The organism is Nocardioides alcanivorans (assembly GCF_021555175.1).
Lineage (GTDB): Bacteria > Actinomycetota > Actinomycetes > Propionibacteriales > Nocardioidaceae > Nocardioides > Nocardioides alcanivorans.
This window is the reverse complement of the sequence record NZ_JAKGRW010000046.1, coordinates 1-55145: the sequence shown is the minus strand read 5'-3', so window position 1 is coordinate 55145 and position 55145 is coordinate 1. Positions and strand designations below refer to the sequence as shown.

Below are 55145 nucleotides of genomic sequence, written 5' to 3'. Positions count from 1 at the left end.
GCCGGTCTGCCCCTTCTTCACCTTCAGCCCCGTGCCCTTGCCCTGGACGACGATCCTGCTGGTCTGGTGGGAACCGACGTTGCGGACGTCCACGTCGAGGGTCGTCCATTCGCCACGCAGCAGCTTCAGCTTCTTCGAGCCGAGCAGCTTCGCGGCCTGCACCTTCAGCTTCGGCTTGGCATGCGTGGGCGTCAAACCGCCGATGAGGGCGTCGTAGCTGGTGTTGGCGCCCACAGGTGTCACCGTCGCGTAGGCACAGTCGTAGTCATCGCGGAGCGTCGCACTGGTGTCATCGAGGAGATACCTCGCTCCCGCACCGGACCAGCCCGCCGCCCGGGCTCCGCGGGTCGGGGTGGAGAAGTTGACCTGCCCCTGGCACACACCACCGTCGTCGACGACACCGAAGCCAACCAGCAGTCGCCCTTCCTCCGCCGGGCCGTTGGGAGCGGCCTTCAGCACCACCGTCGCCCGTGCTCGATCGTCTCGAGGCTCAACGCTGACCGTTGCACTCACGAGCTGTCGAGCAGCGACACTGGTGCTCGGCAGGCCGGAGGGCCGCTGCTTCAAGGCGCCCGACAGCTTCACCACCGGCGGAGCCGCCGCTTGGGCAACGGCCGGCGCGGCCGCCCCCGGTGGCAGCGCCAGCAGGGTGCCGGTGAGTCCGAGAGCACCGGCGAGGATGCCAGCGGTGACAGGGCGAATGCGCATGTGGTCTCCCCAGATCTCGGCGGCACACCACGAGCCGCACTCGAGCAGCGCCGTACCCATGCCCCGGAACTGGGTACCGGAAACCCACACGACGGAAGGAGACCCATGTCAGAGATCGGAATCGTCGTCATCGGCGGCGGCCTGGCTGGTGCCCGGACCATTGCTTCCTCCGCGAGCAGGGGTACGAGGGTCCACTCACGTTGGTCGGCGCCGAGCCGCACCTGCCCTACGAGCGGCCGGCGCTCTCCAAGGACCATCTGCTCAAGGGCACCCCGCTGGCGGAGTTCACCACCTTCGACGCACCGTGGTACGACGCCCACGACGTCACACTGCGCCTCGGCGTCTCCGCCGTGGTGCTGGACCTGGCTGGGCACAGGGTTGCGTTGTCCGACGGCGAGGAGCTCGGCTACACCCGCCTTGCCCTCGCCACCGGCTCCCGACCGAGGCAGCCCGACCTCGACGGCGCCGGAGCCGAGGGCGTGCACCTGCTACGCACGATCGAGGACTCCGACGCGCTCGACGCTGCCTTCCGCGAGGGGGCTCGGACAGCGATCGTCGGGGGCGGCTGGATCGGGCTCGAGGCCGCGGCTGCTGCACGCTCACGCGGTGCCGAGGTCACCGTGCTCGAGGCAGGTGAACAGCCGCTGGGCCGGGTCCTCGGCAACACCATCGGCGCGGCCTTCGCTGACCTCCACCGGCGCAACGGAGTCGATCTCCGCACCGGTGTCGAGGTCGCGCAGGTCACCGCCACCGGCGGGCGGGCCACCGGGGTGCAGCTGGCTGACGGCGAGCACGTGCCAGCAGGGACCGTGGTGTTCGGCATCGGCGCCCAACCCAACATCGAGTTGGCGGCCGAGGCCGGGCTCGCCGTGGACGCGGGGGTGATCGTCGATGCCGGCCTCCGCACCAGCGATCCCGACGTGGTCGCCGTGGGCGACATCGCCGAGCACGACCACCCCATCCTCGGGCGCCGAGTGCGCGTCGAGCACTGGGACACCGCCCGCAACCAACCGGAGGTTGCTGCGCGCACCCTGCTGGGTGGGGACGCCCACTACGACCGGCAGCCCTTCTTCTTCACCGACCAGTTCGACCTCGGCATGGAGTACCGCGGGCTGGCGCCCCGCCCCGACGACGTCGTCGTGCGCGGCCCCCTCGACGGTGCCTGTCTGGCCTTCTGGCTCGACGAGGACGATCGCGTAGCGGCCGCGATGAACGTGAACATCTGGGACGTCGGCGACGACCTCGACAGCCTCGTCGGGGACAGCGACCGGGTCGACCGCGCCCGGCTCGCCGACCCACAGGTGCCGCTGGCCGACGTACGCCGCTGAGCGGCGCCTCCCGCGAGGTGGGCGGCCGGTGTTTGGGGGCACCCGGAACGGGCAGCGTGCAAGGCGAAGTGACACACGAGTTCTCGAGGTGAGTGATGTCCGACCAGCCGATGGATCCGCAGCAGCCCCCGCAGCAGTTCCCGCCTCCCCAGGGCCCGCCTCCCCAAGGCCCGCCGTACGGCCCGCCACCGGCTGGCGGTGGCGGCAACAAGCGGGTGGCCATCGCGATCGTGGTGGTCCTGGTGCTCCTGGTCGCGGGAGGCATCGCAGCGGCGATCGCCCTGGGCGGCGACGACGATGACGACTCCGCAGGTGGTGCCGGTTCGCCCGTGGCGGCCGTGGCGGCCGCGATCGACGCGATCGAGCGCGGCGACTGTGCGGCGGCGGCCGAGCACGCGCCGGCCCTCGACGAGGCGCAGTGCCATGCGCTGGCCCCTCGCGGCTTCAGCTACGGCGACGTCACCGAGGTGGAGGCCGACGATGCCTCGGCCACCGTCGAGGTCACCGTGCAGATCGAACAGACCGAGCAGGACGTGCCCGTCCAGGTGGGCCTGGAGCGTGAGGACGGACGCTGGCTGATCGTCGACTGGAGCGACGCGGCGTCGCTGATGGGCCACGCCGCAACCGACTCCGGCGGCAGCACCGACAGCGGACACAGCGACGACGAGGGCGAGGGTTCCGGCGCAGGCGCCACTCGCGACATCGACCCGACCCAGCAGGAGATCCTCGAGGTGGCGGACCGTTTCGTCACGGCGATCGAGCAGAACGACTGCGATGCGGCTCGCGCGATATATCTCGAGCCCGATGAGGAGGACTGCGCCGACCTCGAGCTCGACGACCGGTCCAACACCACCTTCGGGGAGTCCCACGGCCCGATCGGCGACGGGCAGAACGCCACGGTGATGGTCGACATCACCGTGGCCGGTGAGGAGATCCTCCAGGGCTTCGAGATCACCCTGGTCAACGACGCGGCCCGCGGCTGGGTCGTCGAGAGCTGGCACGCCCGGGACTGACGAGCCCGACAAGACACGACGAGGCGCCACCCGCCCGGGTGGCGCCTCGTCGCCTTCAGCGGGCCTGGCCCGCGCGCTTGGTCAGAAGGTCCGGGCGAACTTCCACGCCGAGTGGATCGCACCCTCGATGTAGTTCACCTCGCCGGCGTCACCGACGACCTCGACCGAGACCCCGGCTGCCGCCAGCTCCTCGGCGAGCGGAGCACCGGCATGGGTGTCGGCGGCGAACACGACCATCGACGCCGGAGCGGAGAGCTTCTCCTCCCCGACGGTGAACTCGACCTCGTCTGCCGTGATCCGGGTGACGGTGGCCTTGCGATGGATCGTCACACCGAGGTCGCCCGCCTTGCGGACTGCGGTCCAGCGACGGGGCATCGCCATCGGAATGCCCAACTGCTGGCCCGCCTCGACGAGGGTGACGTTGCGGCCACGCTCGGCCAACCACTCCGCCAGTTCGAGACCCACCAAGGAGCCACCGATCACGACGACGTCCTTGCCCATCGGCAGGAAGGTCTTGGTGACCCTGCGGATCGCCTCGGGGCTCTTGGTGACGCCGGAGAGCTTGCCGAGCTTGCCGATGGTGCGCAGCAGCCGACCGCCGTCGGACGCCTCCGCGCTACCCAGCAGGAGGTTGCGGAGGGTGTCACCGGTGTGCACGTGCGGCAACTCGCCCCCGGTACGTCGGGACGCGGCCGCCGTGCGCCGGTCGCCACGACGACGTGGTCGGGACCGATCTCCTTCACGAGGGCTGGCGTGACCTCGGTGTTGAGCCGCACCTGGATGCCGAGACGCTTGACCTCATTGGTGAGCCAGTCCAGCAGCCGCTCGTTGTCGGGGGTGGTCAGGGTCGAGAACCACAAGGTGCCGCCGAGGCGGTCGGCCTTGTCGATCACGGTGACCTTGTGGCCACGAAGCGTGAGCAGCCGCGCCGTCTCGAGGCCGGCAGGGCCCGCGCCGACCACCAGCACGCCTTGGGCGGTGCGAGTGGGCTCCAGCGGGAGGATTCCCTCGTTGCCCAGCGGCGGGTTGACCGCGCAGATCGGGGTGTCGTCCCAGAAGTTCTCCTGCACGCAGACGTAGCAGTTGATGCACGGACGCACCTGCTCCGGCGTACCTGCCTTGATCTTGTTGGCGAGGTCGGGGTCGGCCAGCAGCTGCCGTCCCATGGCAGCGAAGTCGAAGGAGCCGTCGCTGATCCCCTTCTCGGCCACCTCAGGAAGCATCCGGCCGACGGAGATGACCGGCACGGAGACGTGCTTCTTCACCTCGGCCGCCTGGCTGGCGTAGGCGCCCACCTTGTTGGGCAGCGGGCCGTCGGTGAAGTTCGAGAACGGGTTGCGGCCCCAGCCGGTGACGTGGATGGCGTCGGCGCCGGCCTGCTCGAAGAGGGCGGCGGCGCGGCAGGACTCCTCGAGCGTGAGGGCGCCCTCCTGGCCGAACTCCTCGCCGGCGACGCGCACGATCACGGCCATCTTGTCGCCGACCGCCGCCTTCACAGAGGCGATGACCTCGCAGGCGAGACGGGCCCGGTTCTCGAGGGTGCCGCCGTACTGGTCGGTGCGCTTGTTGTCGGCCCGGTTGAGGAAGCCGCTCAACACGTAGCCGTGGGCGCAGTGGATCTCGATGGCATCGACACCGGCCTTCATGCAGCGCACGGCCGCGTCGGTCCAGGTCTCGATCAGCCAGGCGATGTCGTCGAGGGTCGCCGCGTGGTAGGACGGCTTCTTGCCCTGGGTGACGGCCCCCATCCGCTTGAGCTCGTCCATGGTGTTGTCCGCCATGGCGCTCATGTCGAGGTCGTAGTCGGGGACGCTGGGCACCAACAGCGGCCGGTCCTGGAGCGTGTCGATCCGGGAGATCTTGCCGTGGTGAGTGCTCTGGACACAGAGCTTGCTGCCGGCCGCGTGGACGGCGTCGGCGAGGGCCGTCAGTCCCGGGATGAACCGGTCGTCGGACAGGCCCGGCTCCTTGGTGCTCGCGGCGCCGACGGGAAAGGCGATCGCTGAGGCTCCGGTGATGATCAGACCTGTTCCGCCGGCCGCCCGGGCCGCGAAGTGGTCGATGTCCTCCTGGTGGATCTCGCCGTCGACGCAGACGTTGAGGTCCATTGCCGGCATCACGATCCGGTTGGACAACGTCATGGGACCGATACGGCCCTCGGAGAGCAGATGCGAAAAGTTCTTAGTCCTGGCCACCTTCGCAGGCTAGACGCCGCTCAGGACACCGGCGCGACCACGCCCCGCTCAACGGGAACGCCCGCAATCACCCGGCCTCACCGCTTCAGCCCGGGCAGTTGGAGTCCGCCTTCTCGCCGGCCAGCCTGTCGATGGTCCACTTGATGAGGTCAGGCACCATCACCTGGGCGACGGTCAGGTGGTCCGCACCGGCGTACTCACGGTAGTCCAGGGGCTGGCCCGCCTCGCACCGTCGTGCCACCCAGTCGCGCTGTCGCGCGACCGGAACCACCTGGTCGGCGTCACCTTGCGCGAGCAGGACCGGCACGTCGATCCCACCGTCGGGCAGGTTCTGGTCGAGGAGCCTGCGGAAGGTCGTCCCTTCGTCGAAACTGGGCAGGACCGGCTCGCGGAGATCGCCGGGCAGACCGTCGAGCACCTCATTGCCGCACCGTTGGCCGATCTTCTCGATCGTCTCCCGGTTGGCCGGGTCGACCTCGTCCCACAAGCCGCTGTCGGGATAGACCCGACGCCACGAGTCCAGCAGGTAGGACTGCAGTCGCCGCATGACCGCGTTGTCCTCGGTCTGTCCCAGCATGCCTGCGAGGTCGGTCGGCGGTGCGGTCGCGGCCACGCCCAGCAGCTTCACGTCGGGTGCGTAGTCGGAGGCAACCATCCCGGTCCACAGTGCGGCGTGGGCGCCCTGCGACTGCCCCCAGACCACCGCCTTGCGTGAGACCTTCAGGTCGGGCATCCCACGGACTGCGCGAATCGCGTTGAGCACGTCGTGGGCAGCCTCCTCGCCCACCAGGAAGCCGTGGGGTCCGGGCGTGCCGAGGCCGGCGTAGTCGGGTGCCACCAGCACCGTGTCCTGCTGGGCGATCGCGTTGAGGGCGCCGCCGTCGGTGGCGATCGGTGTGGTCCGCGCGGACGGAGCACACGCCTCGGCGACTCCGGTCGTGCCGTGGGCGAAGGCGACCACCGGCATCGCGGTGGCGGGCCGGTCGACGAACGCCGAGACCAACGCCGACGCCTCACGGACCGCCCCTTGACGGTCTTCGGTGAGATAGACGATCCGCCAGATGTCGACCGCGGTGGCGTGGGTGCCCTGCCAACGTTCGACGCTGACCAGGTCACCTGCTTCCGAGGCGCCGGGGAACTCCTGGCGGTCGGCGGGCTGACGGCCCGGCTCGTCCACGTCGCGTTGGGCCCAGACGACGATCAGGCCGATCACGAGCAGCATGACCACACCTCCGGTCAGGAGGTAGGGCAACGGGCGACGGGCGAAACTCACGTGGGACATCATGGCCGATCGACGGTCATGTCGACCGGTGAACCAGCCGTCCGTGGCCACTTCGGTGCTCCGTAGAGTAGGAACCGTGACTGAGACGAAGACCGCCCACGGGTGGGGCCTTGCCACACTGACTGCCGACGACACCGTCCTCGACTGCTGGTTCCCCCAGCCTGCCCTGGGCCTGCCGGAGTCGAGCGATGCTCCCGCCGAACTGACCGCACTCGCCGGGCAGGACCCGCTGCGCGACGTACGCCGTGAGGTCCGGTGGGTTGCCATCGATGACCTCGAGGCCGCCCCCACCTCCACCGAGGAGGTCTGGCTGCGGCTGCACCTGCTCTCCGCCCGCCTCGTCCTCCCCCACGGTCTCAACCTCGACGGCATGTTCGGCCTGCTCGCCAACGTGGTGTGGACCAGCGCCGGCCCGTGCGCCGTCGAAGGCTTCGAGCTCACCCGTGGCCGGCTGCGCGCGGCCGGCCAGCACGTCTCGGTCTACGGGGTCGACAAGTTCCCCCGGATGGTCGACTACGTCGTGCCCACCGGCGTCCGCATCGCCGACGCCGACCGGGTGCGACTGGGTGCGCACCTCGCCTCCGGCACCACCGTGATGCACGAGGGATTCGTGAACTTCAATGCCGGCACGCTCGGCAGCTCGATGGTCGAGGGGCGCATCTCCGGCGGCGTCGTGGTCGGCAACGGCTCCGACATCGGAGGCGGTGCCTCGATCATGGGCACCCTGTCCGGTGGCGGCAAGGAGGTCATCTCCATCGGTGAGCGCTGCCTGCTCGGCGCCAACTCCGGGCTGGGCATCTCGCTGGGCGACGACTGCGTCATCGAGGCAGGTTGCTACATCACCGCCGGCACCAAGGTGACGCTCGAGGACCGGACCACGGTGAAGGCCCTCGAGCTCTCGGGTGCCAGCAACGTGCTGTTCCGCCGCAACTCGGTCAGCGGCACGGTCGAGGCAGTCGCCCGCAAGGGCGAGGGCATTGCGCTCAACGAAGCGCTCCACGCGAACGACTGATCCACATGCGGATGCGCGGTGCCGTCCTGGGCGGACTGGCGGCGCTGACAGTGGTCGGCGGGATCTTCGTGGCGGTCGAGCTCGGGCTCGGCCCCTTTCCCGACCCCGAGGGATGCACGGCTGAGGTGGGCGGCCACACGGTCTCGCTCAGCACGGAGCAGTCCGAGAACGCCGCCCTGATCACGGCCATCGCGGTCCGCCGTGGCCTGCCCCCGAGGGCCGCGAGCATCGCGCTCGCCACGGCGTACCAGGAGTCGAAGATCGAGAACATCGAGCACGGCGACCGCGACTCACTCGGCCTCTTCCAGCAGCGCCCGAGCCAGGGATGGGGAACGGAGGAGGAGATCCTCGACCCCTACTACTCCACCAACGCCTTCTACGACGCCCTGGAGAAGGTCGACGGCTATCAGGACATGCGGATCACCGAGGCTGCCCAGACCGTGCAGCGCTCGGGCTTCCCCGAGGCCTACGAGGACCATGCCGAGGATGCCCGCGCCCTTGCCTCGGCACTCACTGGTCAGTCCCAGGGGGCCAGTTCTCCTGCGTGGTGAAGGACGACGTGCCCGAGGAGTCGGACGAGCTCGACGCCAGTGGGCTGACCGGGCGGGCCGCGACCGTGCGCGCCGACCTGCAGGCTGCCTTCGGCGAACTCTCACTCGGGGGTTCGCTCCCGGGGGTGTCAGCGACGGTCACATGGAGGGCTCGGCCCACTACGACGGCCGAGCCATCGACGTCTTCGTGCGGCCGATCAACAAGGCCAACAAGGCGAAGGGATGGGCCATGGCTTACTACCTCGTCGCCCAGGCAGATCGGCTCGACATCCAGACCGTCATCTTCGACGGTCGCATCTGGACCGCGGGCAAGCGTTCCGAGGACGGGTGGCGCGACTACTCCCCCAACACGTCAGGACGCACTGACGAGCAGATCGCCGTGCTGGAGCACCGCGACCACGTGCACGTCGACGTCGCCGACTGAACCTTCACTCAGAAGGCGCGAACCTTCACTCAGGCTCGTGGAAGATGCGGACCGGCGCCGCAGGGCACGCCGTACGCCGGCGCAACTGAAGGTTCGGTCCTTCTGAGTGAAGGTTCGCGGCTTCGGGTCAGGTGAGGCGGGCGACGGCGGCGTCCACGCGCTCGTCAGTGGCGGTGAAGGCGATCCTCACGTGGCGCTGACCCGCGGGACCATAGAACGAGCCCGGCGCAACGAGGATGCCGCGGTCGGCGAACCAGGACACGAGGTCCCAGCAGTCACCGTCGGCGTCGTCACGAGTGGTCCACAGGTAGAGCGATGCCTCGGAGTCGTCGACCCGGAAGCCCGCGGAGAGGAGGGCCTCCTTGAGCTTGGCGCGCCGCGCGGCGTAGCGAGCATGCTGCTCCAGCACGTGGGCGTCGTCGTCCAGGGCCGCGATCATCGCGAGCTGCTGGGGCCCGGGCATCTGCAGGCCGAGGTTCTTGCGCACGGCCAGCAGCTCCGCGACCACCTTCGGGTCACCGGCGACGAACGCACACCGGTAGCCGGCCAAGTTGGAGCGCTTCGACAGCGAGTGGACGGTGAGGATGCCCTCGTGCGAGCCACCGCAGACGTCAGGGTGCAGCAACGAGACCGGGCGGGGCTCCTCCCAGGAGCACTCCAGATAGCACTCGTCGGAGATCAGCAGCGTGCCTCGCTCACGACACCACTCCACGACCTTGCGCAGGTGGTCGATCGGGAGCACCTTGCCGGTGGGGTTGGACGGCGAGTTGATCCACATCAACGCCGGCGTCTCGGGCCCGATCGCGGTGAGCGAGTCCGTCGCCAGCCCGCGTGCGCCAGCGAGCGCCGTACCCACCTCGTAGGTGGGGTAGGCGAGACGCGGCCAGACGACGAGGTCACCCGCGCCGATCCCCAGGTGCACGGCCGCGCTGGCGATGAACTCCTTGGAACCGATCAGCGGCAGCACACCGTCGATGCCGAGCCCGGTGACACCATGACGGCGCCCGAGCCAGTCGACCACGGCCTGCCGCGACTCGGGCAGGCCGAGGGTCGTCGGATAACCCGGGTTGTCAGCAGCGGCTGCCAGCGCCTTCTGCGCCACCTGCGGCGTCGAGTCGACCGGCGTGCCGACCGAGAGGTCGACGATCCCGTCCGGGTGCGAACGGGCCCGGTCGGCGTACGCCGTCAGGTGGTCCCAGGGGAAGTCCGGGAGCCGCGAGGAGACGGAGATCAGTGGTCCTGGTTCTGCGGCGGCAGGGCGGCCACGAACGCGGCATCCTGGTCGATCTCGCCCATCTTGGCGGCACCGCCGGGAGAACCGAGGTCGTCGAAGAACTTCACGTTGGCGTCGTAGTAGTCCTTCCACTCCTCCGGGGTGTCGTCCTCGTAGAAGATCGCTTCCACAGGGCAGACCGGCTCACACGCACCGCAGTCGACGCACTCGTCGGGGTGGATGTAGAGCATGCGCTTGCCCTCGTAGATGCAGTCGACCGGACACTCGTCGACACAAGCCCGGTCCTTGACGTCGACACACGGCTGGGCGATGACGTAGGTCACCAGTTCCTCCTGAGGGGCAATACGAATCACTGCTTGTTTGGAGCCAGCCTAGTATCCCGTCATGGAATCTATGGAGGGACTCCACGAAGTGGGCAGGCATCTGCTCGGACCTCACGTCGTCGGACAGCGTGTGGTGGTCCGTCGGATCCTCCGCGGGCAGACCGGTCCGACCGGTGGTCCGGCCTTCACCGACACCCTCGGCGTGTGTACGTCGTGGGGCGAGGGCCGCTGTCTGGTCCAGCCCGAACGGGGCCCGGAGGTGGCGATCGCCATCGCCGACATCGTCTCCGGCAAGCCCGTCCCTCCCCGCCCGTCGATCAGGCACCGGGTGTCCGACCGCGAGGCGGAGGGACATTCGCTGCTGCTGTGGCCGGACGTGGTGCGCGAAGACCTCGGCGAGTGGGTGCTGCGCAGCGATCCGGCTCCGGTGGGTCGACTGCTGAAGCGGGCGAACTCGGCGCTGGCGGTCGGGGATCCGGGCATGGCGATGAGCGAGGCGACGGCCGCAGTCATCGAGTTCTACCGCTCCCGCGGCAGGGAGCCGATGGTGCAGGTGCTCGCCGACTCGACCGAGGAGACGCACTTCGCCCGGTTGGGTTGGGAGCAGCTGCCCGGCGGCGACGCCCTCTTCATGATCGGCTCCGTCGCGCGCGCCTCCCGAGGGCTGCGCCCGGTCGCCGGCTTCGACCTCGAGAAGATGCTGGCCGGCGACCAGCCGGTGACCACGAAGGTCGGCATCGCCAGTGACGGCCCGCGACTCAACGTGGAGCTGCGCCGTGACGGCCGGCTGGTCGGCGGTGGCCGGGCCGCGCTCTCCTCCGACTGGCTCGGCCTGCACGCCCTGTCCGTCGAACCGGAGCTACGTCGCCGCGGCCTCGGCCGTCGGGTGATGGTCGAGCTCGTGGAGTGGGGCGCCGAGCGGGGCGCCACCACGTTGTGGCTGCATGTCGAGACGGACAACCACGCCGCCATCGCGCTCTATCAGTCGCTCGGGATGACCGAGCACCACGCGCTGCGCTACCTGGTGCCACCGGTGCACTGACCTGGTGCTGCGCAACCTCGCGCCCCAACTGCAGGTTCGCGAGATCCAACTGCAGGTTCGCGGTCAGTCGTCGTCGTTCTTGTTGTTCTTGTTCTTGTTGTCGTTCTGACCCGGGGGCGGACCGCAGACGACCCGGTCGACGGCGATGTAGGCCGTGTGGAACTTCTCGGTCTTCTCGACCTGCTTCTTCCCCGGCTTGTGGAAGTAGCGGAAGACGTCGACGTCGAAGCCGCTGCTCGGCGCAGCATTGGCCACGCAGCCGGGCGTGGTGACGTAACGGGTGGTGGCGCCGCGATAGTTGTAGCGGTCACTCGTCTTGGTCGTGATGTCCCAGATCTTGGTGGAGTACATCTTCACCGTGACCACCCCGTTGGAGGAGTAGCCCGGGGTCACCTTCGCGGAGATCAACACGCCGTAGTCGGTGTTGTTGCGGAAGCGCAGGTCGACCGATCCCCACGCGACGGTCGCCTCGCGCCCGACCGGATAGCGGTCGATGTAGAACGAGTGCGGCTTGTGCTCGACGTCTTCCAGGCCGGCGAAGAACATCGCGTTGAAGGTCGTGGTCGCCATCTGCGAGACACCACCGCCGAGGTCCTCCTTGAAGACGCCGTTGCTGATGATCGTGCCGGTGGTGAACCCGTTCTCCACCGTCCGCTCACCGACGATGTCGTTCATCGAGAAGACCTCACCGGGCTTGAGCACGGTGCCGTCGATCTTCTCGGCGGCGCGACCGATGTTGACGTTGCGGTAGTTGGCCGGCGGGTAGTAGGTGGTGAAGGAGGAGATCTCCTCCTTGATGCCCAGTGCCTCGGCGTCCTCCGTGGTGAAGTCGGGCTGGCTGACCTGGGCCTCGACCTCTGCCTGGCGCTCGCCGGCTGGCTTCACGACCAGGTCGAGGAAGGTCGAGGTGATGTCTTCGGTGGCGAAGTCGACGCCGGGCTTGGCCGGCACCACCTTCGGCTTGCCCTTGACCAGCTTCACCGTCGCGTCGACCGGGGCGTCGTCGCGACCCACCATCTTGTTGCGCACGAGCTTGTCGAGGCGCTCCTCGTCGAGGACCGGCTCGAGCGAACCGTCGCGCGGCTCCAACGACAGCGCCTTGGTGTAGGCCTTGGGCGCCAACTGGACCTTGGTGCCTTCGAAGTTCAAGGTGACCGCTGCGGAGACCGCCGGGTTGGCGAACTCGTCGAGCGCCTCCTGCACGTCGGCCTCATCGATCTCCGGGGCCACGTCTGTCAGTGCGAGTTCGGCGGTACCGCCGTGGAGCACCGCGTCGACGAGGGCGTCCTCGGCTCGGTCACGGTCGATGCCGCGCCCGTCTGCCGGGGCGGACGTACGGACGTCGCCCTTGCGGAAGCTGACCTTGCCGTCGACCGGCACCTTCCCGAACTGCTCGTCGAGACCGGTCAGCACCCTCTCGAGCGCCCCCGCGTCGACGCTGGTCACGGGTTCGACGTCCTTGCCGCCCGTGTAGTAGTCCCACAAGCGCCCGGGCGACCAGCTGCGGCCGCCACCGGCCTCAGCGACCGTGGCGTCGGCGTCGAAGGTGATGCCGAGCTCGGAGACGGGGACGCTGGTCTGCTGCCCGTCGACGGTGACCTTGACCTGCTTGCGGCCACCGATCGCCTCGTCGAGCTTGGCGACGGCGGCGGCCTCCTCGAGGCCACCGATCTTGATGCCGGCCACCTCGGCACCGCGTGGCACCTTGGCACCCGCACCTGCATAGGCACCCGCGTAGCCGGCTGCAGCCAACGCCAGGACACCGACCACGGTGAACGCGACGACGCGTCCTCCCTTGGACTCCTTGGTCTCCCCCGACCCGGTGTTGTGCTCATTCACGCAGGCCAGCCTAAGTGGTGAGGGGTTGCGTCTCCGATTCGGCGCCACGTCGCGCGCGGGAGGCAGGTGAGGGCAGCGTCACGATGGCGGCCATCATCAGCAGCAGTGCGCAGCCGAGGAACAGGTAGCCGCGGAGGTCGGCTGAGATGGCGTAGGAGCCAGCGCGGGTGCCCTGGATGGCAACCAGCACCAACATGATCCAGCCGGTGCAGAAGCCCACTCGCAGCCAACCCGGAGTCCACGCAGCCGCTGCGGCCGCCGGCGCTGCGACGGCGAGCAGGAACCACAGCCAGTTCTTGTCGTGCACGGCCGTGGACGCCAACCCGGTGACGAGCCCGACGGCCAGGGCGAGCAGCGTGAGCCCCACCTTCGCCCAGGCCCGAGCACTCATGACAGGCCGGCGAAGAGGTCGGTCTCCAGCCCGTCGGGACCGACGGGGCCCGGAGTGCCCTTCGCGATCCGGTAGAACTCGACCCCCATCGCCTCGGCCCCGACATTGTTGGAGAGCGCGAAGAACGGCCCGTCGGTCGTGATCTGGGTGCGATGTGCTGCCAGGGCCGCCATCTTGGCCGCGATGTGGGCCGTGCCGTCGACTGCACAGGACAACGCCTCGTCCTCGGCGACGAAGTGCGGCAGCGGGCCGTCGGGGTCCATGCCCTCGAAGGTGGTCAGGTCACCTGCCTCGCGCAGGCTGCGCAGGCCGGCACGCATCCGGCTCGCCGACATGGCACCCCAGTAGACCTTCGCGACGTCCCATGCCTCACCCAGGTCGGGCCGGTGCGAGGGCACCGCCGCCAGGGCGACGGCATAGGTCGCGACCCGATGGGCCTGGACGTGGTCGGGGTGGCCGTAGCCGCCGAACTCGTCGTAGGTGACCAGCACCTGCGGCCGGACCTCCCGGATCACCGAGACGAGGTGGTTGGCTGCCTCCAGCAGGTCGGCGTACCAGAAGGCGTTGTCGTGGATCGTGTCGGCGGCAATCGCGTGACCGTCCGCGTGCCACTGCATGCCGGAGTCCCGATAGGTGCCGAAGCCCCCGAGGAACCGGTGGTCGGTGACGCCGAGCGCGCTCATCGCGTCCGCGAGCTCGGTACGCCGGTGCTCACCGAGCGTGTCGTCCTTGTCGGCCGCGAGGTGCTCGAGCTCGGGCACCAGGATCTCGCCCATCTCACCGGCGGTGCAGGTGACGAGCGTGACGCCCCGCCCCTCCGCGACGTACTTCGCCATGGTTGCGCCCTGACCGATCGACTCGTCGTCGGGATGGGCGTGGACCAGGAGCAGGCGCTGGTCGGGGATCTGGCCGTCAGTCATGGCGCCCAGCCTACGGATCGAGCCTCTTGATCCTCTTGGGTGCGTCCGGGAGTTGGAGCGGGGCCACCTCCGCAGGGGCGACGAGGTCCTCCTCGAGCCAGCCCTCGTGGGCGTCGACCAACAACTCGAACTGCACCGGCGGGGCGTCGGTGACCACCGCCCACTGATGGTCCTCGTCGTCGTCCTCTCCGGCCAGCCGTTCGGGCTCGACGCGTGCCGCCCACCCGGCTCGGCGGAGCTCGAGCTCCACGATGCGCGCGGTGTCCTCGTCGAAGAAGATGCCTCTCACAAGGGAACATCCTCCCTGTCGCCCCGGTGCGATCGCAACGCGCGGCACGCTGAGGCCTCCCGCGAACCTGCGGACCTCGGTAGCATCCTCAAGCCGGGCAGGCGCCCGCGGTCGACGAAGTCTCAGGGAGCGCAGAGATGAGCAACATCCGGATCCAGGCCGGTGGCCAGAGCTACACCTTCCCTGCCACCCAGCCGGTCCGCATGGGCCGCTCACCCGAGGCCGATGTGGTGCTCGAGGGAGGCAGTGTCTCGCGACAGCACGCCTCTCTCGTGCCGGGCCCGCAGGGCTGGCAGGTGGTCGATGCGGGCTCGACCCACGGCACCTGGGTCAACGGTCAGCGCGTGCAGCAGCTGCCCCTGACGGGCCAGACCACGGTGGTGCTGGGCCAGGGTGCCGACGCCGCGACCCTGTTGATCGTCGTGGAGGGCGCTGCCGCCGACCGTCCGGTGCCCGGAGCACCGACGATCAACCCCGCGGCGTTGCCGGCGACGATGGTGCCCAGCGGTCAGGGCGCGCCCGGGGCGCAGGCTCCAGGCCTCCTGGTGCGCACCCGCAGCGGCGACAAGCGCTTCGGTTTGATGGCTCCGGTGCGCATCGGCCGTGAGCCCGGCCTGGAGATCACCGCGGACGACCCCTCGGTCTCGCGACAGCACGCACTCATCGAGCCCCGCCCCGACGGCTGGTGGCTCTCCGACCGCTCCACCAGCGGGACGTACGTCGACGGCGAGCGGATCAGCCAGCACAAGGTCGACGAGCCCACCACCGTGATGCTCGGGCATCCGACCGCGGGCTATGAGCTCGAGCTGGTGCCGGTGATCGCCGCGGACAAGGCAGCCAGGGCCATCCAGGGCGCGAAGCGACGCAAGACCTTCGGCCGGGTCGGTCTCATGGCTGCGGTGCTGGTGCTGATCCTCGGCGGCGTGATCACGGCCGTCGCGCTCTCTGGCGGCGACGACAAGGAACCCAGCAACTCAGGCCTCACCGAGGCCGAGCTCGACCGCGCCAAGGCAGCCAGCGTCTTCCTGATCGCGGTGGGTGCCAACGACCAGCCCACCCACACCGGTTCCGGCAGCATCATCAGTGAGGACGGGCTGATCCTCACCAACGCCCACGTCGGCAAGCCGTCGAGCCCGGGCCAGGGTGCGAGCGAGTTCGCCGATCCCGAGTACCTGCTCGTCGCGCTCACCCAAGCCTCCGACGACAAGCCGGCCGAGCCCGCCTTCCGCGCGGTACCGATCGTGAGCGACGGCTACCTCGACCTGGCCGTCCTGCAGATCGTCGCCGACGCCGACGGCAAGGAGCTCGACAAGGACTCCCTCGAGCTGCCCGCACCGATGCCGCTGGGTGACAGCGACGACGTACGCACCGGCGACTCCATCACCGCGCTCGGCTATCCCGGCATCGGCAATCCGGGCGCGGGCATCAACCGACCGTTGACCATCACCCGTGGCGTCGTGTCGACCTTCCAGCGCGACGAGGTCGCCGACACCGAGCGGGGCTTCATCGATTCCGACGTGCGCCTCGGCTCCGGCAACTCCGGCGGCGCCTCCATCAACGACGACGGCGAGTTGATCGGCATCAACACCGCCGTCATCACCGCTGTCTCGGAGGCCGCGGGCGCCATCACCCAGGGATCGGCGCTGCTGCGTCCTCTGGCGCTGGCGGACGAGGTGCTCGAGATCGCTCGCCAAGGTGGCGACCCCGACTACGTGTCGCCGTACGCCGAGGACCTGCCGGACCCGGGCGAAGTGCCGGAGAGCGCCTCCGCCGAGGCCAGGGGCTGGACCTTCGACGGCCAGGGCGGCTGCACCGGCACCAGTCCGCAGACGCTCTCGGTGGGAGCGGAGCAGACGATCTTTGCCGAGTTCACGGTGAGCGGTCTCGAGGAGGGCACTCCGATCGGCATCGGCTTCGTCGCCCCCGACGGACAGACCCAGCTGGGCAGCGCGCAGGACACTTGGAGCTTCGGCACCGAGTCGAAGTGCGTGACGGTGCAGTTCACCGTGCCGGCCGGGGTCGACGGCGTGACAGCTGCCTTCTTCGTCGGGCAGGGAGAGGTCCTCGCGGAGAACCGGCTCACCTTCCAGTGACCGTGCACCTGCGCCGATCCCGACCGCTGCAGGCCGAGTCCGATGCGCTGGCTGCGGCGGCGGGCGGGCGACTCGGGCTGCACGGGCTGGTCGATGCACTGGTGGCGAATGCGGATCCGAGGACTCGACAGGGGCGCGGTGCGTTGGCACCGCGGCTGCTGGGGCGTGCCGTCGACTGGGCCTTCACCTGGGACCGGGCCGACCGGCGTGACCGGCGGTGGTGGCCCCAGGGCATCACCTCGTCGTCCGACGGCGCCGACCCGGAGCGAAGTCGCGGCCGCGACCTGGTCGTCACGTCCTGGTACTCCAAGAAGCCCGACGGGGTGACCCACGGCGCCCGGGTCACGGTCGTCGACCTGGCCACCTTGCGCTACCAGCACGTGCTCCTCGTCGTGCCGACGGTGGTCGACGGCGCCCTGACCCTGGAACCGCTGCGCGTGCATGCCGGCGGCCTGGTCTGGCACGGCCCGTGGCTGCACGTCGCCGCGACCGGCCGCGGCTTCATGACGTGCCACTGGGACGATCTCGTGCGGGTCACCACCGGCCAGGAGGGGCTCTCCGTCGGCCCGGGCGGGATCTCCGCCTGGGGACACACCCACCTGCTCCCGGTGCGCTTCACCCACCAGGGTCTGGGCACCGACCAGGCGCCCAAGCTCCGCTTCTCCTTCGTCTCCCTCGACCGCAGTGAGCCCCAGCCGCACCTCCTGGCCGGTGAGTACGGCCGCGCTCGAGGGCAGACCCGCCGGGTGGCCCGCTTCCCAATCGATGCGGAGAGCGGGTTGCTGGTCGAGGACGACGACGGCAGCACCGTCGCCCTGCACCTGGACGAGTCCGGGGTGACCCGGATGCAGGGCGCCGTGGTCGCCCGCGGCCGCTGGTATGCCACCGCGTCGGTCGGTGCGGTCCTCCCGGGATCGGTGCATGCCGGTACCCCGGGACGGTTGCGACCCCACCACCTCGCCACCCCGATCGGCCCGGAGGACCTCAGCTACTGGCCGGAGCAGGACCGGCTCTGGACCGTCACCGAGCATCCGTGGCGCAGATGGGTCTGCGCGATGCGACGCAGCTGGTTCGACTGAGGGGCCTGCCCGTGTTCAGGCCTTGGCCTCCAGCGGGAACCTCGCGAGCTGACGCGACTGGGCGACCAGGCGGTCACTGGAGTCCCAGACCTCACAGTCCTCCTCGAACATCCCGCCCGCAACGTTGCGGGTGGCATGCCGCACCCGCAGCCAGCCGGGTGCGGGCACGGCCCGGACGTGCGCGGTCAGCTCGACCGTCGGCGCCCACCCCATGACTCCCAGGTCGAAGGTGACCGGCGGCAGGACATCGACGGCGAGCAGCAGCGAGATCACGTCCGGCTCGCGGTCGGGGAGCCGGAACCATGCCTGGATGACTCCGTCGCCGCTCGGTGCGCCCACCGCCCAGCCGGCGGTGGCGGGATCGATGCGGAGGTCGACGCGCTCCATCAGCGGCGCCACTCGGCGCATCTCCTCCGGCGCGTCGCTGGAGGCGAAGCACTGCTCGATCGGCGCGATCGCGGGCGGCTGCGCTGTGGTCCTCACCGGCCCCGAGAGGCGAGCGTGGTCGCCGTACGTCGCCAGTGCGGTGATCTTGGCGGTGCCGGCCTGCTCGAGCTCGGCCGCGAGGGTGGCGGTGCCGCCCTTGCGCACCACACGGGTCGTGATGGTGGCGTCCCCACCGACGCCGGGACCGACGTAGTAGGCACTCACCGAGAAGGGGTGAGGGTGGTGGGGCACGGTCTGTTGGAGGGCACGCCCGATGTTGGCCAGCAGGTAGCCACCGTTGAGTCCGCCGCCCACGGACCAACCCGCATCGAGATCGGCCGAGAAGACGGCACCACCGTCGTCGTGGGACGTCGCGGTCACGGCGGTGTGGCGATCGAAGTCGGAGAGCATGCGCCGAAGCCTACGAGGCGCCCTCCCTCGTGCTCACCGGCCCTTCTTCACCTGGGCAAGCACCGCACGGAACTGCGCTCGTGCGCCAGCTGCGTTGGGGTGGGCCGGCACCACGATGCCGATGTCGTTGAAGGTCACACCGAGCGCTTCGGCATAGCGCTTGTTCGGCGCCGCGCACACGTCATGGCCGACGGTCGGGGCGAAGGTGTCGGCGACCTCGGTGCCCGTCCTGCGCGCGGCCCGGTCGAGCATCGTGTTGAGGTGGAGGAACGACTGGTGCAGGTAGCCCATGTCGGGGTCGGTGATCGGCACCAGGGGCCAACATCCCTTGGCCGGCACCGCATTGAGGTAGTTGACCAGCAGGATCCGGGCGTGCGGGGAGCGCTTCCTGACCTCCTTGATCGCCTTCACGACCTTGGGCAGCGAGGCGTCTATCGCCACCTTGAGCGTGTCGGTGCCGCCCTGGGTGAAGAAGGCCTTGCAGCCCCCGAGCGGCAGCTTCTGCCCCAGCAAGGGCACCGGCAGGTCGGGCAGGGTCGGCAGCGCCTCGATGCCTGGCACGTTGAAGGGAAGCACCGAGAGGCAGTCGAACGCAGCAGCAGCGATGCCGGCGTCGTTGCCCCCGATCCCCATCGTGACGAGGTCCGTCCGTGCGGTCAGCCGGTCGAACTGCGGCGGATTCGTGCCGCCCAGCGGCAGCTTCTGTGGAGCACTGAAGTGCACGGTCGTGGCCGAGCCGCAGGTGGCGTCGGCGAAACGTTCGACCTTCAACTCCTGCGCCAGCAACTTCGGGTAGTTCACCGGCGACTGGAAGCAGTCGAGCGGCGCATGGGTGGCATCGGGCAGGCCGTTGGCGTCGATGAACATCGTGTCAGCCGACCACGAGTCACCCAGCGCGACGTACTCGCGGATCGGCCGCGGCGCGACGCCCTTCTTCCCGTGGCCGCCCGGCTTCAGGCTGGCGCCGGTCTTCTTGGCTGCGATCTCGACAGGCGTCTGGGCTACAGGGGGCGCCGCTCCCGCACTCGACGACGGCGATGCCGGCGTGGTCAGCACCGTGCCGACGACGGCCAGGGTCGCGGTCAGGGCCAGTCCGGCCAGTCGGGTTGCGTGCATCGTCTGCTCCCTGGGTCACTGGGGTGGACCCTTCCGGGCCGCCTTCAGTGGGACCAACGACCCAGATGTGGCAGAGGTCACGCACGCCCTCAGTCGGCCGTCGACGATCAGTAGCCGGTGACCCCGTCCACGCGCTCGCGCAGGAGGTCGGCATGGCCCAGGTGCCGCGCGTACTCCTCGATCATGTGGAGGTAGACCCAACGCAGGTTGACCTGCCGTCCGTGCCTGACTCCGGGGAGCGGGGCATCGAGGTCGGTGACAGCCGCCGCGAACTCGCGGGAACGCACGAGCTCGCGCTGATAGCGCGCCAGGTCGTCCCAGACCGTGCCGGGGTCGACGGGATCGAAGTCACCACTCGGCCCGGTCTCCCTGTGGTGGAGGGGCTCGGCCAGCCCGGCGACCGTGTTGGCGAACCAGGCCTGCTCGACCGTGGTCAGGTGCCTGACCAGCACGGCCAGGCTGAGGTTCGACGGCTCCACGGCCGCCCGGCACAGCTGATCTGCCGCGAGTCCGGCGATCTTCCGCGGCAGGGTCTGGCGGTAGAGCTCCAGCCAACCCTCCAACGCCTCCCGATCCGGCGCCAGCGCCCCCGGGGAGGCACGCCGCCCCTCGGGCTGCGGGGCCCGTGTCGGGTCGGTACGGCGTGCCCGCCAGTCATCGGCAAGGAGGGCGAAGACCCAGTTGTCGGTCCACTCCCCCTTGCTCCACCAGCTGCTGCGATGGGCACCCTCGAGGGTCATTCCCAGCCGCCGGGCCAGCTTGGCGGAAGCGGTGTTGCGTGGATCCATCTGGGCCACTGCTCGATGCCAGCCGGCGTCGAAGGCGTGCTCCATGGCGGCGGCGACCGCCTCGGTGGCGTAGCCCCGGCCACCGACCTCGGGGTGGAAGACCCAGCCCAGCTCCCCCTGCCGCGCCTCGGCATCAGTGGGCCACACCGCGATGTCCCCGATCACCCGGCCATCGAGTTCCACCGCCAGCGCGAGCACGTCGTCGGGTCCGCCGAGTCCGGTGCTGCGCAGCCGCTTCACGACCTGCTGCTCGGCGTACTCCCGGGTCCACGGCTCCACGAGGAGGTAGCGCGCCACCTCCGGGATGCGTTGATAGTCGAGCAGCGCGTCGATGTCATCGGGGCGGAAGGTGCGCAGCAGCAGCCGCTCGGTCCGGATCGGAGCGGTCAACGGGGCCATGGGGAACGACCCTAACGAAGGCGCCGGTAATCTGCGTGCAGCAAGGATCCGCGACCGCGCGGGTCCCGGAACGGGCTGGGGAGGGTCGGATGGCGTTGCGTGCCCGCGACCAGGACCGCAACCAGGTCGTCGAGACCCTCCAGCAGGCGTTCGTCGACGGACAGATCGACGCGGATGAGCTCTCCCGCCGGAGCTCGAAGGCACTCGCAGCCGTGCACATGGTCGAGCTCGAGAGGCTGATCGGCGACCTGCAGGGAGCGACCGCGTTGGCCCCGGACCTGCAGGGAGTCGGCCGCGCCGGGGACGTGCTGTCCGCACCGGCACCGAAGCCTCCCATCAAGACCCTGTTGGCGGTGACCGCCGTCGCCTCGTTGCTGGCCGCGCTCGTCGGAATCCCGTTCGTGCTGGCCGACCGCGACGACCACGACGTGTCGGCCGCCGCCCCTGCTCAGGAGCTCGACGCGGAGGAGCAGCGGGAGCAGGAAGGACTCGAGCACGCAGCCACGATGGCGATCACGTGGAGCGAGGTGCGCGACGAGGTGAGCGGCCGCGCCTACCCGGACGGCGCCTACTGGCCGATCAAGGAGCTGGGCCCCTTCCGGGTGGATGCAGCGACGCTCACGACGGTCTTCGAGGAGTGGGAGAAGGCCTTCCGGGCACCCTACGTGCACAGTCTCCGGATCAACCCCGGCTACCTCCGCTTCGAGCGCCCGCTCGGGCGCACCCGGCCGCGGGTCGAGGACTGGGAGTTCACGAAGGGGAAGGAGGGGCTTCGCCTGGCCGACGAGGCAGACGACGCCGGTCGCGACCTGGATCTCATCGACCTGCACGACTTCGACGTGGAGGCGTTCGTGGCGAACATCGAGCGAGGGGTCGAGGGCCTCAACGTCGAGGACGGATCGTTGAGCTGGGCAGACGTCCTCGTCGACTCCTCCGCGGGGGTGCCGGTGGTGCAGATCTGGATCACCAACTCCTACGACGAGACCGGCTGGATGACCACCACCCTCGACGGTCGGATCGTCTCGGAGAGTCCGTTCACCCCGTCCTGAGCCCCAGCCGGGACCGGGTGCCTCACTCGTCGCGCAGGTGGTTGATCGCAAACCACTGGTCATGCGCGCCCGGCGCCAGCATCAGTGGCAGGTCGACGGCCTCCCCGTCCTTGAGAGTGAGTCGCACGTAGCGGTAGGCGCGCCAGCCCGGCGTGTTCTCGACGGACGTCTCGGCGATCTCCGCCCACGCCACGCTGCGGTCGTCGAGGTGGATGCCCGCGCTGTCGACGACGACGGAGCCGGCTGGCAGCAGCTGCCGCACGCCGAACACCAATCCGATGACCAGCACCGGCGAGAAGACGATGAGCCCGATGTAGCCGGGGCGCGGTTCGTTGCTGAGCGCGAGGTCGATGAAGAGCGCCGCGAAGCCGGCGACGAAGACGATCGCCACCACACCGACCTTCCACGAACGGCGCAGTTCGAACCGGCCGTGGGCGCGATAGCGCTGGACCAGTTCCTGTGCGAGCGGGGTCAGCATGTCGGGGCGGAGGTGGCGGTCATGATGAGCCCAACCCTACGAGGACGGTCGGCGCCGTCAGTCGGCCCACTGCGGCACTTCGTCGGCGAAGACCTTCACCCAGTAGTGGGGCAGCGCCTCACCCAGCGTGATCCAGCGGACCTCGGTCGGGTCCTGCGGCGCGGGGACGGCGACCCGCACGTCGGGGCCGTGGCCCGCGAGCCGCTCGCGGCACACCCCGCAGGGGCTGAGCACCAGGAACGATCCGTCGGTCGCCCGATGCAGGCACACCGACGCGACGATCGGCTGGTCGAGCCGGTACGCCGCGCAGTAGGGCTCGATCTCGTGGCACACCGTCGTGCTCGGGTTGAGGAACTCCGGGCTGGTTCCGGTCAGGATCCTGCCGTCGGCCAACAGCACCGCCGCGGCACCGCTCTCGCCACCTTCGGGGAAGCGTGCATCGATCAGGTCGCGACAGGCCGCCACCGTCGCCGCGAGTCCATCGACGTCCGGCTGCGCCCCACCTCGTGTCATCGTGTCAGCCTCTCACGTCACGGGGCCGGGGCGTCCGTGCCGCTCTCCACGTAGACCGACGACCCGAGCTCCACGAACTCCGCGGACTTCTCGGCCATCCCGGCCGCGACCCGGTCGCGGACGTCCTGGCTGATCCGCATCGAGCAGAACTTCGGACCGCACATCGAGCAGAAGTGCGCCGTCTTGCTGGCTTCGGCAGGCAGGGTCTCGTCGTGGAAGGCCTCGGCGGTGTGCGGGTCCAGGGAGAGCGCGAACTGGTCGTGCCAGCGGAACTCGAACCGGGCCCGGCTCAAGGTGTCGTCCCACTCCCGGGCCCCGGGATGTCCCTTGGCCACGTCGGCGGCGTGGGCCGCGAGCTTGTAGGTGATCACTCCCGTCTTCACGTCGTCGCGGTTGGGCAGGCCGAGATGCTCCTTGGGGGTGACGTAGCAGAGCATCGCGGTGCCGTGCATGGCGATCGCGGCGGCGCCGATCGCGGAGGTGATGTGGTCGTAGCCCGGCGCGATGTCGGTCGCCAACGGACCGAGGGTGTAGAACGGCGCGCCGTGGCACCACTCCTGTTGGAGCACCACGTTCTCCTCGACGAGGTTCAGCGGCACGTGTCCCGGTCCCTCGACCATCACCTGCACGTCGTGCTCCCAGGCACGTGAGGTGAGCTCGGCGAGGGTCCGCAGCTCGGACAGCTGGGCCGCATCGTTGGCGTCGGCGGTGCAACCGGGCCGGAGACCGTCGCCGAGCGAGAAGGACACGTCGTAGCGGGCAAAGATCTCGCAGAGCTCATCGAAGTGCGTGTAGAGGAAGTTCTCCTCGTGATGGGCCAGACACCACCCGGCCATGATCGACCCACCGCGGGAGACGATGCCGGTGATCCGTTGCGCCGTGAGCGGCACGTAGCGCAGCAACACCCCGGCATGGACGGTCATGTAGTCGACGCCCTGCTCGCACTGCTCGATCACGGTGTCGCGGAAGACCTCCCAGCTGAGCCTCGAGGCGTCACCGTCCACCTTCTCGAGGGCCTGGTAGATCGGCACCGTGCCGATGGGCACGGGTGAGTTCCGCACGATCCACTCGCGGGTGGTGTGGATGTCGTCTCCGGTCGACAGGTCCATGACCGTGTCGGCACCCCAGGTCACTGCCCAGGTCAGCTTGTCGACCTCCTCGGCGATGCTGGAGGTGACGGCGCTGTTGCCGATGTTGGCGTTGATCTTCACCAGGAAGCGTTTGCCGATGATCATCGGCTCTGCCTCCGGGTGGTTCACGTTGAGCGGCATGATGGCGCGACCCGACGCGATCTCGGTGCGGACCACGTCGACGTCGACGTTCTCGCGAATCGCGACGTACTCCATCTCCGGCGTCGTGACACCGCGCCGTGCGTAGTGCATCTGGGTCACGGTGCGGCCCGAGGTCGCGCGGCGTGGTCGCGCTTGGCGCCCACGCCACTGCTCGCGCGCCTCGCCCCGACGTACGGCTCCCTTGCCGTTGTCGAGCAGCTGCGTCGCCCTCCCGTCGTACTCCTCGGTGTCGGCTCGCTGGACGACCCAGGATGCTCGCAGCGGAGGCAGGCCCACCTCGGGGTCACTTCCCGGTCCGGCAGTCGTGTAGCGGTCGAAGGTCTCGCCGTTGGTCAGGGCGACGCGGGTGAACGGGACGACGACGTCCGCATTCCCTCCGGTGCGGTGGACGGTCTCGTGGCTGGGGTGCAGTTGCATCAGTTCTCCTGCTGGTTGGGGTGAGGTCGTGCCGGGCCGTTGGTCATGCGACGGCTTCGAGGAGCCGGGTCACCACCGCGGCCGGGTCACGAGCGCGCATCACGGCGCCCATGACGGCCACGCCGTGTGCCCCGGCCGCCCGGAAGTCAGCGGCGTTGGCGGCATCGATGCCGCCGAGTGCATAGAGGGGGTCCCGGCGGCCTCCGCGACGAGCCCGGCCACACCGGCGGTACCGAGGACCGGGCCGTAGCCCGGCTTGGACGGTGAGGGCGCCACCGGCGACAAGGTGACCCATTCCGCGCCCTGCGCCACCGCCTGCCGCAACTGCGACCCGTCGTGACAGGACCGTCCGTGACGCGAGCCGACCACGGGCTGGTGGGCTGCCAGGTGTACGCCGGCGGTGGCCGGCAGCGACGTACGAGCCGAGATCACCGTCACGTGGCGAGCAAGCTTCACGGCGAGGGCCGCCCGCGCTGCCTCGGAGAGGTCGAGCTCACGCAACACCATGACGGCGAGGCCGGCAGAGGCGCACTCGGCGACGGTGCGTTCCAGGCAACGACCGTCCGGCAGCTGGCTCCGATCACTGAGGAGCAGCAGGCGGGGCGGGCTCACACCATCACCCGGCCGTGCATCGGGCTCGAGGCGCGCGGCTCCTCGCGACGCGGGATCCTGCCCGCGCCCGCCGCGAGAGAACCGGCAAGGACCGCGTGGCGCATCGCCGTGGCCATCGCGACGGGATCCTCCGCCCGGGTGACGGCCGTGGCGACGAGCACCGCGTCGCACCCCAGTTCACGGGCCAGGGCTGCCTCACTGGCGGTCCCGATGCCAGCGTCCAGCACCACGGGGACCGACACCGCTGCCCGGACCGCGGCGATGGAGTGCGGGTCCGCGATGCCGCGGCCCGAGCCGATCGGTGATCCCAGCGGCATGACAGCGGCGCAGCCGACGTCGACGAGGCGACGCGCGACCACGGGGTCGGCCGTGGTGTAGGGCAACACCGTGAAGCCGCGCTCGACCAGGGTGGCAGCTGCGTCGACGAGATCGACCACGTCGGGGAGCAGGCTGTGTTCGTCGCCGATCACCTCGAGCTTCACCCAGTCGGTCTGCAACGCCTCGCGGGCGAGTTCCGCGGTGAGCACCGCTTCACGGGCGCTCAGGCAACCGGCCGTGTTGGGCAGGATCCGCACGCCGAGCTCGCGCAGCGTGGCGAGGAGGCCGCCCGCGACCAGGGAGGAGGTACGTCGCATCGACACCGTCACCAGGCCCGGCTCTGCCGCCGCGACCACCCGACGTACCGCTTCCAGGCTGGTCAGGCCGCCCGTCCCGATCCACAGCCGGCTGGCCAGCGTCTCGCCGGCGAGAAGGAACGGTTCCACGCCGCTCACCCGCCCTGGTGGGCGGTCACGACCTCGACCCGGTCGTCGTCACACAGCTGGGTGTCGGGCCAGTCGGCCGCCCGGACGACCGTGCCGTTCACGGCGACGGCAACGCCACGCGGGTCCGGCACCAGGTCAGCGAGTCGGATCCCCTCGCGATGTCGTGTGATCTCCCCGTTGACGATCAGCTGCACGGTCTTGGGCTTCCTCACAGGCATGGTGTTGTCCTCTCGAAACGGTCGGGATGGAAGGGGGCGGCGACGTCAGGTGGTGGGGACTCCTCGACCAGGGCCCTGACCACCGCAGCGGTGACGGGGGCAAGGAGTACGCCGCCGCGGTAGTGACCGCCGGCCACGATGGGTCGCTGCGCTCCGGTGCCCTCCAGGACGCCCAGCAGTGGCCCGTTGTCGGGCGTGCCGGGGCGGTCCCGAGCGACGGCGTCGATGAACTCCGCCGTGTCGAGCCCGGGCAGCAGCTGGCGGGCTGCGTCCAGCAGCCGGGCCATTCCCCCGACGGTCGGAGCGGAATGGCCCGGGTGCTCCTCCTCGGTCGCTCCGATGACGACTTCCCCGTCGCTGCGGGGGACGACGTACACCGGCTGGCCATGGACCCGCGCCCGCACCATGTGGGTGGGCGCGTCCGGGGTCCGCACCCGGATCACCTCGCCGCGCACCGCACGGACCGATGCCAACCCGGTCGCGCCGGTGGCGAGCACGACCACGTCTGCGGCGAGCACGCGACCGTCCTCGAGGAGGACCCCGCCCTCGACCGGGGTGGCCCGCTGCCGCACCACTCGGTCGCCCAGCACCGCGAGCAGTGCGACCGCCACCCGTCGGGGGTCGACGTGCCGGTCGTGGGGAAGCCAGACGCCACCGGCAACCCGCGAGCTGAGACCGGGTTCCCTGCGCCACAGCGCTTCCCGGTCCAGTGGTTCGACCCGTACACCCGACTCCTCGAGGAGCGCGCACGAGCGCCGTACGTCGATCAGGTCGTCACGGTCCATCCCGACCAGCAGGGTGCCGGTGCTGCGCAGGTCGACGTCGGTGCCGGAGCGCTGCTCCAGGTTCGCGGCGTACTCGGGCCAGCGCGCCAAGGAGTCGAGCCCCAGTCGCAGGAGGGCCTCCTCACCGAACCATGCCTCCCCCGCAGGCGCGAGCATGCCGGCAGCGGCATGGGTGGCCCCCGTTGCAGGCGCCGGGTCACAGACGACCACCTCGTGGCCGGCGCGAAGGAGCTCGTCGGCACAGCTGAGGCCGATGATGCCGCCCCCGATCACTGCCACGCTGCGGCGGTTCACGCGGTTCACGCGGTTCACGCGGTTCACGCGGTTCATCCGGCGGCGGCGCGGTCGGCGAGCTCCTGCACGGATCGGGGCGGATCGGAGGTCGACGCCCGATCGAGCGTCGTCGGATCACTGACCAAGTGGATGCGTGGCAACACGTCGAGATTCACTTCCTTCGCCGGCATTACCCGGAGCAGGTTCGACGGTCAGGGTGGCGACAACCCCATCTCAGCCCGTGCCATCGGGCTCCCGTGTGTACGGGCGAGACGTTAACACGTGCGGACGGCGGTCGATCAAGCCCCGGGCCCGCTCTGATGTGACCTGCGGGCTCACTTCTGGCCAAGAACGAGCCCCGAGCTCACATCAGAGCGCGAGACTCACCCGTGGCCACCGCGAATAGGCTCGGCGGCATGGAACTCACCCCAGAATCACTGAGGCGACGCATCCTCGAACGAGGCCTGCCCGAGGCGGCTGCAACGATCGCGACGCAGGGAGGCAGCGCGGTGCATCCCGCGCTGGAGTTCACGGCCGAATCCATCTCCTTGACGAGCGATGGACCCTCCATCAGCGTGATCCGACACTCCGGGCGCACCGACCTGGTGCCGCTGTGGACGTCGAGTGCCACCGTGACCGTCTTCTCGGCAGCAGACGGCTCGTTCCTGGAGTGGAGCGCCGAGGACGACGAGCAGCCGTGGCAGAGCTGGCCGGACTTCGCTTCGGCGGTCAGACACCTCCTCACCGATCTCTACGAGAACATGGTGTCTGACGAGCACCGACATGAGGTCGCGGCCCTGCTGCTGCCCGAAGACCAGATCGCTGCAGCGATGGTCCCCGAGGAACGGTGACCGGGGCAGGTCGGCCGAACCATATTCGTGCACCCCGCGCTCGTGGTCCTCAGTCCTTCGGCTCGTCCGCCCAGCCGTCGAAGAACGCGTCGGAGTGGTTCTCGGGGTCGAGGGTGTTGTGCCGCAGACGAATCCTTCGCCCGAACCTCCGGGTGGACGGGCGCAACTGCCACTCCCCCAGCTGGACCTGCCTGCGGAGCGTCCGCTGACCTGGCAGGTCCACGCTGACGACGAGGGTGTAGTGGCTGGGGCTTCCAGATCCTGGGATCCCGGGGTGGGTCATCACCTCGTCGACCATGCCAACAGATACGTGAGCGTCTGCGTAGAGGGCGCGTGACTGTTGGGGATTCCGGTGGGGCTCACTCCGGCGGCGGCGCACTCCGTGCCATCCGCCGAAGAGCACGTCCTCCAGGTCATCGGGGTCGAGGGTGTTGTGACGGAAGCGGACGGCCTGCCCGACATCAGCGTCGCTGAAGTCTCCCGCGCCGAACCAGATCTTGCGATGGATCGTCACCGAGTCCGGCAGCACGGCGCTCACCAGGAGGTCGTAGTTGTCGACGGACTCCCCGCTGGAGTGCGTGATCACCTCGTCGATCCTGCCGACGGACTCGTGGCCGTCGCGAAATCTTGCCTCGTCGAGACGGCCCCCTGCATGTGAGCCGAAGGCAGCGCAGACGAGGACGAGCACCACCGTCACGGCGATCACCCCCAGAAGACGGGGCGGTTGTGGCGACCCGCGGCCACACTCCAGGCAACGAACGCGATCCCACCCAGCACCAGCAGCAGAACGGTCCCGAAGAAGAAGTCACTCCGGCGAGACCAGCGACGGATGCTCGCCCGGGTCTCCGGCGTCCTCGCCAGGCGCATCCACTCCTCGGTCTGCCGTCTGCTCATCCGAAACCCCTTCTTTGCTCCTAGGGCCGCGCCCTACCAGCCGGTGCGGTACGCCGCTGTCATCGACGCGTGACCCGCTCGTGACTCCATGATGGATCCGAACCGCAGCTACCGATCACAAGAAGGCGTTGCCCGTAGGGGTCCGAAGCACACCTGCCCAGCGATGTCCCCGACGTCGTAGGGTCCGCGCATGCCACTCTTCTTGACACCCGCGTTGCCGGACCAGGTGGACGGCGCTCGCCTGGGCGGTGCTCCGCCGGTCGCGATCGAAGCGCACCCGCTCATGCGGACGCATCGTTACTTGTTGACGCTGCCGGCAGATTGCCGGCCGTGGGCGGCCGGGGTCGAGGTCTCCGTCCTGCTCCGGGCAGGTTTCAGCATCGGCGACGACGACCTCGTCTATCCGCGGATGGCCATGCGCGCCCTCGTGCACGAGCCGTCGCCGCGTGGGAGCCGCCCCGACCTCGGCTGGCCCGGACTACGATCCGTCGCGCTCACCGCGATCCCGGACGACGAAGGCATGACCCCGTTGGTGCGGATCGACGACGAGCCGGTCCTGATCCAGAACCAACCGGACTACGCAGCGGCAGTGCTGGCGGACGGTCACCGCTTCCTCTTCCAGGTCGACGAGGACGGATGGCCGGTCGACGGCGAGCTGGCGGACGTGATCGATGAATACCTGTGGGGATACGGATCCGTCTACTTCTACGCGACGCCGGGGCCGGGCGGAGTCGTCTCCGAGGTCGTCGCAGGGTTCATCGACTTCTGATGCTGCCTTGCCGGGCTGTGAGTTGAGGCCATCGTCGACCCTGTCGCGCTCATGGTCGGCGCTGATCCGGCCTCGACCCGGCTGGAGTCAGGACCTCGATGCGATTTCCGAATCCGTCGCGCGCATGAAAGCGGATGTATCCCTCGAATGTGTCCCTCTCCTCCCACGAAAGCTCGTATCCTCCGTTGCCGATGCGCTCCGCCACCGCCTCCAGTTCATCGAGTGACGAACAGACGAGACCCGGGTGTGCCTTCTTGGCAGGGACGAACGGATCGTCGACCCCGCAATGGATCTCCGCGACGACGGCATCCCCCTCGAAGGCACGGAACCAGCAGCCGCCGCGGCCGAGCAACGACGGAGGCTTCTGCACCTCCACCAACCCCAGGGCCTCGCCGTAGAAGCGACGTGCCTCGTCCTCCTGACCGCGCGGCATGGAGACTTGAACATGATGGAGTCTCACACCCACCCCTCCTTCATCTTGATGTCGACACGTTGGCGCGGAACTCCGCCGAGCTCCACCAGGTGGCCAGCATCCGCCGGCAGCGACAGTGCGATCAACCTGGCACGCCGATCCGATCACCGAGCCACTCGTCGATCCCAGCAAGTGCGGCACGCCCCATGGACGTCGCGTGGCCGGAGAACGCGTGCGGCGAAGCGGGATAGATACGCAGGTCGACGTCGACCCCGGCGGCCATGAGCCTCATCGCCATTGCAAGGTTGTCCTGCAGGAGGACGTCGTCCGCACCGACCACGATCAGCACCGGCGGAAGACCGCTCAGGTCTGCGAAGATCGGCGAGAGATCCGGATTCGTGCGATCCGTGACCTCGCCGACGTACGCACGGATGAAGTACTCGTCCGCGATGAGCCGGCCCGGCGGGGTCCGCGCGGAGAGGTCGTAGGTGCCGCACTGGAGCACCGCGCCGGAGAACGCGTGGATCCCCCGATCACGCAACCGCAGCATGGTCGCGGCGGCCAAAGTGGACCCTGCGGAGAACCCGGTCATGGCCAGCGTCGTCGTGCCGAACCGAGCCCCGGCATGCTCGACGAGCCACATGGCGGCCGTCTCGCAGTCGTCCGGCGCGGCCGGCCAAGGATGCTCCGGGGCCAACCGGTAGTCCACGCTCACCACGGCAACGCCCAGCGCCTCCACCAGTCGCCGGTTGCGGACGTCGCTGCCTGCGGCCGATCCGAGGTAGAACCCACCGGTGTGGATCTCCAGAATCACCGCCACGGGCGAGCAGTCGATGGGGTGGTGGACACGCACAGGCACGTTTCGTCCGTCCGCGCTCACGACCTCGACGGTCGGAGTCGGGCGGCATGCGTCGGGTTCCGGCACCGCCTGGCGAACCTCAAGAAGTTGATGCAGGTTCGCGGGCCCGCGACCAGGCGGTCGGCGCGAGTAGAAGTCGCGCGACTCGTCGACGAGCGCAAGGAGCCCCGGATCGATGAACGCAGAGAGGTCGCAGCGCATGACGTGGATCGTAGGCCCGAGAACGGCACGCGCCCCGGAGGCAGCCACGATCAGCTGCCCTCGGGGCGCGTGCAGGAATGCACCCAGTCGCTCAGTCGATCACCGAGCGGGCGATCTCCGCGATCCGCCTCTCGGTGTCCTGGTCCACGGTCTCGAAGTACCACGCGGCCGGCATCAGCGTCCCGTCCACGCCTCCTGCCGGGGCAAACGCCGCCTTCTCCGTGATCGCGAGGTTCATGCGGTCGTCGTTGCGCAGGGTGAGCAGCGCCGGCGTACTCGCGGACGCGGCATAGGCCGGCATCCCGTACCAGATCCGGGGCTTCAGGCTGGGGGCGGCCACCACGATGAGGTCATGCACGCTCCGCATGATCGACCGCCGCGGCTCGTCCATCTCCGAGATCTTGTCGATCACCTGGAGGAGGTTCTTCTCGTCCTTCGATGACATGTCATGTCCTTTCGTCGACCGATGTCATGCATCGGCGAGATGAAGATGGCGCATCGCTGCGCCGTACCCCATCCGGACATGTCCTGAACCGCTCAGGCCTCTCCGCAATGATTCACGTGGTGGTCACGTGGGAGCACAATCGGCGGAAGGTTCCGCCCCAAGCAGGATAGCCGAGCCTTGTCAGTGGGGCGAAGGTCCGTACCGTGCGGATCAATTGATGATCTCGGCGTCGGACTCCCGCATCGCCGTCAGCCGCGCGCGCCACATGTCGACCTCGGCCGGCTCCAGACGGGTCCAGTCGGCGATCTCCTCGATGACCCGCAGCGGACTCCCGCTCCGGTAGGACTGCGTCGGGTTGCCGGGGAACTTCTTGTCGGTGACGTTCGGGTCATCCTCGAAGGATCCGGTCGGCTCCACGAGATAGACATGGGGTTCGGCGCCCTCGGGTCCGAGCATCGCGGCAATCTCGGCGGCCAAGCCACCGCCATCGCGCCGCGCGGTGAAGTAGACGTGGTTCATGGTCACGTCAGACCGGTAGTTCGAGCGGCGTCCCGCGGTGATCAGATCGCCGGGAAGCAGCACCGCCCGGGTGCCGTGGTAGTACGCCGGGTACGGCGGCTCCTCCGGGGTGTCCATCAGCAGAGTCTCCCACGGGGTGCCAGCCTGATCGAGTCGATGCAAGTCGTCTTCGCAGCCATTCCTCTATCCCGTCCAGAGCAGCGCGGGCCGTCGATGTTGCGTGCCCGGTGAATGCGCGCGGCGATGCGGGAAGGACCCTCAGGTCGACGTCGACTGGGCCGTCCCGAAGTATCGAGCCAGTCGAGGCCCGGCGTCAGCGGTGACCCCCGCTTCCCGTGCACGATCTCGTGGAGCCGTCGCGCCCGCCCTCCCCTGGGCCCTAGGCTGCTCCAGTGGTCCAGCACTTGCCCCTCCCCGCGCAGGTTCGCTGCAACCGCGGTTTCGGGTGGTCCTTCAAGATGATGCTGGCCATCGTCTTGGCGATGACGGTGATTCTGATGATCGGCACCCGGGGGCGTGAGCCGGGCGGTGCGTTGATCGGCCTGGCGATCGGCACCTCGGTGGCGGCGCTCTTCTGCGTCGTGCGTGCTGTCCTTCTGCCGCGACTGATGATCGACCTGCCACATGGAGTCCTCCGCACCCGCACCGGCGCTGTGCCGTTCACCAGGATCGCTGTCATCGACGTTGTCAAGGAGAAGGCCGGAGTGTGGGCGGCGTTCAGCGGAGACGACGGGCGCACGCTGGCTCGTATGTCTGTTGCCGACACGATGTTTGCCCCACCGACCAGCGACCAGTGGGCAGCCCTTGGGCAGGTGATTCAGTCAGCTGCGACCTCCCGCGGTGTCTCGCTCGAGGCGCAACCACGAGCAGCAGGCAACTGGGTGTCTCCTGCCGACGCGATCGCCATCATCGATGCCCAGGCTGCCTGGTGCTCAGCGGGCCAGCGTTCCAGTGACCGCCGGGCGCCGGCGACCGCACTGGTGAAGTCCTCGATCGCCCTACGTCCCGGAGGGGGCTCGCTCATCTAGGTCTCTCTCCCAACCCTGTGCTGGTGGTGTTGAGGAGCCCTCTGGTCGTCGGCCCAAGGCCACCGTCCGTCACCGCATGCGCAGAGTGGGATCGTGCCGCCAGGACCTCGGCCACGCTCGGGCATTCAAGGACAAGGGCTGGCGCGGCGACGGCGATCCCTGGCCATCACCCTCCCGGGTCCGGAGCGGGTGGCCCGACTGCCAGCTAGCCGCCTACGAGCGATGGGGCGAGGACCGCGGCGGCGAAGCGCTCCACATCCGCCCGGCTCGGCCTTTGCTTGTCGCGGTCAGAGAAGAGCAGATGCCCACCCCCTACCAGCGACATGGCCAGCGCATCGACGTCTGTGTCCTCCGCTATCCGCCCTCCGTCCCGTTCGGCGGCCAGGTATGCGATCACGGCTTCAGTCGATTCCGCCAGGATGGCGATGCCCCCGCGGCGGTCGCCTTGCGCAGCCTGGTTCGCAGTTCGTCGCGGAACGTGATCAGCGGGATGATCGCCACGGGCACCGGACCGAAGAGGTCGACCAGTGCGGACGAGAGGTTGCTCGCCACGGTTCTGGACCCGACCGACTCCTGCAGCTCCGCCGCTCTTCGCAACAACTGGTCCATGCGGTCAAGCACCAACTCCGCGAGGAACTCATCGAAGTCCGCGAAGTGCCGATGCAGGACCCCTTTCGCGCAACCAGCCTCGGCGGTCACGGCCCGGCTGGTCAGCGCGTTGGGGCCTTCGCGCAACAGAACCCGCTCGGCGGCGTCGAACATCTGTTGCCGGGCATCTGGCAGATGCACTCCAGACGGCACATCTTTCTCCTGGTCGTTTGCAAGTGGGCATACGCCCACCTAAAGTGGGCACATGCCCACGCTACCCGGTCACGGAGCTTCCGGCACCGAACGGCTCGAACTGCACCGAACGCGCGAGATGGCCGAATCATTCGGCGTCGACGCCGCGGCGTACCACGCCGCCCGACCGAGCTACCCGGACGCCCTGGTGCAGAGAATCGTGGATGGCCAATCCACTCCCAGCATCCTCGACATCGGATGTGGCACCGGAATAGCTGCGCTCCAGTTGCGAGAAGCTGGCGGCGACGTCGTGGGTATCGAACCGGACCAGCGGATGGCCGAGTTCGCACGCTCCAGAGGGCTGTCGGTCGAACACAGCACGTTCGAAGCGTGGGACCCGAGAGACCGATCATTCGACATCGTCACAGCAGCGCAGTCCTGGCACTGGGTCGATCCGACAATCGGGCCGACGAAAGCAGCCACCATCCTTCGTCCCGGCGGACGCCTGGCGATCTTCGGGCACGTCTTCGAACCACCGGAGGACGTCGCACAAGCATTGGCCGACGCCTTCCGGCGCGCAGTCCCCGACTCACCGTTCACCACATCAGGGCGGCGTCCACTGCAGACGTACCGAGCGGGGTACGAGCACATCGCCGAGACCCTACGTGTGACCAGCCTCTTCGGCGACGTCGACGTGTGGCAGTTCGACTGGACGAGAACCTATCAACGCGACGAATGGCTCGCCCTCCTCGCGACGACGGGCAGCCTCACTCCCTCCCGTTCGAAGCAAGGGCCAAGGTTTTGCAGGCCGTCGGACGCGCTGTCGATGCACGCGGCGGATCGTTCACGATGGAATACGTCACGCTCGCCGCCGCGGGCCGCCGCAGCACCATCGTGCCGAATGGGGATCATGACGGTCTATGAACGCGCGGAGCACGGCAGAGGCCAGCTGAGAACCTGAACTCTACCGAGCTCCGGCACGGAGAACACCTTCTTGTGCCGACCGCCGCCCTGTAACAACGCCTCCCCACCCATCCCACAACGAGGCGACCAGGCTGGCGTGCGGTCGCAGAGGGCGGCTCAGACGTTGAAGCGGAACTCCACCACGTCGCCGTCGGCCATGACGTAGTCCTTGCCCTCCATGCGAACCTTGCCGGCTTCCTTGGCCTTCACCATCGTGCCGGCGTCGACGAGGTCCGCGAACGACACGATCTCGGCCTTGATGAAGCCCTTCTGGAAGTCGGTGTGGATGACACCGGCCGCCTCGGGGGCGGTGGCGCCCTTGGGGATCGTCCAGGCCCGCGTCTCCTTGGGCCCGGCGGTCAGGTAGGTCTGCAGGCCGAGGGTGTCGAAGCCGACCCGGGCCAGCACCTCGAGGCCGGGCTCGGTGACGCCGGCCTCGGCGAGGAACTCGACGGCCTCCTCGTCGTCGAGCTCGATCAGCTCGGACTCGAACTTCGCGTCGAGGAAGATCGCCTCGGCTGGCGCGACGATCTCGCGCATCCTCGCCTTGAGCTCCTCGTCGGCGAGCTCGTCGGCATCGCAGTTGAAGACGTAGATGAAGGGCTTGGCGGTGAGCAGCGAGAGTTCACGGAGCAGCAGTCGGTCGATCTTGGTGGCGATGATCGGGGTGCCGGACTCAAGCGCCTCCTTCGCCTCCCGCGCCGCCTCGAGGTTCGCGACCAGCTCCTTGACCTTGCGCGACTCCTTCTCGAGCCGGGCGATCGCCCGCTCCACCGTCTCCAGGTCGGCCAGGATCAGCTCGGTCTGGATCGTGGAGATGTCGTTGGCGGGATTGACCTCACCGTCGACGTGGGTGACGTCCTCGTCGCGGAACACGCGGGTCACCTGGCAGATCGCCGACGACTCCCGGATGTGGGAGAGGAACTTGTTGCCCAGGCCCTCACCCTGCGAAGCGCCACGCACGATGCCCGCGATGTCGACGAACTCCACGGTCGCCGGCAGGATCCGCTCGGAACCGTAGATCTCGGCGAGCTTCGCCAGTCGCTCGTCGGGGACACCGACGACACCCACGTTGGGCTCGATCGTCGCGAACGGGTAGTTCGCCGCGAGGACATCGTTCTTGGTCAGTGCGTTGAAGAGCGTCGACTTGCCAGCGTTGGGGAGTCCGACGATACCGATGGTGAGAGCCACGGGCGGGAAGTCTACGTCTCGCCCGGCCGCCGGAACGAACCGAGCAGGTCGTCAGCCGAGCGCAGGAAGCACGTGCTCGCCGTACGCCTGCAGGAAAGCCGCCTGGTTGCGTCCCACGTTGTGCACGAAGACCCGGTCGTAGCCGAGGTCGAGGAGACGGCGCACCTCCCCAGATGGGTGGCGGGGTCAGCGCTGATCGGGAGCCGTCCGAGCAGGTCCTCCGGCCGCACCAGTCGCGCGATCTGCTCGATCAGCTGCGGGCTGCGCAGATCGCCTCGGGCGAAGCGCATGGCACCGATCGGGTAGTAGGCCGCAGCCTGGGCCAGCGCCTCCTCGTCGGTCGGCGCCCACGAGACGTTGAGGTGCAGCCACTTCGGCATCGCTTCGGGGTCCTTGCCGGCCTCGCGCGCCCCGGCCCGGAAGCGGTCGATCACGAGCGCCGCCTGGTCGTGGGGTACGCCGACCGCGAGCAGGCCGTCGGCCGAGCGGCCGGCGCGCCGTGCGGTCACGGGTCCGCCGGTCGCCACGAGCACCTGGGGCGGGCGCTCCGGCATCGTCCACAGCCGGGTCGTCTCGAGTCGGTAATGCTCACCGGAGAAGCGGATGTCGCGTCCCGCGACGGAGGCGGTGAAGAGTCGCTTGATCAGGTCGACCGCCTCGAAGAGGCGATTGATCCGCTCCGGCGCCTCCGGCCAGTAGCCCCCGTGACGTGCTCGCTCAGCGCCTCCCCGGCGCTCACGGTCAGGAAGTGTCGGCCCGGGTGCAGCGCCGCAAGAGTGGCGCTCGCCTGCGCCAGGCTGGCCGGGTGGGAGCGGTAGCCCGGCACGGCCATGCCAGCCCCGAAGTCGGTGCGGGTGTGCTCCGCCAGGGCACCCAGCACCGACCACACGTGCGGCGCCTCGCCCAGGCTCGGGAGCCAGGGCTGGAAGAGGTCGGTGACCAACGTCCCGTCGAAGCCAGCGGCCTCGGCGAGCGTCGCCAGGTCGATGGCCTCGCGCGGCCGGACACGATCCGTGGCGGCGACGTACCCGATCCGACCCATGGGCCTGCTCCTCACTGGCGACTGCGCGGGCGATCCTATCCGCGTCCGGCGATGTCGCGGCCAGCGGAACCGCGCACCGCACGTCCGACGGGGGTGCGTTTCGATGGAGCCCCAGCAAAGGAGCACGTGTGACCACGATCGTCTATCCCGCCCGCATGGTGCGCACCATGGACCCGAGCCGGCCGACTGCGGAGGCCATTGCCGTGCGCGGTGACCGGATCCGAGCGGTCGGCTCGTTGGACGAGCTGACGACGTACCCCGACACCGTCGTCGACGACCGCTACCGCGACCGGGTGCTGTTGCCCGGGTTCGTCGAGGCGCACGCCCACGTGCTGTCCGGTGGGATGTGGCGGCACACGTACGTCGGCTACTACGACCGCCGTGACCCGCACGGCGCGCTGTGGAGCGGATGCACCTCCCTGGACGCCCTGGTCGAGCGGCTGCGGGAGGCCGACCGCGCCATCGAGGATCCGGCCGAGCCGATGCTCGCCTGGGGGCTCGACCCGATCTACTTCGGCACCGAGCGCCTCGACCGGCGCCACCTCGACCAGGTGTCGACGACCAGACCCATCGTCGTGATGCATCAGTCGTTCCACCTGGCCAGCATCAACTCCGCCATGATCGCCGCCAACGGGATCGAGGAGATCACCTCGGTGCCCGGTGTGGTCCGCGACGGCGCCGGCCGAGCGACCGGCGAGTTGCAGGAGGTCGCCGCCATGAGCTTGGTGCGCACCATGCCACCGGTCATGAAGTCAGGCTTCGACGAGGAGGCGCTGCGGCTGTTGGGTCTCGACGCCCGCAACAACGGCGTCACCACGATCACCGACCTCGGCAGTGGCGAGCTGATGGTGGAGGAGTCGGTCGACGCCTTCCGCCGCGTGGTCGAGGGCGACGACTTCCCGGCCCGCCTGTCGGTCTTCCACATGGCGACCGCGGCCGGCGACCCGGCCGTCGCCGCCGCGCGGCTGCAGGAACTGCGGGCGACCTCCGGCCCCAAACTGCACCTGGGCCACGTGAAGATCATCCTCGACGGATCGATCCAGGGCTTCACCGCGCGGGTCAACGCACCGGGCTATCTCACTGGCGACGACAACGGCATCTGGGTGATGCCGCCGGAGACCTTCCACCAGCTCTTCCGCACCTTCCACGCGGCCGGCAGCACCATCCACGTGCACTGCAACGGCGACGAGGCGACCGAGTTGATGCTCGACACCGTCGAGCAGGTGCTCGCCGAGGTTCCGCGCTGGGACCACCGGCACACGATCACGCACGCGCAGATGACCACGCCGGCGCAGTACCGACGGGCGGCCGCACTCGGTCTCTGCGCCAACCTCTTCGCCAACCACCTCTGGTACTGGGGCGACCAGCACCATGACCTCATCCTTGGTCCCGACCGGGCGCGTCGCCTCAACTCAGCCGCGACGGCGCTTGCCGCCGGCGTGCCGATCTCATTGCACTGCGACGCCCCGGTGACGCCGATCAATCCGCTCGCCACGGCCTCCCACGCCGCCACCCGACTCACACCGTCCGGCCGGGTGCTCGGTGAGGCCGAGCGGATCTCGATGCCGCAGGCGTTGGAGGCAGTGACGCTCGGCGCGGCCTACATGCTCAAGCTCGACCACCTGGTCGGATCGCTGGAGCCGGGCAAGTACGCCGACCTCGCCGTGCTCGAGGTGGACCCGCTGACTGTCGACGACGTCGCGGTGCGGGACCTGCAGGTGTGCGGCACCGTCGTCGGCGGCAAGCACCACGGGAACTGAGCACCCATGACGGTGCCGATGCTGCTCCTCGGCGGCTACCTGGGAGCCGGGAAGACCACGCTGCTCAACGAGATCCTGGCGGCAGCCGACGGCGAGCGGGTGGCTCTCCTGGTCAACGACTTCGGCGCGGCCAACATCGACGCGGCGCTGGTGCGGGCACGGCGGGGTGACGACGTAGTCGAGCTCGCCAACGGTTGCGTCTGCTGCACCCTGGTCGACGGAATGGCGGCCAGCGTCGAGAAGCTCTCGACCCGGCTCGACGACTTCGACCGGCTGATCGTCGAGGTCAGCGGGGTCGGCGACCCACGCCAGGTGGCCGCATGGGCCGGTCATCCCGGCTTCCGTCCCGCCGGCGTCGTGGTCTGCGCCGACGTGCTGACGGTCCGCCAGCGGGCCACCGATCGGTGGGTCGGAGACACCGTGCGGCGCCAGCTCCGAGGGGCCGACCTGGTGCTCCTGACCAGGACGGACCTCGTCGACACCGACCGGGTCGGGGAGATCGAGCACTGGGTCCGCGGCATCGCGCCCGACGCCGAGGTTTCCGCTGACCGGCGCGACGTCGTACGCCGGATCCTGACGCAGGCAGTGCTCCCAGCAGTCGCGGTCGAGGCGGTCGAGCCGCCCACAGAGGGTCCGGAACCTGCCGACCACGTGACCTGGACCCTGACGTCCGCGGAGCCGGTCGATCTCGACGCAGTCACGGCAGCACTGGCCCATGTGGATCCGGCGGTGATCCGGATGAAGGGCGTCCTGCACACCCGCCAGACGCCGCACCGCCGTACCGTCCTCCAAGTCGCGGGCGGCCGGGCCGAGGTCGTGACCGAACCGATCGGTGCGGGGCAGACGGGCCGGGAGTCGACCTTGGTGGTGATCTGCGCTGCCGCCGAGGCGGGGAGACGTGAGGAGATCCTCGCCCCCTGGCTGGCTTTCCTGGAGCCCTTCTCCGCAGGGCCGGGCACGTAGTCGCCCGGTCTCAGCACGGTGCGGTTGCCGTGAGCTCGCGGGGTGGGGATATCGTGGACTCGATCCATCGGGCGGGACTTCGCCCGGTGACGCCAACCCCGGACTTGGGGCGGTTGATCCCACGCGGTCGAGTGTTTTCCGACTGCTCATCGATCCTGCCCACGAGAAGTCCGGAGCCCATGCGCCTTTCGCACCCCCACGCCCGTCCCGCCCGCCGCCTGCTCGCCGCTGCTGCGGTGGCTGCCCTTGCCTTGCCGCTGGTTGGCTGCGGGGCCGACGCCGACGAGCCGAACGACCAGGACACCCAGACCGCGGCCGGCTATCCCGTCACCGTCGACAACTGCGGCACCGAGGTCACCCTCCAGCGCCCGCCCGAGCGCGTGGTGACGATCAAGTCCACCTCCACCGAGTTGATGCTCGCCCTCGGTCTCGAGGACAACATCGTCGGCACCGCCTTCGCCGACGGCCCGGTGCCCGAGCAGTGGGCGGCCGCCGCCGAGGGTCTCGAGGTCATCTCCGACCAGGCCCCCAGCCAGGAGGTCGTGCTCGACGAGGAGCCCGACCTGGTCTTCGCCGGGTGGGAGTCCAACCTCGCTGCCGACACCGCCGGCGAGCGCGACACGCTGGCCAAGCTGGGCGTGAACTCCTACGTCTCGCCCGCCGCGTGCCAGGAGCCCGACTACCAGCCCGACAAGATGACCTTCGACCTGCTCTTCGACCAGTTCCGTGAGGCGGGACAGGTCCTCGGCGCCCCCGACGCCGCCGAGGAGCTGGTCAAGGAGCAGCAGGCCGCGCTCGCCGAGGTCGGCACCGCCGCCGACGGCACCACCGCACTGTGGTGGTCCTCGGGCGAGGACACCCCTTCGTCGGCGGCACCATCGGCGCTCCGCAGATGGTGCTCGACGCCGTCGGCCTGACCAACGTGGTCACCGAGGAGACGACCTGGACGTCGCTCGGTTGGGAAGCGATCATCGACGCCGATCCCGACGTGCTCGTGCTGGTCGACGCCACCTGGAACTCCGCCGACAACAAGATCAAGTCGCTCGAGTCCAACGCCGCGACGCGCGAGCTCACCGCCGTGAAGGAGAAGCGCTACCTCGTCGTCCCGTTCCCGGCGGGCGAGGCCGGCGTCCGCTCCGTCTCCGCCGCTGCCGACCTGGCCGACCAGTTCGCCGGTCTGGGACTCAGCCAGGACTGATGGGCCAGCCCTGATGACTGCCCCCACGATCGCCTCCGCGCGCACTCGCCCGGCTGCCCGCCGGGTGGGTACGACGACCCTCGTCGTGGCCACTCCCCTGCTGTTCGCGGCACTCGCCGTGTCGGTGGTGGTGGCCGTGACGATCGGTCCCGCTGACCTCACCACCGGTGAGGTCTGGCGATCGATCGGCAGTCATCTGGGCCTGGCCACCAGCGACCTCTCGGTGCTGCGCGACGGCATCGTGTGGGAGTTGCGCCTGCCGCGGGTGCTCACCGCAGCCGCGGTCGGCGCCGGCCTGGCGGTCAGTGGCGCGGTCATGCAGGCGCTGACCCGCAACCCGCTGGCCGACCCCTACCTGCTGGGGCTCTCCTCCGGCGCCAGCCTGGGCGCCGTACTCGTGCTGCTCACGGGACTCTCGGTCTCGCTGACCGGCGCAGCCTTCACCGGCGCGATGATCGCGATGGTCGGCACGCTGGTGCTCGCGAGGTCACTGGGCGTGATCACCCCCAGCCGCACCGTGCTCGCGGGCCTGGCGGTGTCATCGTTCTTCGGGGCGATCACCTCGCTCGTCGTCTTCTGGAACACCCAGGGCGACTCCTACCGCCAGATCCTCAACTGGCTGCTCGGCTCGCTCGCCGGTGCCGACTGGGACGCCGTGCAGGTCTCGTGCCTGACCCTGCTGATCATCGGCCTACCGGTGATCTTCTTCGGCCGGGTGCTCGACGCCTTCGCCTTCGGAGACACCGCCGCAGCGGCACTGGGCGTCAACGTCTCGCGGACCCGCTGGCTGCTGCTCGGCGGGACCGCGCTGCTGACCGGCGCCATGGTCAGCGTCAGTGGTTCGATCGGCTTCGTCGGCCTGGTGCTGCCCAACGCGGTGCGTCTGGTCGTCGGGTCGCGGCACCGGCTGCTGCTCCCCTACTCGGCGCTGGTCGGTGCGATCTTCATGATCTGGGTCGACACCGGGGCAAGGACGCTCTTCGAGCCGCGGGAGCTCCCGGTGGGCATCATCACCGTGCTGGTGGGCGCCCCGGTCTTCGTGCTGGTGCTCCTGCGCAACCGGGAGCGCGCATGACCCTCCAGGTCCACGCCATCACCGCCGACGTGGGCGGCGCTCGCATCCTCGACGAGGTCACCTTCGCCGCCCCGGTCGGTCAGGTCACCGCGCTCGTCGGCCCCAACGGCGCCGGCAAGTCGACACTGTTGCGGGTGCTCGCAGGCACCCAGAAGGCGACCCAGGGTGGCGTGAACTTCGAGGGCATCGACCTGCTCTCCATGCCGCGCAAGCAGCGCGCCCGCACACTCGCGCTGGTCGAGCAGGACGTGCACAGCGAGTTCTCGTTGACGGTGCGGCAGGCCGTCGAGCTCGGCCGTACGCCGCACCAGTCCGCCTTCTCGTGGGGCAACGAGCACGACGAGGCGGCCGTCGATGCGGCGATGCAGCGCGCCGACGCCCTCGAGTTCTCGCACCGCCAGCTCGGCACCCTCTCCGGAGGCGAGCGCCAACGCGTGCAGCTGGCCCGTGCCCTGGCCCAGGAGCCCCGGCTGCTCCTGCTCGACGAGCCCACCAACCACCTCGACGTACGCGCCCAGTTGCGCACCCTCTCGCTGCTGCGGGACCTGGCCGACACGGGCATCACCGTCGTCGCAGCCCTGCACGACCTCAACCTGGCCGCCGAGTTCTGTGACCACGTCGTCGTGCTCACCGGCGGGCGGATCGCAGCCTGCGGTGAGACCACCGCAACCTTGAGCGCGGAACTGATCGGGACGACGTACGGTGTCAGCGCGGACGTGCTGACCCACCCACGGTCCGGGCGGCCGCTGATCGCCTTCTCCCGCTGAGGCCCGGGCTGACAGGATGGGCGGGTGAGTGACTCCGAGCTGCCCGTCCCGCTGCGCGAACCGGCCAACCACGTCTCGCTCGACGCAGTGCGGATGTGGCGGACCACCAGCTGGCTGACCGTCATCGTCACCCTCGTCATCGCGGTGGTGCTCTTCTTCGTGCTGCCGAGCTGGCCGTGGTGGGCGACGGTGGTCGCCGTCGTGATCATCGTGCCCGAGATGGTCGAGGCGATCGTGATGCCACGTCTGCGCTACCGATTCCACCGCTGGGAGGTGACCGACGAGGCGATCTGCACGCGCACCGGTTGGATCACCACCGAGTTGCGCATCGCGCCCCTCAACCGGGTCCAGACCGTCGACTCCAACCAGGGGCCGATCATGCGGCTCTTCGGGTTGGCCGAGGTCACCGTGACCACCGCGTCCGCCGCTGGCCCGGTCTCCATCGAGGGGCTCGACGCCGAGGAGGCCAAGGCCGTCGTCGCCCGGCTGACCTCGATCACCGCTGCCTCCGAGAGTGACGCCACGTGAGCGACGAGCAGCCCGGGGCCGTGCCTCCGCCTGACGAACCCGCGTGGGAGCGCCTCGATGCCCGGATGCTGCTGCTCGGCCCGGTCCGGGCCGTCGGCGGCTTTCTCGTGCCGGCCGTCATCGCCGCGGTCGGGATCGGCAGCCAGAGTGGTCGGCACGGCGTGATCATCGCGGCCGTCACGCTGGTCGTCTCCATCGTGGTCGGCACGCTGCCATGGCTGACCACGACCTACCGCATCACCAGCTCTGCACTCGTGATCCGCAAGGGCGTGCTCAATCGGCAGACCCTGACCGCACCGCTCGACCGGATCCGCTCCGTCGATCTCGAGGCCACCTTGCTGCACCGGCTGCTGGCGCTGCGCAAGGTGGAGGTGGGCACCGGTGTCGACGACGGCGGCATCGAACTCGACTCCCTGAGGGCAGGCCGCGCGGAAGCGCTGCACCAACACCTGTTGGCGTTGGGCACCCGACGCGCCGCCCCGCTCACTGCCGACGTGGTCGATGACACCTTGCCGGCATCGGAGGCCGGCACAGGGCAGCCTGCGATGCAACGCGAACCCCAACAGCCAGCCCGCGTGCTGGCCACCTTCGACCCGAGTTGGGTCCGCTTCGCACCCTTCAGCCTGGCGCCGCTGGCCATTGCCGGAGTCGCCATCGGTGCGGCGAGCCAACTGGACCTGCCCTTCGGCTCCACCGGCGAGGCCGTGTGGGACTGGCTCGTGCGCCTCTCGCTCATCGCTCTCGTGCTCCTGCTCGTGATCGGTGGCCTCGCGCTCTGGTGCGCCATCACGATGCTCGGCTACGTCGTGCAGTGGTGGAACCTGCGCCTGGCCCGAGAGGACGGCAACCTCCGGCTCACCCGCGGCCTGCTCACCACGAGCTCGACCACCGTGGAGGAGGCCCGGATCCGCGGCATCGAGCTCAAGGAGCCGGTGCTGCTGCGCGCCGTGCAAGGGGCCAAGTTGAATGCCCTCGTCACCGGCCTCGACGACGGCACCTATGGGGTGCTTCCCCAGGTGCCGCTCGGCGTCGCCCGCGACATCGCCGGAGCCATCCTCGAACCCGATCCGGCAGCCCCGCAGACCCTCACCCTGCAGCCCCATGGCCGGGCCGCGCGGCGTCGCGCGCTGCTTCGAGGAGTACGGGGCTGGGCCACCCTCGTCGGCGTCGCGGCGGTCACGTTGTGGTGGTTCGACCGGCTGAGCTGGCAGTGGGGCGTGGTTGCGGTCGTCGTCGCCCTCGGGTGGGGGCTCTTCACCGGATCACAGGCGTATCGCAATCTCGGCCACGCACTCACCGACCAGCATCTGGTGGTCGGTGGTGCCTCGCTGACCCGCACCCGATGGGTGCTGGAACGCGACGGCGTCATCGGGTGGGTCCTCACGGCCAACTGGTTCCAGCGACGGGTGGGCGTGGTGACACTGACCGCCACCACGGCCGCAGGCTCCGAGTCGGTCGACCTGGTCGACGTACCCCGGCCCGAGGCCGAGGCCATCGTCCGTGCCGTCACCCCCGTCTGGCCCTGACCTCGAAGACGCCCGCGTCGCAGCCGAGAGCGCTCAGGTCCTGCCCCCGGCGGGGCTCAACCCACGGTCAGGTTCAGCGTGCTTCCCGGTTTGATCCGGTAGACCCCGCCGAGCAACTCGAGCAACTTCATCGGCGGTGGCAACAGGTGTGGGGTGTCGCCGGTCTTCACCTTGAGCCGGAGCCGGTGCCCGGCCGGCACGGTGACGAAGGACGAGCGGATCTCGATGTCGTAGCGGGTGACCTGCCCGACGGGCACCTTCTGCGCCGACGCCTTGGTGAGCGGGTGGTAAGGCATGATCCAGTCGTCACCGGCGGCCCAACTGCGTTCACTGTCGATGGCCCGCAGCGACCCGAGCTGCGCCCCGCCCGTGATCAGTTGCTGGGTGCCGTCGGGAGCCACGTCATAGACCTCGGTGACGAACATCGTCTCGGTCTTGTTGGAGGTGGCGTTGAGGGTCAGCGACATCGGGCCCGAGAGCCGGAGCGGTTCCTCGAGAGGTGCGGTGTCCCAGGTGGCGTCGCCCGGCTGCAGTGCGTCGAGCAGCCCCTGCAGACCCGCCTGTCCGTGACAGAACTCGACGAACGCGCGCAGTGCTCCGGCACCCCACTGGTTGATCGACTGCGAGCACGCCAGCGAGATGCCCTTGAACCAGACCTTCTGGTTGTCCCCGGCCTGCGCGGCAGCGGTGAGCTGTTTGCCCGGTGACAGGTGCAGCCGCTCCACCCGCGCCTGCTCCGACGGGAAGGCAGCCATGCGATAGCTGCTGCCATCGGCCTCAAGCACTTCGAAGGGCTCGTCGGTGTCGGTGATGCCGGTGTCCGCGCCCTTGAGCCAGTGGTCGAACCACGCCAGCTTGATGCGGTCGAGATCGATCCCCGCGCCCTGGTTGCCGTGGTCCCACGGCCCCCACAGGAGCTGGTAGTCGCCGGTGACCTCCTGGTCGGGCCGCATCGGCGCGGTCACCGGCCGCCCGGCCCACGCGTTCTGCAGTCCGCTGTAGAGCAGCGGCTCGCCACGCTGGAAGACGTCGTACTGGCCACCCACCACGAAGGCCGCCACCCCGTTGTCGACCACCTGCTGCAGCACGCGCTGCGGAGCCCGCTCCTGCCAGTAGTCGGAGTCGTGGACGCGGCCCTGCTGCAACAGCACGTCCAGCCCGGTGGTGAGCTCGAACGGGATTCCTGCCAGCCCGTGCTCGATCGCCAGGCGCAGCGCATCGATCGGGTCGGACATGCGCTCCGCCAGCGGGGTGAACGTGCGCAGCCCGAAGTAGCCGGCGATGAGACCGAGCGACGACTCCATGTTGACCACACCACCGCTGACGAAGAGATCGCGGTAGGGGTCAGCAGCCGTGAAGACCGGGAAGATCGCCTTGAGCGGCGAGTCGGGCCCGACCTCGGAGGCGGTGAAGACCTGGTCGATGCCCAGGTAGGAGAAGCCCGTCGCACCCACCTTGCCGGTGCTGTTGGGCAGTTGCGCTGCGAAGTCGACCAGTTCGGCGCCGTCCTCGGCCTCCACCTGGCCGAAGAGCTGCGACTGTCCCTCGGAACCACCCGTGCCGCCGACGTCGACGGTCAGATAGATGTAACCGCGCTCCACCAGGTAGTCGCTCACCTGCCCGTCCAGCGACTTCCCGTAGGGCGTCTGCACGAGGATCACCGGGAACGGCCCGGGCGCCGCCTCACCCGTCTCGGGATCGGCCGGTGCGTGCACCGCACCCCGCAGCACCCGCCCGTCGCGCATCGTGATCGGGATGTCGGTGGTGACCACCTTTGCGTACGTCGCCGGGCCCGGCTCCCAGTCGGCGGCGGATGCGGGAGCCGCGGTTCGTCGTACGTCGGGTGGCGCGGTGGCGTTCGCTGCCGCGGGCAGCAGCAGCGCCAGCAGCGCGAGCAGGATGGTGACGCCGTTCAGCCCGGAAGTGGGGCGATCGTTCCACATGCCAGTGCTCAACGAGAGGACGTGACGCGGGTTACACGAGCCCACCTCGTAGGGTCGAGGCGTGCGCATCGCGACCTGGAACGTCAACTCACTCCGCAGCCGTATCGACCGGGTCGAGGCGCTGCTCACGCGTCACGACATCGACGTGCTGGCACTGCAGGAGACCAAGGCCCGCGAGGACCAGCTGCCGATCATGGGGCTGCAGTCACTGGGCTACGAGATCGCCGCTGCCGGCTACAGCCAGTGGAACGGCGTCGCGCTGATCAGCCGGGTCGGCCTGGCCGACGTGCAGATCGGCTTCAACGAGATGCCCGGCTACGGCGATCCACTCGCTGCCGAGGCGCGGGCGATCGGTGCCGTGTGCGGCGGCGTACGCATCTGGTCGCTCTACGTGCCCAACGGCCGCAAGATCGACGACCCGCACTATGCCTACAAGCTCGACTGGCTGGCCCGGCTCCGCGCCCACGCGCAGGACTGGCTCGGCGAGGACACCGCACTGGTCGGCGACTGGAACATCGCCCCCGAGGACGGCGACGTCTTCGACATCGCCCAGTTCAAGAACTCCACCCACGTCACCGAGCCGGAGCGCGCCGCCTTCCGTGGCTTCCTCGACGACGGCTACGTCGACGTGGCGCGGCCCCACACGCCGCACCCCGACGGCTACACCTACTTCGACTACTACCGGCAGCGCTTCGAGCGCAACCGGGGGATGCGGATCGACTTCGTGCTCGGCTCCCCCACCCTTGCGAACCGGGTCACCCATGCCTTCATCGACCGCGACGAACGTGACCCTGCGCGGTTCGAGGGCAAGCCGAGCGACCACGCCCCAGTCATCGTCGACCTCTCCGACTGACCCCTCCCTCGGACCTGCACGTCCTGCGGGCCGCCACTCTGTCGGGGGTTGGTGCATGGTGGCGCCATGGAGACCGCACAACTGTTGATCGGACTGGTCGTGGGCCTCGCCGTCGGCGCGGCCCTGGGTTGGCTGGCCGCGTCACTGCGCCACGGGCGCGAGACCCTCGGTGGTGGCGTCGCGACCGAGGCGCTCGCCGAGAAGGTCAACCGCGACGCCGACCTCAACGCCGGGCTGAAGCGCCTGCAGGAGCAGATGACCGCGCTGTCGCACGACCGCGCCCAGTGGCAGGGGCAGTTGCGACAACAGGTCGAGGAGGTGCGCGTCAGCGCCACCGACCTGCGCCGCGAGACCACCGCGCTGGGCACCGCCCTGCGCCGCCCACAGGTGCGGGGCCGGTGGGGCGAGATGCAGTTGCGTCGCGCCGTGGAGCTGGCGGGGATGGTGGAGCACTGCGACTTCACCGAGCAGTTGAGCGTGACCACCGACGAGGGGGTGCTGCGCCCCGACATGGTGGTGCACCTTGCCGGGGGCCGCCAGGTGGTGGTCGACAGCAAGGTGCCGCTCGACGCCTTCCTCGACGTCACCGCGACCGACGATCCCGACGAGGCGCGCCACCACCTCGGCCGCCACGCTGCGCAGGTGCGTCAGCACGTCGACCAGCTGTCTGCGAAGAAGTACTGGCGAGCCGTCGACCTCTCCCTGACTTCGTGGTGCTCTACCTGCCCGGCGAAGGCTTCCTCTCCGCGGCACTCGAGGGAGACCGTGGCCTGCTCGAGCACGCTGCCACCCGCAATGTCGTGCTCGCCACCCCCACCACGCTGATCGCCCTGCTGCGCACGGTGGCACTGGGGTGGTCCCAGGCCCAGGTCGCCGAACGAGCACAGGAGATCCATGAGCTCGGCCGCGATCTCCATGCCCGTCTCGGCGTGATGGGTAGCCATCTCGACAAGCTCGGGCGCTCCCTCAGGGGGTCGGTGGAGGCCTACAACTCAACGGTCGGCTCCCTGGAGAGTCGGGTGCTGGTGACGGCCCGCAACCTCGAAGACCTCGGCGCCGGCGACGGCGAGATCACCGCCCCTGAACCGGTGCTCGTCGAGCCCCGAGCCCTGACCGCCGACGAGCTCCGTCAGACCGGCTGACGCGAGGCGACGATGACTGGTCGAAATGTCCGCATGACCTGCAGCGACATCCCCCACCGACACCCTGTTGGGCCTAGGTTTGATCCCGTGGCCCGCGCACGCACGATCTGGGAGGAAGGCGACGAACCGGCAAGGTCCGTCGCCACGCTCGGCGTCGCTGTTGCGGTCAGCCTGCTCCTGGTCGATCTCCTCGTCACGAGCTCCGTCAGCGTGCTCTTCGACATCGGCTTCGTGCTGCTCTGCATCATCTTGGCGCTGCGGGTCCGGCGTGATGATTTCACCCTCGTAGGGGTGCTGCCTCCGGCGCTGATGGTCGGCACCTTCTGGCTCCACGCGCTCTTCGTCACCGACGAGAGCACTGCTCAGGCACTGATCCGCACGCTCAGCGAACACGTCGGTGCCCTGGTCGCCGGTTACGTGTTGTTCTTGGGGCTCCTGTGGGTGCGCCACGAGTTCCTGCGCCGTCGACGACGCGACCCACGCCAGCCGGTCGGCTGACCGCCCTGGCTCACTCCTCGAAGCGGCTGGGGTCACCGGCGCCCACGCGCATGACCTCCGGCACCTTCTCCGAGAGATCGACCACGGTGGTGGGCGTCGCCGTGACCTCACCTGCCTCGACGACGATGTCGACCTGGTGATCGAGCTCTTCCTTGATCTCCCAGCCCATCGTGCGCGGCTCGGTCTCACCGGGCAGGATCAACGTGCTGGTGAGCATCGGCTCGCCCAGCTCCTCGAGGATCGCCTGCACCAGCGGGGTCTCCGGGATCCGCACTCCAACGGTCTTCTTCTTGGCGTGCATCAGGCGACGCGGGACCTCGCGCGTGGCGGGGAGGATGAACGTGTAGGGCCCCGGCGTGCACGCCTTGATCGAACGGAACGACGCGTTGTCGACGTGCACGAAGTGGCCCAGCTGCGCGAAGTCGCGGCACATCAGCGTGAAGTGGTGCTTCTCGTCGAGGTCGCGGATCCTCAGGATCCGGTCGCGACCGTCCCTGTTGCCGAGCTGTGCACCGAGGGCGTAGCCGGAATCAGTCGGGTAGGCGATCAACTGGTCGTCGCGCAGCGCCTCGACGAGTTGCGCGACCAACCTCGGCTGCGGGTTGTCCGGGTGGATGTCGAGATAGCGAGCCATGCACTCACCCTACTGGCCGCGCCGTCGCACAGCGGCGCAACAAGCGCTACCTCGTCGCGCCACCAGTGCGACCTCGCGGGTCAGACCTTGGCTGCAGCCTTCTCCGCGGCGCGGATGTCGCGTCGCAACTCCGGCGGCAGGGCGAAGATGAGGGACTCCTCGGCGGAGTGGACGGCGCGCGCATCGGGGTAGCCACGCTCGGCGAGGAAGGCCAGCACACCCTGGACGAGGTCCTCGGGGACCGAAGCACCCGAGGTGACGCTCACGTTCGCGACCCCATCGAGCCACGCCTCGTCGATCTCGGAGGCGTCGTCGACGCGGTAGGCGGACCGGGCACCGGCCTCGAGCGCGACCTCGGCGAGCCGTACCGAGTTGGAGGAGTTGGCGGAGCCGACCACGATGACCAGGTCGGCCTGCGGGCTGATCTCCTTCACCGCCATCTGCCGGTTCTGCGTGGCGTAGCAGATGTCGTCGCTGGGCGGGTCGAGCAGAGCCGGGAAGCGCTCCCGGATCGCGGCGACGGTCGTCATCGTCTCGTCGACGGACAGCGTCGTCTGGGAGAGCCAGGCGACCCGCTCCGGGTCGCGTACCACGATGTTGGCGACGTCCTCGGGCCCCTGAACCAACTGGATGTGCTCGGGCGCCTCACCTGCAGTGCCCTCGACCTCCTCATGGCCCTCGTGGCCGATGAGGAGGATGTCGTAGTCCTCCGCTGCGAAGCGCTTGGCCTCGTGGTGCACCTTGGTGACCAGCGGACAGGTGGCGTCGATCGTCTTCAGTCCGCGCTCGGTGGCCTCGGCGTGCACCGCCGGGGAGACTCCGTGGGCGGAGAAGACGACCGTCTCGCCGGGCGGGACCTCGTCGAGCTCCTCCACGAAGATCGCGCCGCGCGACTCCAGGTTGGCCACCACGTGCTTGTTGTGCACGATCTGCTTGCGCACGTACACGGGCGCACCATAGAGGTCGAGTGCCTTCTCGACGGTGATCACAGCGCGGTCGACGCCGGCGCAGTATCCCCGCGGGGCGGCAAGGAGCACCGCCCGCTCGGCCTCGTCGGGGCTGAGCACAGCAGGCATCGCGAGGTCCACGTTGTCGCCAGTCATGCCCTCACTCTATCGGCGCACCGAAGTGTCGGTACGGCGCAGTAGGGTCTGGCGCATGCCATCGCTTCGAGACGCCACAGCCGACGCCCCGGCCCCGGTGCGTGCGGTCGCGCAGGCGGTGGCCGGATACATCGACAAACTCGGCACCGTGTGGGTCGAGGGCCAGATCGCCCAGGTCAGTCGTCGTCCCACGACCCGCACGGTCTTCATCACCCTGCGCGACACCGTGGCCGACCTCTCCGTCTCGGTCACCTGCGCCCGTCACGTCTTCGACAGCCTCAATCCACCGTTGGTCGAGGGCGCCAGCGTGGTGGTCCATGCCAAGCCCACGTTCTATGCCGGCCGTGGCACGTTCTCCTTGCAGGCCCGCGAGATTCGCCTCGTCGGCCTCGGCGAGCTGCTGGCACGGCTCGAGCGACGCCGACAGTTGCTGGCGGCCGAGGGCCTCTTCGCCGCTGAGCTCAAGCGGGGGCTCCCTTCCTCCCCAGACCATCGGTCTGGTCACTGCGCCGGGCTCCGACGCCGAGCGCGACGTCCTGGAAAACGCGAAGCGCCGCTGGCCGGCGGCCAGATTCCGCGTCGCGGCCGCTCGCATGCAGGGCACATACGCCGCTCGTGAGGTCATGGAGGCGCTCGAGGTGCTCGAGCGTGACGCCGAGGTCGACGTGATCGTGGTTGCGCGCGGTGGCGGTTCGGTCGAAGACCTGCTGCCGTTCTCCGACGAGGCGGTCGTGAGAGCGGTTCACGCGATGCGCACCCCGGTGGTCTCCGCCATCGGCCACGAAGCAGACCAACCGTTGCTCGACCTCGTCGCCGACGTCCGGGCCTCCACCCCGACCGACGCCGCCCGGCGGATCGTGCCCGATCTCGCGGAGGAACAGCACCGACTCGACGTGGGCCTCGGTCGCCTGCGCCAGGCGCTGGGCAGCTGGCTCGACCGCGAGCAACATCGGCTGACGACGCTGCGCACCCGTCCTGCGATGGCCGATCCACGCCACCTGCTCGATGCCCGCAGCGACGAGGTGCAGCAACTGAAGCAACGCGCGCGACGTACCCTGCGCCATCGCTTGGATCGGGCCGGGGACGACGTGCACCATGCCGCCGCCCGGGTCGCCGCTCTTTCCCCTCTCGCCACCTTGCAACGCGGCTATGCCGTGCTCCAGGACGCCGATGGCCATGTCGTCACCTCGATCGACGAGGTCACCACCGGAGCGGCGGTCTCCGTGCGGGTGGCCGACGGTCGGGTGGGCGCCACCGTCGACACCCTCACCGCCCTGACCCCTGTCGTGCCCGACCCGGAGGAAACCGATGACTGAGCAGCAGTCCCCCAGCTACGAGGAGGCCCGCGAAGAGCTGGTAGCCGTCGTGACCAAGCTGGAGGCCGGTGGCACCACGCTCGAGGAGTCGCTAGCACTGTGGGAGCGCGGTGAGAAGCTGGCGCGGCAATGCCAAGCGTGGCTCGACGGCGCCCGCGAGCGACTCGACGCCGTGGTCGAGGCAGACCAGGACTGACCGCCCCACTCCTCTCACCGCCCCGCCGCGTCGGGCGCCCTTTGCAACCCCGGCTCCCCGGGTGATCGAGCCTGTACATCGTTGGCCGAGCCCGTACGTCGTTGCTCGAGCCTGTATGCCGGTGGTCGAGCTTGTACCCCGTTGGTCGAGCTTGTCGAGACCTTGCTCGTGGGTGTCGAGACCCCGCCCCGGGCCGTGCCGTCCGGGGCAACCTCCCTCGCTGGGGCGGCGCGTCGTGCGCACGGTTCTTCGTGTTGGTTGCGTCGGGCGGGCGCCCGCCGCGGCCAAGCCCCTTGACGCTCCGTCGGCAACCCCGGACGTCCCACCCCGGCCCCATGCTCGTTGGTCGGGCCTGTATGCCGGTGGTCGAGCCTGTACCCCGTTGGTCGAGCCTGTCGAGACCTTTCCCCGCGGGTCAGAGCTGGTCTCGACAGGCTCGACCACCGGGATCCTGTTCGCGAGCCCACGGCATCCCCGCCGGTCGAGTCCGTACGTCGTTGGTCGAGCTTGTCGAGACCTCTCCCAGGCTGGTGGCGTGCCTGTGCCCCGGGAGAGCGTGTGTTCTCCCGGGGTGGGCGGGTGGTGCATTGTTCGGCAGGCTCTGCTTGTGGTGGGTGGTGCTCAGTGGCTCTCGCTGATGTCGTGGGTGCCGTGGGGTGTGACCAGCCAGGTCCTGCCGTGCTGGCTGGTCCAGATATACGTTCCGTCCCTGGCTCGTCGGTAACGCCACCTACCGTGGGTTTTCATGAGGTGGTGACGTCGACACAACGGCGCCAGGTTCTCGGGCCGGGTTTGCCCGGGTGGACCACCCTCACCAAGTGGTTGGTAGGGGTCGATGTGGTCGAGATCGGCGTCCCAGCTGGAGCGTTCACAGTTGGGATACACACAATGTGGGTCACGCAACCGGACCAGGGTGTCCATCCATTCGGGTGGATCATGACGATCCACCGCATCGGTCCTGTTCAAATCCACCACCGGGGTGACGGTCGCAAGCGAACCGTGACGGGCCAACCAGTCGCGTAGCTGGGTGGTGAGGACCTGCCCGAGCCGGTCGGTGGACGTGATGCCGTCGCTGTTGAGGCCGAGTTCGTGGGGGTCGAGGCCGAGGGCGAACAGGTCGGCGAGGTTGACGTGGGTCATCACCCGCAACCCACGACGCCGTCCGAACGGCCCCGGTGTCGTCACCAACCGACCCGGCTTCACCCCGATCCCCGGGTTGCCCAGCACCGGCTCGCCACCCACTGCCGCAGCGTCGGAGGAGGTGCTGCCGGTACCGGTGCTGGCATCGGTGCTGCCGCCGGTACCGATGCCGGTGCTGTCGCTTCCGTCGGTGCCGTCGGTGCTGCTGCCGGTGCCGTTCTCGCTGTCGCCGGCGGTGCTGTCGGTGGTGGCGTTGGTGTAGTTGAGTGTGGGTTGGTCGGTGTCGTCGGTGAGCCGCCCGATCGCCTTCGCACGACGCTGGTTCACGTCGTCGGTGTCACCCAGACGCCGCATCGTCTCGGCCTCGGCGGACAACAAGTCCATGAACCGGGTCAGATCCAGCGAGTCGCCGACGGCCTGCAGCTCCGAAGTACCAGCAACACCGCCGGCTCCTTCTTCGTGTCCGGCTTGGGGTGGTGCAACCACACACCCCAATCAGCCTTTCCCTTCGGCGTGGTGGGGTCTTTGACCAGTTCGGGGTGGAACTTGGCGATCGCCATCGCCAACCACTTCTCGATGGTGGGCCAGCCGGTGAGGCCGGTCGCGGCGAGGTGGTCGTCGAACCAGCGTGCCGCCTCATACGACAACTTCCTCGTGAGCAGTGCGACACGGCGGGCGTTCCACCCCGGCACCTCCAGGGCCTCGACCTTCGCCCACAAGTGGGGCAGCCGGTGCACCAGGTCCAGGGCGTCGGCGACCAACGCGAACCCAGCAGCACGCGACATCCCACCTGATGCGGCGAGCTCCTCGACCGCGAACAACGCGACATCAGGGGTGCCGTCACCCGAGATCGCCTGTTCACAGTCGGAGGGAAACAGCGTTTCGTCACCCACCACCGCCTTCGGCTTGTCAGGGGACGGTGGGTGCATGATCGCCCACTGGTAGGCGAGGCGGAGTTTGCTGCGGATTGCTTTCAGCTCGACGATCCGGTTCTCGGCGAGGAAGCCGAGCAGGGTCCCGCCATCGAGGTCAGAGACCTCGTAGGGCTGGTGACGGGCGTCGATTTCGATCATGGAACCAGTCCAACATTTGGCTCCGACACAACACGGGGCACCGGGACTCAGGCTGTGGACAACCACCGGCCGCACTGCCGGGACGAGGTCTCGACAAGCTCGACCACCGGAGTACAGGCTCGACCAACGGGGTGGGCGGGCGGCTGGGTCTCGACAAGCTCGACCAGCGGGGTGGGCGGGGCGAGGTGGTCTCGACAAGCTCGACCAACGGG

The 55145-nt window shown here is 69.3% G+C and carries 61 protein-coding genes, 2 pseudogenes and 1 riboswitch (1 of these 64 running past the window's edge); of the genes and pseudogenes, 28 read left to right on the top strand and 35 right to left on the bottom strand.

The window, feature by feature from the left end:
* On the bottom strand, positions 1-798 hold the 5' portion of the coding sequence (locus tag L1066_RS19830) for a hypothetical protein (protein WP_235737914.1). Its footprint begins 483 nt before the window's first position; only the first 798 of its 1281 coding nucleotides appear in the window; the start codon lies at positions 796-798; its stop codon lies beyond the left edge, outside the window.
* A gap of 110 nt (positions 799-908) precedes the next feature.
* On the opposite strand from L1066_RS19830, the gene L1066_RS19825 reads away from it, so the two are divergent.
* Both L1066_RS19825 and L1066_RS19820 read left to right on the top strand, forming a co-directional pair.
* A complete protein-coding gene (locus L1066_RS19825) occupies positions 909-2036 on the top strand; it encodes an NAD(P)/FAD-dependent oxidoreductase (protein WP_235737913.1) in 1128 nt (375 codons plus the stop codon).
* A gap of 95 nt (positions 2037-2131) precedes the next feature.
* Positions 2132-3049 carry a hypothetical protein gene (locus tag L1066_RS19820; protein WP_235737912.1) on the top strand — a complete coding sequence of 306 codons (918 nt, stop codon included), beginning with the start codon at positions 2132-2134 and terminating at the stop codon, positions 3047-3049.
* An 81-nt stretch (positions 3050-3130) separates the two neighbouring features.
* Here L1066_RS19820 and L1066_RS19815 read toward each other — a convergent pair whose 3' ends face one another.
* The 3 genes from L1066_RS19815 to L1066_RS19805 form a co-directional block, all read right to left on the bottom strand.
* Positions 3131-3550: an FAD-dependent oxidoreductase gene (locus tag L1066_RS19815; RefSeq protein ID WP_235737911.1), complete on the bottom strand. Its 420-nt coding sequence runs from the start codon at positions 3548-3550 to the stop codon at positions 3131-3133.
* On the bottom strand, positions 3529-5190 hold the full coding sequence (locus L1066_RS19810; protein ID WP_235737910.1) for an NADH:flavin oxidoreductase: 1662 nt from the start codon (positions 5188-5190) through the stop codon (positions 3529-3531). The genes L1066_RS19815 and L1066_RS19810 overlap by 22 nt, the downstream gene beginning before the upstream one ends.
* A 139-nt stretch (positions 5191-5329) precedes the next feature.
* Positions 5330-6517 (bottom strand): lipase family protein, encoded by a 1188-nt coding sequence (locus tag L1066_RS19805; RefSeq protein ID WP_235737909.1) that lies wholly within the window; start codon positions 6515-6517, stop codon positions 5330-5332.
* An 85-nt stretch (positions 6518-6602) separates the two neighbouring features.
* On the opposite strand from L1066_RS19805, the gene dapD reads away from it, so the two are divergent.
* The 3 genes from dapD (at position 6603) to L1066_RS19790 (ending at position 8513) form a co-directional block, all read left to right on the top strand.
* Complete coding sequence (gene dapD / locus L1066_RS19800) at positions 6603-7538, top strand: 2,3,4,5-tetrahydropyridine-2,6-dicarboxylate N-succinyltransferase (protein WP_235737908.1); 936 nt, start codon at positions 6603-6605, stop codon at positions 7536-7538.
* Positions 7539-7543: 5 nt separating this feature from the next.
* A complete protein-coding gene (locus L1066_RS19795) occupies positions 7544-8089 on the top strand; it encodes a hypothetical protein (protein ID WP_376707705.1) in 546 nt (181 codons plus the stop codon).
* A 142-nt stretch (positions 8090-8231) separates the two neighbouring features.
* Positions 8232-8513: a VldE C-terminal domain-containing protein gene (locus L1066_RS19790; RefSeq protein WP_235737907.1), complete on the top strand. Its 282-nt coding sequence runs from the start codon at positions 8232-8234 to the stop codon at positions 8511-8513.
* 127 nt (positions 8514-8640) lie between these two features.
* On the opposite strand, the gene dapC is transcribed toward L1066_RS19790, so the two are convergent.
* Both dapC and fdxA read right to left on the bottom strand, forming a co-directional pair.
* Positions 8641-9747 carry a succinyldiaminopimelate transaminase gene (dapC, locus tag L1066_RS19785; protein WP_235737971.1) on the bottom strand — a complete coding sequence of 369 codons (1107 nt, stop codon included), beginning with the start codon at positions 9745-9747 and terminating at the stop codon, positions 8641-8643.
* Positions 9744-10070, bottom strand: a complete 327-nt coding sequence (fdxA, locus tag L1066_RS19780) for a ferredoxin (protein ID WP_235737906.1) — start codon at positions 10068-10070, stop codon at positions 9744-9746. The genes dapC and fdxA overlap by 4 nt, the downstream gene beginning before the upstream one ends.
* Positions 10071-10131: 61 nt before the next feature.
* On the opposite strand from fdxA, the gene L1066_RS19775 reads away from it, so the two are divergent.
* A complete protein-coding gene (locus L1066_RS19775) occupies positions 10132-11112 on the top strand; it encodes a GNAT family N-acetyltransferase (protein ID WP_235737905.1) in 981 nt (326 codons plus the stop codon).
* Between the two features lie 63 nt (positions 11113-11175).
* Here the strand turns inward: L1066_RS19775 and L1066_RS19770 are convergent, their stop codons facing one another.
* The 4 genes from L1066_RS19770 to L1066_RS19755 are packed head-to-tail and all read right to left on the bottom strand — an operon-like array spanning position 11176 to position 14551.
* On the bottom strand, positions 11176-12951 hold the full coding sequence (locus L1066_RS19770) for a VanW family protein (protein WP_235737904.1): 1776 nt from the start codon (positions 12949-12951) through the stop codon (positions 11176-11178).
* Positions 12952-12961: 10 nt separating this feature from the next.
* The gene (locus L1066_RS19765; RefSeq protein WP_235737903.1) at positions 12962-13342 is read right to left on the bottom strand and encodes a hypothetical protein; all 381 of its coding nucleotides are present in this window, start codon (positions 13340-13342) and stop codon (positions 12962-12964) included.
* Positions 13339-14262: an N-acetyl-1-D-myo-inositol-2-amino-2-deoxy-alpha-D-glucopyranoside deacetylase gene (mshB, locus tag L1066_RS19760; RefSeq protein WP_235737902.1), complete on the bottom strand. Its 924-nt coding sequence runs from the start codon at positions 14260-14262 to the stop codon at positions 13339-13341. The genes L1066_RS19765 and mshB overlap by 4 nt, the downstream gene beginning before the upstream one ends.
* A 10-nt stretch (positions 14263-14272) precedes the next feature.
* Entirely contained in the window at positions 14273-14551 is a 279-nt protein-coding gene (locus tag L1066_RS19755) for a hypothetical protein (protein ID WP_235737901.1), read from the bottom strand.
* Between the two features lie 137 nt (positions 14552-14688).
* Between L1066_RS19755 and L1066_RS19750 the strand changes: the two genes are divergently transcribed.
* Positions 14689-16644 (top strand): FHA domain-containing protein, encoded by a 1956-nt coding sequence (locus L1066_RS19750; protein ID WP_235737900.1) that lies wholly within the window; start codon positions 14689-14691, stop codon positions 16642-16644.
* A gap of 2 nt (positions 16645-16646) precedes the next feature.
* Positions 16647-17723: a hypothetical protein gene (locus tag L1066_RS19745; protein ID WP_235737899.1), complete on the top strand. Its 1077-nt coding sequence runs from the start codon at positions 16647-16649 to the stop codon at positions 17721-17723.
* Between the two features lie 15 nt (positions 17724-17738).
* On the opposite strand, the gene L1066_RS19740 is transcribed toward L1066_RS19745, so the two are convergent.
* From L1066_RS19740 to L1066_RS19730, 3 genes are all read right to left on the bottom strand, one after another.
* On the bottom strand, positions 17739-18560 hold the full coding sequence (locus L1066_RS19740) for a thioesterase family protein (protein ID WP_235737898.1): 822 nt from the start codon (positions 18558-18560) through the stop codon (positions 17739-17741).
* 33 nt (positions 18561-18593) lie between these two features.
* Positions 18594-19676: an SGNH/GDSL hydrolase family protein gene (locus tag L1066_RS19735; RefSeq protein WP_235737897.1), complete on the bottom strand. Its 1083-nt coding sequence runs from the start codon at positions 19674-19676 to the stop codon at positions 18594-18596.
* 107 nt (positions 19677-19783) lie between these two features.
* Positions 19784-20863, bottom strand: coding sequence for a GNAT family N-acetyltransferase (locus L1066_RS19730; protein ID WP_235737896.1), 1080 nt, complete (start codon positions 20861-20863; stop codon positions 19784-19786).
* 89 nt (positions 20864-20952) lie between these two features.
* Here L1066_RS19730 and L1066_RS19725 point away from each other — a divergent pair, with 89 nt between their 5' ends.
* Positions 20953-21912 (top strand): DUF1707 SHOCT-like domain-containing protein, encoded by a 960-nt coding sequence (locus L1066_RS19725; protein ID WP_235737895.1) that lies wholly within the window; start codon positions 20953-20955, stop codon positions 21910-21912.
* A gap of 22 nt (positions 21913-21934) precedes the next feature.
* Here the strand turns inward: L1066_RS19725 and L1066_RS19720 are convergent, their stop codons facing one another.
* The 8 genes from L1066_RS19720 to L1066_RS27045 all read right to left on the bottom strand — a co-directional run bounded on the left by L1066_RS19720 (position 21935) and on the right by L1066_RS27045 (position 27440).
* On the bottom strand, positions 21935-22390 hold the full coding sequence (locus L1066_RS19720; RefSeq protein ID WP_235737894.1) for a hypothetical protein: 456 nt from the start codon (positions 22388-22390) through the stop codon (positions 21935-21937).
* A gap of 57 nt (positions 22391-22447) precedes the next feature.
* Positions 22448-22903 (bottom strand): cytidine deaminase, encoded by a 456-nt coding sequence (locus L1066_RS19715; protein ID WP_235737893.1) that lies wholly within the window; start codon positions 22901-22903, stop codon positions 22448-22450.
* A 17-nt stretch (positions 22904-22920) separates the two neighbouring features.
* The gene (gene thiC, locus L1066_RS19710) at positions 22921-24612 is read right to left on the bottom strand and encodes a phosphomethylpyrimidine synthase ThiC (RefSeq protein ID WP_235737892.1); all 1692 of its coding nucleotides are present in this window, start codon (positions 24610-24612) and stop codon (positions 22921-22923) included.
* A 99-nt stretch (positions 24613-24711) separates the two neighbouring features.
* A complete protein-coding gene (locus L1066_RS19705) occupies positions 24712-25224 on the bottom strand; it encodes a thiamine phosphate synthase (protein ID WP_235737891.1) in 513 nt (170 codons plus the stop codon).
* Positions 25221-25997 carry a thiazole synthase gene (locus L1066_RS19700; protein WP_376707704.1) on the bottom strand — a complete coding sequence of 259 codons (777 nt, stop codon included), beginning with the start codon at positions 25995-25997 and terminating at the stop codon, positions 25221-25223. The genes L1066_RS19705 and L1066_RS19700 overlap by 4 nt, the downstream gene beginning before the upstream one ends.
* On the bottom strand, positions 25994-26206 hold the full coding sequence (gene thiS, locus L1066_RS19695) for a sulfur carrier protein ThiS (protein ID WP_235737889.1): 213 nt from the start codon (positions 26204-26206) through the stop codon (positions 25994-25996). The genes L1066_RS19700 and thiS overlap by 4 nt, the downstream gene beginning before the upstream one ends.
* Entirely contained in the window at positions 26197-27294 is a 1098-nt protein-coding gene (thiO, locus tag L1066_RS19690; protein ID WP_235737888.1) for a glycine oxidase ThiO, read from the bottom strand. The genes thiS and thiO overlap by 10 nt, the downstream gene beginning before the upstream one ends.
* Before the next feature lie 23 nt (positions 27295-27317).
* The gene (locus L1066_RS27045) at positions 27318-27440 is read right to left on the bottom strand and encodes a hypothetical protein (RefSeq protein WP_283095521.1); all 123 of its coding nucleotides are present in this window, start codon (positions 27438-27440) and stop codon (positions 27318-27320) included.
* A riboswitch (TPP riboswitch) is annotated at positions 27424-27533 on the bottom strand. Its footprint overlaps the gene before it by 17 nt.
* Positions 27534-27680: 147 nt before the next feature.
* Here L1066_RS27045 and L1066_RS19685 point away from each other — a divergent pair.
* Positions 27681-28115, top strand: a complete 435-nt coding sequence (locus L1066_RS19685) for a hypothetical protein (protein ID WP_235737887.1) — start codon at positions 27681-27683, stop codon at positions 28113-28115.
* Between the two features lie 49 nt (positions 28116-28164).
* Here the strand turns inward: L1066_RS19685 and L1066_RS19680 are convergent, their stop codons facing one another.
* Both L1066_RS19680 and L1066_RS19675 read right to left on the bottom strand, forming a co-directional pair.
* Positions 28165-28821 carry a hypothetical protein gene (locus tag L1066_RS19680; RefSeq protein WP_235737886.1) on the bottom strand — a complete coding sequence of 219 codons (657 nt, stop codon included), beginning with the start codon at positions 28819-28821 and terminating at the stop codon, positions 28165-28167.
* Positions 28818-29009 carry a hypothetical protein gene (locus tag L1066_RS19675; protein ID WP_235737885.1) on the bottom strand — a complete coding sequence of 64 codons (192 nt, stop codon included), beginning with the start codon at positions 29007-29009 and terminating at the stop codon, positions 28818-28820. The genes L1066_RS19680 and L1066_RS19675 overlap by 4 nt, the downstream gene beginning before the upstream one ends.
* 190 nt (positions 29010-29199) lie before the next feature.
* On the opposite strand from L1066_RS19675, the gene L1066_RS19670 reads away from it, so the two are divergent.
* The gene (locus L1066_RS19670) at positions 29200-29778 is read left to right on the top strand and encodes a hypothetical protein (RefSeq protein WP_235737884.1); all 579 of its coding nucleotides are present in this window, start codon (positions 29200-29202) and stop codon (positions 29776-29778) included.
* 49 nt (positions 29779-29827) lie between these two features.
* Here the strand turns inward: L1066_RS19670 and L1066_RS19665 are convergent, their stop codons facing one another.
* The 4 genes from L1066_RS19665 to arr form a co-directional block, all read right to left on the bottom strand.
* Positions 29828-30238 (bottom strand): VOC family protein, encoded by a 411-nt coding sequence (locus L1066_RS19665; RefSeq protein ID WP_312008310.1) that lies wholly within the window; start codon positions 30236-30238, stop codon positions 29828-29830.
* A 94-nt stretch (positions 30239-30332) separates the two neighbouring features.
* Positions 30333-31250 carry an alpha/beta hydrolase gene (locus L1066_RS19660; RefSeq protein WP_235737882.1) on the bottom strand — a complete coding sequence of 306 codons (918 nt, stop codon included), beginning with the start codon at positions 31248-31250 and terminating at the stop codon, positions 30333-30335.
* Between the two features lie 91 nt (positions 31251-31341).
* Complete coding sequence (locus L1066_RS19655) at positions 31342-31695, bottom strand: DUF1801 domain-containing protein (RefSeq protein WP_235737881.1); 354 nt, start codon at positions 31693-31695, stop codon at positions 31342-31344.
* Between the two features lie 210 nt (positions 31696-31905).
* Positions 31906-32331, bottom strand: a complete 426-nt coding sequence (gene arr / locus L1066_RS19650; RefSeq protein ID WP_235737880.1) for an NAD(+)--rifampin ADP-ribosyltransferase — start codon at positions 32329-32331, stop codon at positions 31906-31908.
* Positions 32332-32606: 275 nt separating this feature from the next.
* Between arr and L1066_RS19645 the strand changes: the two genes are divergently transcribed.
* A complete protein-coding gene (locus tag L1066_RS19645) occupies positions 32607-33242 on the top strand; it encodes a hypothetical protein (RefSeq protein ID WP_235737879.1) in 636 nt (211 codons plus the stop codon).
* 393 nt (positions 33243-33635) lie between these two features.
* On the opposite strand, the gene L1066_RS19640 is transcribed toward L1066_RS19645, so the two are convergent.
* Positions 33636-34031, bottom strand: coding sequence for a TetR/AcrR family transcriptional regulator (locus L1066_RS19640; RefSeq protein WP_235737878.1), 396 nt, complete (start codon positions 34029-34031; stop codon positions 33636-33638).
* A gap of 64 nt (positions 34032-34095) precedes the next feature.
* Here L1066_RS19640 and L1066_RS19635 point away from each other — a divergent pair, with 64 nt between their 5' ends.
* A complete protein-coding gene (locus L1066_RS19635; RefSeq protein WP_235737877.1) occupies positions 34096-34983 on the top strand; it encodes a class I SAM-dependent methyltransferase in 888 nt (295 codons plus the stop codon).
* Between the two features lie 119 nt (positions 34984-35102).
* On the opposite strand, the gene ychF is transcribed toward L1066_RS19635, so the two are convergent.
* Positions 35103-36176, bottom strand: coding sequence for a redox-regulated ATPase YchF (gene ychF, locus L1066_RS19630; RefSeq protein ID WP_235737876.1), 1074 nt, complete (start codon positions 36174-36176; stop codon positions 35103-35105).
* An 11-nt stretch (positions 36177-36187) separates the two neighbouring features.
* A pseudogene (locus L1066_RS19625) lies at positions 36188-37218 on the bottom strand (LLM class flavin-dependent oxidoreductase).
* 128 nt (positions 37219-37346) lie between these two features.
* Between L1066_RS19625 and L1066_RS19620 the strand changes: the two are divergent.
* From L1066_RS19620 to L1066_RS19585, 8 genes and pseudogenes are all read left to right on the top strand, one after another.
* Complete coding sequence (locus L1066_RS19620) at positions 37347-38978, top strand: amidohydrolase (protein ID WP_235737875.1); 1632 nt, start codon at positions 37347-37349, stop codon at positions 38976-38978.
* Between the two features lie 6 nt (positions 38979-38984).
* Entirely contained in the window at positions 38985-39941 is a 957-nt protein-coding gene (locus L1066_RS19615) for a CobW family GTP-binding protein (RefSeq protein ID WP_235737874.1), read from the top strand.
* Positions 39942-40120: 179 nt separating this feature from the next.
* On the top strand, positions 40121-40858 hold the full coding sequence (locus L1066_RS19610) for an ABC transporter substrate-binding protein (protein ID WP_235737873.1): 738 nt from the start codon (positions 40121-40123) through the stop codon (positions 40856-40858).
* Positions 40834-41139 carry a TroA family protein gene (locus L1066_RS19605; protein ID WP_235737872.1) on the top strand — a complete coding sequence of 102 codons (306 nt, stop codon included), beginning with the start codon at positions 40834-40836 and terminating at the stop codon, positions 41137-41139. Before L1066_RS19610 ends, L1066_RS19605 begins: the two co-directional genes overlap by 25 nt.
* 13 nt (positions 41140-41152) lie before the next feature.
* Positions 41153-42214 (top strand): putative F420-0 ABC transporter permease subunit, encoded by a 1062-nt coding sequence (locus tag L1066_RS19600; RefSeq protein WP_235737871.1) that lies wholly within the window; start codon positions 41153-41155, stop codon positions 42212-42214.
* Positions 42211-42801, top strand: a pseudogene (locus L1066_RS19595) (ABC transporter ATP-binding protein); the annotation flags it as partial. The gene L1066_RS19600 and the pseudogene L1066_RS19595, both read left to right, overlap by 4 nt.
* 204 nt (positions 42802-43005) lie before the next feature.
* On the top strand, positions 43006-43509 hold the full coding sequence (locus tag L1066_RS28030; protein WP_235737869.1) for a PH domain-containing protein: 504 nt from the start codon (positions 43006-43008) through the stop codon (positions 43507-43509).
* Positions 43506-45035: a PH domain-containing protein gene (locus L1066_RS19585; protein ID WP_235737868.1), complete on the top strand. Its 1530-nt coding sequence runs from the start codon at positions 43506-43508 to the stop codon at positions 45033-45035. The genes L1066_RS28030 and L1066_RS19585 overlap by 4 nt, the downstream gene beginning before the upstream one ends.
* A gap of 56 nt (positions 45036-45091) precedes the next feature.
* On the opposite strand, the gene L1066_RS19580 is transcribed toward L1066_RS19585, so the two are convergent.
* Complete coding sequence (locus L1066_RS19580) at positions 45092-46978, bottom strand: CocE/NonD family hydrolase (protein WP_235737867.1); 1887 nt, start codon at positions 46976-46978, stop codon at positions 45092-45094.
* A gap of 61 nt (positions 46979-47039) precedes the next feature.
* On the opposite strand from L1066_RS19580, the gene L1066_RS19575 reads away from it, so the two are divergent.
* From L1066_RS19575 to L1066_RS19565, 4 genes are all read left to right on the top strand, one after another.
* Complete coding sequence (locus tag L1066_RS19575; RefSeq protein WP_235737866.1) at positions 47040-47831, top strand: exodeoxyribonuclease III; 792 nt, start codon at positions 47040-47042, stop codon at positions 47829-47831.
* A 66-nt stretch (positions 47832-47897) separates the two neighbouring features.
* Positions 47898-48656 (top strand): DNA recombination protein RmuC, encoded by a 759-nt coding sequence (locus tag L1066_RS27040; protein ID WP_283095520.1) that lies wholly within the window; start codon positions 47898-47900, stop codon positions 48654-48656.
* On the top strand, positions 48542-48973 hold the full coding sequence (locus L1066_RS27035; protein ID WP_312008303.1) for a DNA recombination protein RmuC: 432 nt from the start codon (positions 48542-48544) through the stop codon (positions 48971-48973). The genes L1066_RS27040 and L1066_RS27035 overlap by 115 nt, the downstream gene beginning before the upstream one ends.
* A gap of 87 nt (positions 48974-49060) precedes the next feature.
* Entirely contained in the window at positions 49061-49471 is a 411-nt protein-coding gene (locus L1066_RS19565) for a DUF6542 domain-containing protein (RefSeq protein WP_235737865.1), read from the top strand.
* Between the two features lie 10 nt (positions 49472-49481).
* Here the strand turns inward: L1066_RS19565 and L1066_RS19560 are convergent, their stop codons facing one another.
* Positions 49482-50105 (bottom strand): L-threonylcarbamoyladenylate synthase, encoded by a 624-nt coding sequence (locus tag L1066_RS19560; RefSeq protein ID WP_235737864.1) that lies wholly within the window; start codon positions 50103-50105, stop codon positions 49482-49484.
* 80 nt (positions 50106-50185) lie between these two features.
* Positions 50186-51208, bottom strand: a complete 1023-nt coding sequence (locus tag L1066_RS19555) for a 4-hydroxy-3-methylbut-2-enyl diphosphate reductase (RefSeq protein WP_376707703.1) — start codon at positions 51206-51208, stop codon at positions 50186-50188.
* Positions 51209-51263: 55 nt separating this feature from the next.
* Between L1066_RS19555 and L1066_RS28025 the strand changes: the two genes are divergently transcribed.
* The 3 genes from L1066_RS28025 to L1066_RS19545 are packed head-to-tail and all read left to right on the top strand — an operon-like array spanning position 51264 to position 52720.
* The gene (locus L1066_RS28025) at positions 51264-51827 is read left to right on the top strand and encodes an exodeoxyribonuclease VII large subunit (protein WP_312008300.1); all 564 of its coding nucleotides are present in this window, start codon (positions 51264-51266) and stop codon (positions 51825-51827) included.
* Positions 51745-52524 (top strand): exodeoxyribonuclease VII large subunit, encoded by a 780-nt coding sequence (gene xseA, locus L1066_RS28020; RefSeq protein WP_312008347.1) that lies wholly within the window; start codon positions 51745-51747, stop codon positions 52522-52524. The genes L1066_RS28025 and xseA overlap by 83 nt, the downstream gene beginning before the upstream one ends.
* Positions 52517-52720, top strand: coding sequence for an exodeoxyribonuclease VII small subunit (locus L1066_RS19545; protein WP_235737863.1), 204 nt, complete (start codon positions 52517-52519; stop codon positions 52718-52720). The genes xseA and L1066_RS19545 overlap by 8 nt, the downstream gene beginning before the upstream one ends.
* A 621-nt stretch (positions 52721-53341) precedes the next feature.
* Here the strand turns inward: L1066_RS19545 and L1066_RS19540 are convergent.
* On the bottom strand, positions 53342-54244 hold the full coding sequence (locus tag L1066_RS19540) for an HNH endonuclease signature motif containing protein (protein WP_235737862.1): 903 nt from the start codon (positions 54242-54244) through the stop codon (positions 53342-53344).
* 8 nt (positions 54245-54252) lie between these two features.
* Positions 54253-54933 carry a hypothetical protein gene (locus L1066_RS19535; RefSeq protein ID WP_235737861.1) on the bottom strand — a complete coding sequence of 227 codons (681 nt, stop codon included), beginning with the start codon at positions 54931-54933 and terminating at the stop codon, positions 54253-54255.
* Positions 54934-55145: the final 212 nt, after the last annotated feature.

Bases quoted from the DNA above. Each gene is read 5' to 3' on its own strand.
- L1066_RS19820 (WP_235737912.1), top strand. From the start codon at position 2,132: ATGTCCGACCAGCCGATGGATCCGCAGCAGCCCCCGCAGCAGTTCCCG.
- L1066_RS19815 (WP_235737911.1), bottom strand. From the start codon at position 3,550: ATGGGCAAGGACGTCGTCGTGATCGGTGGCTCCTTGGTGGGTCTCGAA.
- L1066_RS19810 (WP_235737910.1), bottom strand. From the start codon at position 5,190: ATGACGTTGTCCAACCGGATCGTGATGCCGGCAATGGACCTCAACGTC.
- L1066_RS19795 (WP_376707705.1), top strand. From the start codon at position 7,544: ATGCGGATGCGCGGTGCCGTCCTGGGCGGACTGGCGGCGCTGACAGTG.
- L1066_RS19790 (WP_235737907.1), top strand. From the start codon at position 8,232: ATGGAGGGCTCGGCCCACTACGACGGCCGAGCCATCGACGTCTTCGTG.
- L1066_RS19775 (WP_235737905.1), top strand. From the start codon at position 10,132: ATGGAATCTATGGAGGGACTCCACGAAGTGGGCAGGCATCTGCTCGGA.
- L1066_RS19765 (WP_235737903.1), bottom strand. From the start codon at position 13,342: ATGAGTGCTCGGGCCTGGGCGAAGGTGGGGCTCACGCTGCTCGCCCTG.
- mshB (WP_235737902.1), bottom strand. From the start codon at position 14,262: ATGACTGACGGCCAGATCCCCGACCAGCGCCTGCTCCTGGTCCACGCC.
- L1066_RS19750 (WP_235737900.1), top strand. From the start codon at position 14,689: ATGAGCAACATCCGGATCCAGGCCGGTGGCCAGAGCTACACCTTCCCT.
- L1066_RS19740 (WP_235737898.1), bottom strand. From the start codon at position 18,560: ATGCTCTCCGACTTCGATCGCCACACCGCCGTGACCGCGACGTCCCAC.
- L1066_RS19735 (WP_235737897.1), bottom strand. From the start codon at position 19,676: ATGCACGCAACCCGACTGGCCGGACTGGCCCTGACCGCGACCCTGGCC.
- L1066_RS19730 (WP_235737896.1), bottom strand. From the start codon at position 20,863: ATGGCCCCGTTGACCGCTCCGATCCGGACCGAGCGGCTGCTGCTGCGC.
- L1066_RS19725 (WP_235737895.1), top strand. From the start codon at position 20,953: ATGGCGTTGCGTGCCCGCGACCAGGACCGCAACCAGGTCGTCGAGACC.
- L1066_RS19720 (WP_235737894.1), bottom strand. From the start codon at position 22,390: ATGCTGACCCCGCTCGCACAGGAACTGGTCCAGCGCTATCGCGCCCAC.
- L1066_RS19715 (WP_235737893.1), bottom strand. From the start codon at position 22,903: ATGACACGAGGTGGGGCGCAGCCGGACGTCGATGGACTCGCGGCGACG.
- thiC (WP_235737892.1), bottom strand. From the start codon at position 24,612: ATGCAACTGCACCCCAGCCACGAGACCGTCCACCGCACCGGAGGGAAT.
- thiS (WP_235737889.1), bottom strand. From the start codon at position 26,206: ATGCCTGTGAGGAAGCCCAAGACCGTGCAGCTGATCGTCAACGGGGAG.
- L1066_RS19685 (WP_235737887.1), top strand. From the start codon at position 27,681: ATGGAACTCACCCCAGAATCACTGAGGCGACGCATCCTCGAACGAGGC.
- L1066_RS19675 (WP_235737885.1), bottom strand. From the start codon at position 29,009: ATGAGCAGACGGCAGACCGAGGAGTGGATGCGCCTGGCGAGGACGCCG.
- L1066_RS19670 (WP_235737884.1), top strand. From the start codon at position 29,200: ATGCCACTCTTCTTGACACCCGCGTTGCCGGACCAGGTGGACGGCGCT.
- L1066_RS19660 (WP_235737882.1), bottom strand. From the start codon at position 31,250: ATGCGCTGCGACCTCTCTGCGTTCATCGATCCGGGGCTCCTTGCGCTC.
- L1066_RS19655 (WP_235737881.1), bottom strand. From the start codon at position 31,695: ATGTCATCGAAGGACGAGAAGAACCTCCTCCAGGTGATCGACAAGATC.
- arr (WP_235737880.1), bottom strand. From the start codon at position 32,331: ATGGACACCCCGGAGGAGCCGCCGTACCCGGCGTACTACCACGGCACC.
- L1066_RS19635 (WP_235737877.1), top strand. From the start codon at position 34,096: ATGCCCACGCTACCCGGTCACGGAGCTTCCGGCACCGAACGGCTCGAA.
- L1066_RS19615 (WP_235737874.1), top strand. From the start codon at position 38,985: ATGACGGTGCCGATGCTGCTCCTCGGCGGCTACCTGGGAGCCGGGAAG.
- L1066_RS19610 (WP_235737873.1), top strand. From the start codon at position 40,121: ATGCGCCTTTCGCACCCCCACGCCCGTCCCGCCCGCCGCCTGCTCGCC.
- L1066_RS19605 (WP_235737872.1), top strand. From the start codon at position 40,834: ATGGTGCTCGACGCCGTCGGCCTGACCAACGTGGTCACCGAGGAGACG.
- L1066_RS19600 (WP_235737871.1), top strand. From the start codon at position 41,153: ATGACTGCCCCCACGATCGCCTCCGCGCGCACTCGCCCGGCTGCCCGC.
- L1066_RS19580 (WP_235737867.1), bottom strand. From the start codon at position 46,978: ATGTGGAACGATCGCCCCACTTCCGGGCTGAACGGCGTCACCATCCTG.
- L1066_RS27040 (WP_283095520.1), top strand. From the start codon at position 47,898: ATGGAGACCGCACAACTGTTGATCGGACTGGTCGTGGGCCTCGCCGTC.
- L1066_RS19560 (WP_235737864.1), bottom strand. From the start codon at position 50,105: ATGGCTCGCTATCTCGACATCCACCCGGACAACCCGCAGCCGAGGTTG.
- L1066_RS19555 (WP_376707703.1), bottom strand. From the start codon at position 51,208: ATGACTGGCGACAACGTGGACCTCGCGATGCCTGCTGTGCTCAGCCCC.
- L1066_RS28025 (WP_312008300.1), top strand. From the start codon at position 51,264: ATGCCATCGCTTCGAGACGCCACAGCCGACGCCCCGGCCCCGGTGCGT.
- L1066_RS19545 (WP_235737863.1), top strand. From the start codon at position 52,517: ATGACTGAGCAGCAGTCCCCCAGCTACGAGGAGGCCCGCGAAGAGCTG.
- L1066_RS19540 (WP_235737862.1), bottom strand. From the start codon at position 54,244: ATGGACTTGTTGTCCGCCGAGGCCGAGACGATGCGGCGTCTGGGTGAC.
- L1066_RS19535 (WP_235737861.1), bottom strand. From the start codon at position 54,933: ATGATCGAAATCGACGCCCGTCACCAGCCCTACGAGGTCTCTGACCTC.